General features: G+C 28.3%; 50 protein-coding genes (2 of these 50 running past the window's edge). 44 read left to right on the top strand and 6 right to left on the bottom strand.

Annotated features, from left to right (window positions below):
* The 13 genes from QOZ84_RS10225 to QOZ84_RS10165 form a co-directional block, all read left to right on the top strand.
* On the top strand, positions 1–24 hold the 3' end of the coding sequence (locus tag QOZ84_RS10225; protein WP_284132862.1) for a hypothetical protein. Its footprint begins 273 nt before the window's first position; 24 of the gene's 297 nt are visible here — the last part of the coding sequence; the start codon falls outside the window, past its left edge; the stop codon is at positions 22–24.
* Positions 25–45: 21 nt separating this feature from the next.
* Positions 46–693, top strand: a complete 648-nt coding sequence (locus QOZ84_RS10220) for a metallophosphoesterase (RefSeq protein ID WP_284132861.1) — start codon at positions 46–48, stop codon at positions 691–693.
* 207 nt (positions 694–900) lie between these two features.
* The gene (locus QOZ84_RS10215) at positions 901–2,766 is read left to right on the top strand and encodes an ATP-binding response regulator (protein WP_284132860.1); all 1,866 of its coding nucleotides are present in this window, start codon (positions 901–903) and stop codon (positions 2,764–2,766) included.
* Positions 2,767–2,809: 43 nt separating this feature from the next.
* Positions 2,810–3,673 carry a proline iminopeptidase gene (pepI, locus tag QOZ84_RS10210; protein ID WP_284132929.1) on the top strand — a complete coding sequence of 288 codons (864 nt, stop codon included), beginning with the start codon at positions 2,810–2,812 and terminating at the stop codon, positions 3,671–3,673.
* A 510-nt stretch (positions 3,674–4,183) separates the two neighbouring features.
* Positions 4,184–4,552, top strand: coding sequence for a hypothetical protein (locus QOZ84_RS10205; RefSeq protein ID WP_284132859.1), 369 nt, complete (start codon positions 4,184–4,186; stop codon positions 4,550–4,552).
* Between the two features lie 753 nt (positions 4,553–5,305).
* Positions 5,306–5,872 (top strand): VanZ family protein, encoded by a 567-nt coding sequence (locus tag QOZ84_RS10200; RefSeq protein WP_331496555.1) that lies wholly within the window; start codon positions 5,306–5,308, stop codon positions 5,870–5,872.
* 563 nt (positions 5,873–6,435) lie between these two features.
* Entirely contained in the window at positions 6,436–6,873 is a 438-nt protein-coding gene (locus tag QOZ84_RS10195) for a MarR family winged helix-turn-helix transcriptional regulator (protein WP_284132858.1), read from the top strand.
* An 11-nt stretch (positions 6,874–6,884) separates the two neighbouring features.
* Complete coding sequence (locus tag QOZ84_RS10190) at positions 6,885–8,267, top strand: MATE family efflux transporter (protein WP_284132857.1); 1,383 nt, start codon at positions 6,885–6,887, stop codon at positions 8,265–8,267.
* A gap of 239 nt (positions 8,268–8,506) precedes the next feature.
* On the top strand, positions 8,507–9,628 hold the full coding sequence (locus QOZ84_RS10185; RefSeq protein ID WP_284132856.1) for an ROK family transcriptional regulator: 1,122 nt from the start codon (positions 8,507–8,509) through the stop codon (positions 9,626–9,628).
* Positions 9,629–9,806: 178 nt separating this feature from the next.
* Entirely contained in the window at positions 9,807–10,850 is a 1,044-nt protein-coding gene (locus QOZ84_RS10180; protein WP_284132855.1) for an NAD(P)-dependent alcohol dehydrogenase, read from the top strand.
* A gap of 81 nt (positions 10,851–10,931) precedes the next feature.
* Positions 10,932–12,329: an MFS transporter gene (locus tag QOZ84_RS10175; RefSeq protein WP_284132854.1), complete on the top strand. Its 1,398-nt coding sequence runs from the start codon at positions 10,932–10,934 to the stop codon at positions 12,327–12,329.
* 20 nt (positions 12,330–12,349) lie between these two features.
* Entirely contained in the window at positions 12,350–13,306 is a 957-nt protein-coding gene (locus tag QOZ84_RS10170; RefSeq protein ID WP_284132853.1) for a carbohydrate kinase family protein, read from the top strand.
* Positions 13,307–13,373: 67 nt separating this feature from the next.
* The gene (locus QOZ84_RS10165) at positions 13,374–13,877 is read left to right on the top strand and encodes a superoxide dismutase family protein (RefSeq protein ID WP_284132852.1); all 504 of its coding nucleotides are present in this window, start codon (positions 13,374–13,376) and stop codon (positions 13,875–13,877) included.
* Between the two features lie 400 nt (positions 13,878–14,277).
* On the opposite strand, the gene QOZ84_RS10160 is transcribed toward QOZ84_RS10165, so the two are convergent.
* Complete coding sequence (locus tag QOZ84_RS10160; protein ID WP_284132851.1) at positions 14,278–15,036, bottom strand: SagB/ThcOx family dehydrogenase; 759 nt, start codon at positions 15,034–15,036, stop codon at positions 14,278–14,280.
* A 198-nt stretch (positions 15,037–15,234) separates the two neighbouring features.
* Here QOZ84_RS10160 and QOZ84_RS10155 point away from each other — a divergent pair, with 198 nt between their 5' ends.
* From QOZ84_RS10155 to QOZ84_RS10045, 23 genes are all read left to right on the top strand, one after another.
* A complete protein-coding gene (locus QOZ84_RS10155) occupies positions 15,235–16,032 on the top strand; it encodes a TraX family protein (protein WP_284132850.1) in 798 nt (265 codons plus the stop codon).
* Between the two features lie 152 nt (positions 16,033–16,184).
* Positions 16,185–16,847, top strand: a complete 663-nt coding sequence (locus QOZ84_RS10150) for a response regulator transcription factor (protein WP_284132849.1) — start codon at positions 16,185–16,187, stop codon at positions 16,845–16,847.
* Positions 16,844–17,974, top strand: coding sequence for a sensor histidine kinase (locus tag QOZ84_RS10145; RefSeq protein ID WP_284132848.1), 1,131 nt, complete (start codon positions 16,844–16,846; stop codon positions 17,972–17,974). The genes QOZ84_RS10150 and QOZ84_RS10145 overlap by 4 nt, the downstream gene beginning before the upstream one ends.
* Before the next feature lie 47 nt (positions 17,975–18,021).
* Positions 18,022–19,425 carry an ABC transporter permease gene (locus QOZ84_RS10140; RefSeq protein ID WP_284132847.1) on the top strand — a complete coding sequence of 468 codons (1,404 nt, stop codon included), beginning with the start codon at positions 18,022–18,024 and terminating at the stop codon, positions 19,423–19,425.
* A 6-nt stretch (positions 19,426–19,431) separates the two neighbouring features.
* Positions 19,432–20,115 (top strand): ABC transporter ATP-binding protein, encoded by a 684-nt coding sequence (locus tag QOZ84_RS10135; protein ID WP_284132846.1) that lies wholly within the window; start codon positions 19,432–19,434, stop codon positions 20,113–20,115.
* Between the two features lie 25 nt (positions 20,116–20,140).
* The gene (locus QOZ84_RS10130; protein ID WP_284132845.1) at positions 20,141–20,503 is read left to right on the top strand and encodes a hypothetical protein; all 363 of its coding nucleotides are present in this window, start codon (positions 20,141–20,143) and stop codon (positions 20,501–20,503) included.
* 202 nt (positions 20,504–20,705) lie between these two features.
* Positions 20,706–21,407 (top strand): lipoprotein BA_5634 family protein, encoded by a 702-nt coding sequence (locus tag QOZ84_RS10125; protein ID WP_284132844.1) that lies wholly within the window; start codon positions 20,706–20,708, stop codon positions 21,405–21,407.
* A gap of 12 nt (positions 21,408–21,419) precedes the next feature.
* Positions 21,420–22,103 (top strand): ABC transporter ATP-binding protein, encoded by a 684-nt coding sequence (locus tag QOZ84_RS10120; protein WP_284132843.1) that lies wholly within the window; start codon positions 21,420–21,422, stop codon positions 22,101–22,103.
* A gap of 21 nt (positions 22,104–22,124) precedes the next feature.
* On the top strand, positions 22,125–24,548 hold the full coding sequence (locus tag QOZ84_RS10115; protein WP_284132842.1) for an ABC transporter permease: 2,424 nt from the start codon (positions 22,125–22,127) through the stop codon (positions 24,546–24,548).
* 20 nt (positions 24,549–24,568) lie between these two features.
* Positions 24,569–25,261, top strand: a complete 693-nt coding sequence (locus QOZ84_RS10110) for a response regulator transcription factor (protein WP_284132841.1) — start codon at positions 24,569–24,571, stop codon at positions 25,259–25,261.
* Between the two features lie 2 nt (positions 25,262–25,263).
* Positions 25,264–26,490, top strand: a complete 1,227-nt coding sequence (locus QOZ84_RS10105; RefSeq protein ID WP_284132840.1) for a sensor histidine kinase — start codon at positions 25,264–25,266, stop codon at positions 26,488–26,490.
* Positions 26,491–26,750: 260 nt separating this feature from the next.
* Positions 26,751–29,444: a 4-hydroxyphenylacetate decarboxylase large subunit gene (gene hpdB / locus QOZ84_RS10100; RefSeq protein ID WP_284132839.1), complete on the top strand. Its 2,694-nt coding sequence runs from the start codon at positions 26,751–26,753 to the stop codon at positions 29,442–29,444.
* Between the two features lie 32 nt (positions 29,445–29,476).
* Positions 29,477–29,737 (top strand): 4-hydroxyphenylacetate decarboxylase small subunit, encoded by a 261-nt coding sequence (gene hpdC / locus QOZ84_RS10095; RefSeq protein ID WP_284132838.1) that lies wholly within the window; start codon positions 29,477–29,479, stop codon positions 29,735–29,737.
* 9 nt (positions 29,738–29,746) lie between these two features.
* Positions 29,747–30,685 carry a 4-hydroxyphenylacetate decarboxylase activase gene (gene hpdA, locus QOZ84_RS10090; protein WP_284132837.1) on the top strand — a complete coding sequence of 313 codons (939 nt, stop codon included), beginning with the start codon at positions 29,747–29,749 and terminating at the stop codon, positions 30,683–30,685.
* 56 nt (positions 30,686–30,741) lie between these two features.
* Positions 30,742–31,425: a Crp/Fnr family transcriptional regulator gene (locus QOZ84_RS10085; protein ID WP_284132836.1), complete on the top strand. Its 684-nt coding sequence runs from the start codon at positions 30,742–30,744 to the stop codon at positions 31,423–31,425.
* Between the two features lie 148 nt (positions 31,426–31,573).
* Entirely contained in the window at positions 31,574–34,336 is a 2,763-nt protein-coding gene (locus QOZ84_RS10080; RefSeq protein ID WP_284132835.1) for a calcium-translocating P-type ATPase, PMCA-type, read from the top strand.
* A gap of 299 nt (positions 34,337–34,635) precedes the next feature.
* Positions 34,636–34,911, top strand: coding sequence for a CD3324 family protein (locus QOZ84_RS10075; protein ID WP_284132834.1), 276 nt, complete (start codon positions 34,636–34,638; stop codon positions 34,909–34,911).
* 152 nt (positions 34,912–35,063) lie between these two features.
* Complete coding sequence (locus QOZ84_RS10070; RefSeq protein WP_284132833.1) at positions 35,064–36,611, top strand: ABC-F family ATP-binding cassette domain-containing protein; 1,548 nt, start codon at positions 35,064–35,066, stop codon at positions 36,609–36,611.
* Positions 36,612–36,853: 242 nt separating this feature from the next.
* Positions 36,854–39,418 (top strand): ABC transporter permease, encoded by a 2,565-nt coding sequence (locus tag QOZ84_RS10065; RefSeq protein ID WP_284132832.1) that lies wholly within the window; start codon positions 36,854–36,856, stop codon positions 39,416–39,418.
* A gap of 240 nt (positions 39,419–39,658) precedes the next feature.
* On the top strand, positions 39,659–40,369 hold the full coding sequence (locus tag QOZ84_RS10060; protein WP_284132831.1) for a LytR/AlgR family response regulator transcription factor: 711 nt from the start codon (positions 39,659–39,661) through the stop codon (positions 40,367–40,369).
* A complete protein-coding gene (locus QOZ84_RS10055; protein WP_284132830.1) occupies positions 40,363–41,697 on the top strand; it encodes an ATP-binding protein in 1,335 nt (444 codons plus the stop codon). The genes QOZ84_RS10060 and QOZ84_RS10055 overlap by 7 nt, the downstream gene beginning before the upstream one ends.
* Positions 41,698–41,878: 181 nt before the next feature.
* Complete coding sequence (locus QOZ84_RS10050) at positions 41,879–44,446, top strand: ABC transporter permease (protein WP_284132829.1); 2,568 nt, start codon at positions 41,879–41,881, stop codon at positions 44,444–44,446.
* Between the two features lie 45 nt (positions 44,447–44,491).
* Positions 44,492–45,163: an ABC transporter ATP-binding protein gene (locus QOZ84_RS10045; RefSeq protein WP_284132828.1), complete on the top strand. Its 672-nt coding sequence runs from the start codon at positions 44,492–44,494 to the stop codon at positions 45,161–45,163.
* Between the two features lie 75 nt (positions 45,164–45,238).
* On the opposite strand, the gene QOZ84_RS10040 is transcribed toward QOZ84_RS10045, so the two are convergent.
* The gene (locus QOZ84_RS10040) at positions 45,239–46,093 is read right to left on the bottom strand and encodes a patatin-like phospholipase family protein (RefSeq protein ID WP_284132827.1); all 855 of its coding nucleotides are present in this window, start codon (positions 46,091–46,093) and stop codon (positions 45,239–45,241) included.
* A gap of 354 nt (positions 46,094–46,447) precedes the next feature.
* On the opposite strand from QOZ84_RS10040, the gene QOZ84_RS10035 reads away from it, so the two are divergent.
* The 4 genes from QOZ84_RS10035 (at position 46,448) to QOZ84_RS10020 (ending at position 49,553) form a co-directional block, all read left to right on the top strand.
* Positions 46,448–46,945 (top strand): CarD family transcriptional regulator, encoded by a 498-nt coding sequence (locus QOZ84_RS10035; protein WP_284132826.1) that lies wholly within the window; start codon positions 46,448–46,450, stop codon positions 46,943–46,945.
* Positions 46,946–47,161: 216 nt separating this feature from the next.
* A complete protein-coding gene (locus QOZ84_RS10030; RefSeq protein ID WP_284132825.1) occupies positions 47,162–47,599 on the top strand; it encodes an MgtC/SapB family protein in 438 nt (145 codons plus the stop codon).
* 43 nt (positions 47,600–47,642) lie between these two features.
* Positions 47,643–48,641 carry a DUF4003 family protein gene (locus tag QOZ84_RS10025; protein ID WP_284132824.1) on the top strand — a complete coding sequence of 333 codons (999 nt, stop codon included), beginning with the start codon at positions 47,643–47,645 and terminating at the stop codon, positions 48,639–48,641.
* Between the two features lie 183 nt (positions 48,642–48,824).
* A complete protein-coding gene (locus tag QOZ84_RS10020; RefSeq protein WP_284132823.1) occupies positions 48,825–49,553 on the top strand; it encodes a lactate racemase domain-containing protein in 729 nt (242 codons plus the stop codon).
* A 116-nt stretch (positions 49,554–49,669) separates the two neighbouring features.
* On the opposite strand, the gene QOZ84_RS10015 is transcribed toward QOZ84_RS10020, so the two are convergent.
* Entirely contained in the window at positions 49,670–50,176 is a 507-nt protein-coding gene (locus QOZ84_RS10015; RefSeq protein WP_284132822.1) for a flavin reductase family protein, read from the bottom strand.
* Between the two features lie 43 nt (positions 50,177–50,219).
* The gene (locus tag QOZ84_RS10010) at positions 50,220–51,383 is read right to left on the bottom strand and encodes an MFS transporter (protein WP_284132821.1); all 1,164 of its coding nucleotides are present in this window, start codon (positions 51,381–51,383) and stop codon (positions 50,220–50,222) included.
* A 274-nt stretch (positions 51,384–51,657) separates the two neighbouring features.
* Here QOZ84_RS10010 and QOZ84_RS10005 point away from each other — a divergent pair, with 274 nt between their 5' ends.
* Positions 51,658–53,016, top strand: a complete 1,359-nt coding sequence (locus QOZ84_RS10005; RefSeq protein ID WP_284132820.1) for a methyl-accepting chemotaxis protein — start codon at positions 51,658–51,660, stop codon at positions 53,014–53,016.
* Positions 53,017–53,161: 145 nt separating this feature from the next.
* Here the strand turns inward: QOZ84_RS10005 and QOZ84_RS10000 are convergent, their stop codons facing one another.
* Positions 53,162–54,055 carry an AraC family transcriptional regulator gene (locus QOZ84_RS10000; protein WP_284132819.1) on the bottom strand — a complete coding sequence of 298 codons (894 nt, stop codon included), beginning with the start codon at positions 54,053–54,055 and terminating at the stop codon, positions 53,162–53,164.
* 185 nt (positions 54,056–54,240) lie between these two features.
* On the opposite strand from QOZ84_RS10000, the gene QOZ84_RS09995 reads away from it, so the two are divergent.
* From QOZ84_RS09995 to QOZ84_RS09985, 3 genes are read left to right on the top strand one after another with little or no spacing between them, the layout of a single operon-like run.
* Positions 54,241–55,332, top strand: a complete 1,092-nt coding sequence (locus QOZ84_RS09995) for a Gfo/Idh/MocA family protein (RefSeq protein WP_284132818.1) — start codon at positions 54,241–54,243, stop codon at positions 55,330–55,332.
* 38 nt (positions 55,333–55,370) lie between these two features.
* Positions 55,371–56,339, top strand: coding sequence for a sugar phosphate isomerase/epimerase family protein (locus QOZ84_RS09990; RefSeq protein ID WP_284132817.1), 969 nt, complete (start codon positions 55,371–55,373; stop codon positions 56,337–56,339).
* A gap of 13 nt (positions 56,340–56,352) precedes the next feature.
* On the top strand, positions 56,353–57,384 hold the full coding sequence (locus tag QOZ84_RS09985) for a Gfo/Idh/MocA family oxidoreductase (RefSeq protein ID WP_284132816.1): 1,032 nt from the start codon (positions 56,353–56,355) through the stop codon (positions 57,382–57,384).
* A 74-nt stretch (positions 57,385–57,458) separates the two neighbouring features.
* On the opposite strand, the gene QOZ84_RS09980 is transcribed toward QOZ84_RS09985, so the two are convergent.
* Positions 57,459–57,671 carry the final stretch of a DUF6143 family protein gene (locus tag QOZ84_RS09980; RefSeq protein ID WP_284132815.1) on the bottom strand. The gene runs 327 nt beyond the window's last position, so the window shows 213 of its 540 coding nt (coding positions 328–540); its start codon lies beyond the right edge, outside the window — the gene reads right to left on this strand; its stop codon occupies positions 57,459–57,461.

Raw genomic sequence — 57,671 nt, 5'->3', positions numbered from 1 at the left:
AGGTTAATACCTGAAAGAAAATGAGAGCCACCTATTGTAAAAAATATGCATCAACTTAAATATGATGCTGTAGCTCTTGGAAACCATGAATTTATAGCAAATAATAAAGTTAAATTGGATAAATTAATTTCGTATTATGAAAAATACAATATGCCGATACTATCAGCAAATACATATAAAACTAATGGAGAAAGTTACACTAAGCCATATGTTATAAAAGAACTTAAAACAGAAGAAGGAACTATAAGATTAGGTATTTTAGGGCTTACAATTAAAGAGGTTGGCGATGAAGGATCAAGGGAATTAAAAGACCTTTTTGGATATGAGAATAAATTATATATGAATGATTTGGTAGAAGATGCTAAAAAATGGACGAAGGTAATGAAAGAAAAAGAAAATGCCAATATAGTAGTAGCTGTAGCACATACTGGAGAAAAGCCTAAGAAGCCTAGACATCCAGGAAATAGAATACAAGATTTAGCTCAAGATGTAGAAGGAATTGATGCAATAATTGCAGGTCACACTCATGTAGAATTTGAACAACATGACTATAAAAATAAAAGTGGAGAAACTGTAATTGTAACTCAACCTGGAAAGGATGGAGAATGTATATCTAAAATTAATTTTAAGGCTGAAGGCAAAGATGGTCATTGGAAAGTAATAGACAAAAGTAGTAGCATAGTTGAATTTTAAAACTAATAAGACTCCAACAAATTTTACTAATTTTAAAATATAATATAACAAATCCTTAATTTTTCTATTATAATATAATATAACATATTTTTACATAAAAACTTATTTTGTATATAGAAAAAAGGTTTTCTGTTTTCGTGTCTAATTTATGTATCTATTAAAATATATAAATATTATGATTTATATGTTGAAGGAAGGAATAAATAAATGAAAAGCTTAAAGAAAAAAATAATGATACCTGTATCTTTATTATCTATAATAGGTACTTTGATATTGTCTTTTTTCGTATATAATAAATCTAAAGATATAATAATTAATTACGTTGAACAGTTAACTCAAAGTAAGGCTGAAAAATTAGCATCTCATGTTGAAGATAATCTAGAAAAATGGAAGTCAAAAGTAAATATGCTTGCTTCAATGGATGCAGCAAAAAATATGGATTATGAAGGATTTAAAGAATATCTTTGTAATTATGAAGAATTGTATGATAAACAATGTGAGTTGTTTTTTATCAATGATCTAAAAGGTGACTATGTATCTCTTAATGGGGCTAAAGGTAATGTTGAAGATAGAAAATATTTCCATGAAGCTATAAATAGTGGAAATACAATTGTTTCAGAACCTATAATATCAAGAATTACCGGAAATCGTATTATTGTTATTGCTTCACCTATTAAAGATGATAATGGAAATATTATAGGTTTGGTTGGAGTAGATGTAAATCTATCTGCTATTACAGATATGATTAATGATGAAAAACTAGGAACTAGTGGTTATGCATACATGATTAGCAAAGATGGTTTAATAATTTCTCATCCAAATAAGAATTTTATATATAAACATAATATATTAAATGATAAAAATAAAGATGTTGTTGATGTGGGTAAAAAAATGATAAATGGAGAAGTAGGAATAAAATATTATGAAGATAATGGTATAAAAAAAATAGATTCTTATATGCCTATAAAATCCACAGGATGGTCTATAGGAATGAGTGCTAATTATGATGATGAAACTAACAGTATATTGATATTAAGAAATTATATGTTATTAATAGGAATTGGTACTATGATTTTAATTTTAGTATTATTAAATTATCTTACGGATAACTTAGTTAAACCTATTAATAAGCTAAAAAGACATATGGAAATAGCTACTAAAGGAGATTTATCAGTTGAATGTGATATACATAACGAAGATGAAATAGGTATACTTTCACAAAGTTTTAATAAATTGATAAAAGAAAATAAAAAACTATTAGAAGAAACAATTGAATATGATAGGTTAAAGACTGAATTTTTCTCTAATATATCTCATGAGTTAAAAACACCACTAAATATAATTTTTTCTACAACACAACTATTACCTTTATATACTAAAAATGACAATGAAAACTTTGAAGTTACAAAAATTAATAAACACATAAATATAATGAAGCAAAATTGTTATAGACTATTAAGATTAGTTAATAATTTAATTGACATTACCAAAATAGATTCTGGATTTACAGAACTGAATTTAAAAAATAAAAATATTGTAGAAATTATTGAAAATATAACTTTATCTACTGTTGAATATGCAAAAAGTAAGTCAAGAACAATTATATTTGATACAGATGTAGAAGAAAAAATTATAGCTTTCGATCCAGAACAAATGGAAAGGGTTATTTTAAATCTTATTTCGAATGCTATTAAATTTACAAAACCTAATGATGAAATACAAGTTAAAATTTGTGATGGATTAGATAATATTATAATTTCTGTACAAGATACAGGTATAGGAATACCAAAGGAAAAACAGAAAATGATTTTTGAAAGATTTAGGCAAGTTGACTATTTATTACATAGAAGACATGAGGGAAGTGGAATAGGTTTGTCTCTTGTTAAATCTTTAATTGAAATGCATGATGGTAAAATTTCTGTTAAGAGTGAATATAAAAAAGGAACAGAGTTTATTATTGAATTACCTATTAGAACTATTGTTGAAGAAGATGATGTATATATAGTAAATGATTTTTCTGAAAAAAGTAATATAGAAAAAATTAACATTGAATTTTCAGATATATATGAATAACAATTAGATTAATTGAGATAAAGGTGTCGTTAAATACGGCGAAATACACATAAGCAAAGGTTTTAAAACCTATTACCGCATAGTAGGTGAAGCAACAGAAGGAAAGAAACCGTTAGTATTACTTCACGGAGGACCAGGCTCTACACATAATTATTTTGAGGTATTAGATAAGATAGCCGAAAGTGGTAGACAAGTAATAATGTATGATCAAATTGGCTGTGGCAATTCATTTGTGGAAGGTCACCCTGAGTTATTTAATGCTGATACGTGGATAAAAGAGCTTATTGAACTAAGAAGACATCTAGGACTTGAAGAAATTCATCTACTAGGTCAGTCTTGGGGAGGTATGCAGGCTATTTGGTACGCTATTGAGTATAAGCCAAAGGGGATTAAGTCATATATTCTTTCATCTACTCTTTCTTCTGCAAAGCTTTGGGAAAAAGAGCAAAAAAGAAGAATATCATATATGAGCGAAGAAAATCAAAAGGCTTTACTTGATGCAGTAAATACTGGAGATTATTCTAGTAAAGAGTATAATGATGCATTAGAAAAGTTTATGGAAATGCACTGTGCGGGTAAGGTGACTGAAGATTCTGCACAATGCTTAAGAAGACCTAAAAAAGCAGGTTCTGAAGCATATATTGTAGGATGGGGACAGAATGAATTTTCTCCTACAGGTACTCTTGCTGGATATGAGTTTACAGACAGGCTACATGAAATACAGGAACCTTGTTTAATAACTAGTGGAGCGAGAGATTTATGCTCACCATATATTGCAAAAACTATGTATGACAGAATTTCTAATAGTAAATGGGAACTATTTGAATATTCAAGACATATGCCATTTGTTGAAGAAAATGATAAATATATAGAAGTTCTAACTAAATGGTTAGATGAGAATGATTAAAATTATATAAATTCACCAAAAGATATTGATTAAAAAGTCAATGCCTTTTTAGTTTTTATGAAAACTAATATTTACAAATATAATGAATATATCAAATTAATATTAATACAATTTAATATTAATACAATTTAATGTACTAATAAGTTTTATTGGATATTAAATTGGAAATTGTACAGTTTGTAAACGGAATTATGCGTATATTTTTAAAAGCACCTATTACTGGACTTAATGATATGCTCCCTTCATAGTGATAGTTTTTATTATTTCAACTGTCTACTATAAAGGGAGCATATCATAATCAATTAATAATAGCTACTCATTCTCCTCATGTTGTTGCAAATATAAAATCAGAACAACTAAGAGTTATAAGAAAAAATGAAAATGGAGTGATGCAAGAAGGTCACTTTCAATAGAGTTTAATTATCTTTATGAAGAAAGTGATTTTGATTTGAATTATTTAAATAAAACAAGGATAAATTAGGAGATTTAATCTTTAAGAAGGAAGAAAGAGTGAAAAAATCGAGACACGTTATAAGTATATGCTTATTAATGGTTATCTTATTTATATGCAGTCAAAGTGATAATAAGTCAGAGAATATGACTACAGGAGACAATAACGATTATGTTTTAATAGTTTGGGAAGGTAGGAGTTACGTTCCTTTTTGTGTTATTGATAATAGTGAACGAGGAGCACAAATTGGTGTAGTTAATGGAGATAAGAATGACCAAGTATTTGAATATAAAAAACATTCAACATATAATTGGATAATTTCATTTTATAAATCTGGAGAAATGGATAATTCGATGCTAATAAAAGAGATAGATGTAACAAAAATACCTAATAATTTAAGGTCTGAATATGAATGGAATAATAAATAATTTACAAATATAGATAGTTAAGGGCATTAACATTAATGCTCCTTTTTAGTATTCAATAAAACATATATTTTCATGTACAGTCGTCAAGTTTTAGTAGTGAACTATTTTAGGTGATTTTTTATGATTAGATTCTACTTATTATATCCCAACTTTAATTATAGATTGTTTACTACATTCATACTATGTATAAAGGATATTTTAAAGGGAGGAAATAATGAAAATAATATCAGTTATAAACTACAAAGGTGGAGTAGGCAAAATTACGATAACATCAAAACTATATGTGAAAGTATAGAGAAAGTATAGAGAAAGTACGATTTAGAGATGAAGCTTATAAGACACTTAAAAAACCTAATATAAAAAAAGATACTCTTATTAATATAGCTAAGTGTTTAGATGTACATATATTAAAGAGTTATACTAAAACAAAGATTATAGAATATATTGTTGAGACTGTGGTTGGTACAAAGGTTGATAGAGAAGCTATAGGGGATATAGATATTAAATAGTTGGATTATTATATAGAAAAGCTAGTCAATTTGACTACATTTATTTTTATGCCACAAAATACCTTGCTAACTACATGTACTGGTTTAAATAGTTACAGTTTTTTAATACAGAAAAGGATATTGTAAAAACAAAACATTTATTAGTCCAGTACTATATTGTATAATTAAATACGGGCACAATAGTATAAAAATATGAACTACCGATTATTTATAAACTGAACGTCAGAGAATAAGCAGGGATGAAATGAAAAATGGAGGTATTATGAATAAACGAGGGAGAATTGAAACAGTCTTTTTATATGGAGTTTTCGTTTGTTACATACTTTTTTTAATTAAATTATTGTTCTTATCAAGAGTTTCGCTTTTGGATCTGTTTGATAGTCAAAGGACTTTAGATAGGTCAATCAATATCATTCCTTTTTATAGTATAAAGGAATATATATTTAGTAACTCTGCCACTATAAAAAAATTCGCTTTTAGTAATGTGGTTGGCAATATAGTTATCTTTATTCCTCTTGGTACATATTTGTCATTATTCAAAAATAATAAAAGAGTAATAACCAATCTGCTATTTATATTCATAGTGAGTTTATTTATCGAAATCATTCAGGGGCTTTTAGGCATTGGGGCATCAGATATTGATGACATAATTTTAAATTGTTTGGGTGGATTAGTTGGTATTATAGGGTATAAGTTTTTATTGTTTATATTACGAGATGAGAAAAAAGTACGTGTTGCAATCACAATACTATCTGCAATAGGATTACCTGTTTTATTATATTTATTATTCGTGGTGAGATTGAGATTATGAATATCTTTATTGTATATTTAAGAAGATAACCTACACAAAAGGAACGTAGAAATTAAGCATAATCTAAAGCAAACTTAATGTACAATATTCATAAAATGTGAATTAAGGGAAGCCATTTTTGGCTTCCCTTAAAAATTGTCATATTATCAACACTGTTATTAAACATAGCCTAAAGAAAAATCTAATTATACAACCTTAAAAAGTGAAAATGGTAAACCTATATGGTTTGTTGAAACTGATAAAATCAAATCAGCAATTGAATATATAGAAATTAAAGCTAAAAATGATTTATAATAATCATTTATCTATTAAATATGGTCTTGAAGACAATACAGATAAACTTACTGAAAAACTAATGCTTGATATGTTTAGTTTAATATTGAAAAATCTAGACTAGAAGATGTTGTTGTAAAAGATAGCAAAGGCGATATTATACATGAGGGAGCTAGTATTATTTCTACGATTCATATTCATCATATTTTATATAAAATTAGTTGTTTATGCAACGATTATTTGATATAATGAAATAGTTGCATAAACAACTAATTAAAGGTGGGATAAATATGAACAAAGAAAAGTGTAACGATAATGGACATATAGCTAAATATATTTCTCAATTGTATAGAAAAGCAAGTATATTTATAAATAGAGAAGTATCTAAATATGATATTAGATCAGGTCAACTTATATTTTTAATGGATTTATATCTTGAAGATGGAAAAAATCAAGAAGAAATATCTGAAAGATTAAAAATAGATAAAGGTACAACAGCGAGAGCTCTAAAAAAATTAGAAGAACAAGAGTTTATAACTAGGATTAAAGATATAGATGATAAAAGAGTTAATAGAATCTACTTAACAGAAAAATCCAAAGAGGTTAAGCCAGATGTATATAATATTTTTGATGATTGGAATAAAAAAATAAGTGAAAATTTAACTAAGGAAGAAGAAGAAACGCTAAGAAATCTACTTGAAAAAGTATGCAAAAATATAAATATATAGGGAGGCAGATTATGGATAATAATCAGAATATATTAGCTACAGAGCCAATCGGGAAGCTATTATTAAAATATTCAGTGCCAGCCATTATCGGAATGATGGTAAGTGCACTTTACAATGTGGTAGATAGAATATTTATAGGAAACATACCAGGTGTTGGTCCTATGGCAATAACAGGTCTTGGAGTAACAATGCCTATGATGTCAATAATAATTGCTTTTGGAACACTTATAGGTGTAGGGTCAACTACAAATGTATCTATAAAACTAGGAGAAGGACAAAGAGATAAAGCTGAACGTATTGTAGGAAATGCAATAAGTTTAGCAGTAATAGTAGGGATTGCAATAACTGTACTTGGAACAATATTTTTAAATGAAATCCTTACAATATTTGGAGCAAGTGAAGGTACAATAGGTTATGCAAAATCTTATATGAGTGTAATATTAATTGGTGCAACATTTAACATAATGTCAATGATGTTTAGTAACTTAATAAGAGGGGATGGAAATCCAAAACTTTCAGCTACTATAATGGCTGTAGGATGTTTTATGAATATAATATTAGATGCATTATTTATATTTGTATTTAATATGGGGATACAAGGAGCAGCACTTGCTACTATAATCTCTCAAGCAACTTCATCAATGTGTGGATTATCATATTATTTAAGAGGAAAATCAAACGTAGAGTTAAAAAAATTAAATTTAAAATTAAATAAAACAATCTTAAAAACAATATTTGCAATAGGTATGGCTCCATTTGCAATGCAACTAGCTAATAGTATGGTTCAACTTATGTTTAATACTTCATTAAAAAAATATGGTGGCGATATAGCAATCGGTGCAATGGCAACAATAAGTTCAATAAATATGTTATTTGTAATGCCAGCATACGGTTTTGTACAAGGCATGCAACCTATAATAGGATTTAACTATGGAGCTAAAAAATATGATAGAGTTAAGAAAACTTTAAAAATCAGTTTATCATTAGCAACAGTTGTATTTATATTAGGTGCTTTATTTGTTCAACTTGCACCACAAGTTTTAGTTGGTGCATTTAATAAAGACCAACAACTTATGAGTATAACTATAAATGGATTAAGAAAATATTCATTTGCAATGCCTATAATAGGAATATCAATGGTAGGAAGTAACTTTATACAATCAATAGGAAAAGCAAAAATGTCTATGATATTAGGTTTATTAAGACAAGTTATAGTACTGATACCTATGATATTAATATTACCTAATTTCTTAGGCTTAAATGGTATATGGTTTGCACAACCAACTGCTGATATAGTATCTGCAATTATAACGGGTATAGTTTTAATTAAAGAAATTAGAAAATATACTGTAGAGGAACAAGATAAATTAGCTAAGAAAAATAAAGCTGCATAGCAAAAAGTAAGTCAAATAAAATCTACGAGCACTCATATCCATTGAATATGAGTGTTTTTAATATAAACAAATAACATTACGGATCTGATATAAAAAGCATTTCTAGTGAATATAAGATAGATCCATATCTATTAGCTGAACTTGCATACTTTGAATCAAGATTTGCTTTATTGATTATATACATCATTTGTTCTATAATTACTTTTATAAAAGTTTTTAAAAAATAAAGGGAGAATTTTATGAGAAATAGAACAACTGTTGCGGAATCAAAAATATCGAATAAAGCTAAAATATCAAAATTTATATATAAACAAAATGAAACCTCAAAGCAAGAGATTTGCCAGTTACTAGGACTTAGCATGCCGACAGTATTACAAAACATAAAAGAATTAGTTGAAAGTGGTATTGTTAGTGAAGTTGGAAAATACCAATCAACTGGTGGCAGAAAGGCTAAAGTACTTTCTATTGCAGACAATATAAAATATTCTATAGGTATAGATATAACTAAAAATCACACAAGCTTTGTATTATTAGATGTAAAAGGGACTCTTATTGAAAAGAAGAGAATAAGATATAACTATGAAAGTTCGATAGATTATTACCAAACACTTGGTATACATTTAGATAAATTTATTGAAGAGTCTAATATAGATACAGATAAAATATTAGGAGTTGGTATATCTATTCCAGGAATAATAGATGAGGATAATTTAATGCTAACTAATTCTCATACTTTAAAAGTGCAAAATATAAGTTTAAAGAACTTTAGCCAGTTTATAAACTACGATACTTGCTTCAAAAATGATGCAAACAGTGCTGCTTATGCAGAAATTTCATTAAATAATAAACAATGTATATACTTATCAATTAGCAACACTGTAGGTGGGGCTATTTATATGAATGATAGTATTTACAAGGGGGATAATTTTAAAAGTGCAGAGTTTGGTCATATGATAATAAAGCCAAATGGTAATCCATGTTATTGTGGTAAAAATGGGTGTGTAGATGCATATTGTTCTGCAAAAGTATTGTCTAAGCATTCAGATGATGATTTAGATTTATTTTTTAAAGAATTAGAAAATGGAAACAAAGAGTATTTAAATATATGGGATGAGTATTTAGACTATCTTGCTATGACAATTACTAATTTAAGAATGGTATTTGACTGCGATATAATTTTAGGAGGATATGTAGGTGGATATTTAGATAACTATATGTTAGATATTAATAGAAATATATCAAAATACAATAATTTTGAAGTAGATACTTATTACATAAATGCTGCTAAATACAAAAAAGAAGCTTCTGCCATAGGTGTTGGAATACAATTTATAGATAAATTTTTTGAATCATTAATATAAAAATAAAGATTGCTGTATGTAAATTTAATTAAGTTTATGTATGGCAATTTTTTTATTCTCTTTTTTATTTTGGGAAATTTAGTAAAATATATTGATTTTTATTAACTCTTATGACATAATTTAATTACTTTTATAAAAGGTTTTATAAAAGTAATTATGAAATCGGGGGAGTATATATATGAAAAACAAAATGAAAGTTGCAGTAATGAATGGAATAGGTCAAATGGGGTTTATAGAAAGAGAAGTCCCAAAGCCAAAAGCTAATGAGGTTCTTGTTAAATTAGAATATATAGGAATTTGTGGATCGGATCTTCATTATTACGAAACTGGACGTATAGGTGATTATATTGTAGAGCCACCATTTGTATTAGGTCATGAGCCAGGTGGAGTAGTAGTTGAAGTAGGTGAAGATGTTACACATTTAAATGTTGGTGATAAGGTAGCACTTGAGCCTGGGAAAACATGTGGACATTGTGAATTTTGTAAGACAGGAAGATACAATCTTTGTTCAGATGTAATATTTTTTGCTACTCCACCTGTAGATGGTGTTTTCCAAGAGTATGTAGCTCATGAGGCAGATTTATGTTTTAAGCTTCCGGAAAACGTTAGCACTTTAGAAGGAGCATTAATTGAGCCATTAGCTGTAGGTTTTCATGCTGGGATACAAGGTGAAGCAAAAGCAGGTCAAACTGCAGTAGTAATGGGAGCTGGATGTATAGGATTAGTATCAATAATGGCATTAAAGGCGTTGGGTGTTTCTGATGTATATGTGGTAGATATTATGGAAAAAAGATTAGAAAAAGCATTGGAACTAGGAGCAACAGGAGTTATTAATGCTAAGGAAAAAAATCCAGTAGAGGCTATAATGAAATTAACTAATGGAAAAGGTTGTGACTTAGTAATAGAGACTGCAGGTACTGAAATGACTACTATACAATGTATACATATGGCAAAGAAGGGAACTAATGTAGTATTAGTTGGGTATAGCAAAACTGGGGAAATGACATTACCAATGAGTTTAGTATTAGATAAGGAACTTACATTTAAAACAGTATTTAGATATCGTGATATTTATCCTATGGCAATAGAGGCGGTTTCAAATGGTAAAGTGAATTTAAAGGGAATAGTAACGCACGAGTTTACTTTAGATGAAGTTCAAAATGCTATGGATTACAGTGTAAACAATAAAGCTGATATAGTTAAGGCTGTTATTAAGATATAAGTAAATATTCATATTATTATCCTAGCTATATTATGGTGTAGCTAGGAAGCTTTTAATATAAAATTATTATAGGGGGACTATATGGCTCAAAATACAATGTCAAATATGAGTGAAAATAAAGATACAAGTGGAAAGGTGCCTTTAATAAGTAAAATTGCTTATGGTATGGGAGATGTAGGTTGTAATTTCAGTTGGATGTTTGTAGGAAATTTTTTAATGATATTTTATACAGATGTATTTGGAATAAGTATGGGAGCAGTGTCTATGCTTATGTTAGCTTCAAGATTTTGGGATGCTATAAATGATCCAATCATTGGAAGTCTAAGTGATAGGACAAAGACAAAATGGGGTAGATATCGTCCGTGGTTATTAATTGCAGCACCTTTAACAGCAATTGTGCTAGTGTTAACATTTTGGGCGCATCCTACTTGGAGCAACACTTCAAAGGTAATATACATGGCAGTGACGTATTGTATACTTGTATTTGGATATACTTGTGTAAACATACCTTATGGAACATTGTGTGGAGCTATGACTCAAGATATAGATGAAAGAGCAAAGATAAATACATCACGTTCAGTTAGTGCTATGATAGCTGTAGGAATTATAAATATTATTACAGTTCCATTGATAGGGAATTTAGGAAATGGTGATGATAAAAAAGGGTATTTATTAGTTGCAATAACTTATGGAGTTATATTTGCTCTATGTCATATATTCTGTTTTGCAAATACTAAAGAGGTAGTAGAGATTCCTAAAAAGCAAAGATTACCGATTAAGACTGAACTTAAAGCAATTATAAAAAACAAACCATATATATTAGCATTTGTTGGACAATTGTTATTTGGATTTACTTTATATGGAAGAAATGCAAATGCATTATATTATTTCACTTATGTAGAAGGAAATGTTAAATTTTTTAGTACATATTCTTTAGCTATTATCGTTCCATCTATAATAGGGGCAGCGTGTTTTCCTATATTATTTAAATGGACACAAAATAAAGGAAGAGCAGCAGCAATTCTTGCGTTTTGTACTGGAATTTCTATGATAGTACTTTATAAGTTTAGCATAGTTACCACTCCAATATTATTTTATATAGTTTCTGGGCTTTGTCAATTTTTCTTCTCAGGATTTAACACTGCTATATATGCAATTATTCCAGACTGTGTTGAGTATGGGGAGTGGAAAACTGGTATAAGAAATGATGGTTTCCAATATGCAATTATTTCTCTTGGAAACAAGATAGGTATGGCTTTGGGAACATCTATATTAGCTTTATCTTTAGGCGTATTTGGGTATGTTTCAAATCAACAACAAAATGAAATGGTACTAGGTATTATGAAGCATTCATTTACAACTATACCGGGTATAATGTGGGTAGTAACTGGGATTGTACTATTATCATATAAGCTAAATAAATCTACTTATAATGAAATCGTTGAAGAACTTAATAATAGACGAGACGCTATTAATTAAACAGTAAAGGGGAAAAGAGAATGAAAAATGTACTTTGTATAGGTGAGGCACTTATAGATTTTTTATCTATAGATAAAGGGAAAAACTTATGTGATACTTCTGGCTTTATAAAAAAAGCAGGAGGAGCACCTGCTAATGTTGCAGCTGCAATATCAAAGCTAGGTGCAAAAGCGCACTTCTGTGGGACTGTTGGAGATGATGCTTTTGGTAAATTTTTAGAAAATACTTTCAATCAAAACAATATAAATACTGATTTAATGTATAAATTAAAAGATAGAAATACTACTTTTGCATTTGTATCATTGATGGAAGATGGAGAGCGAGATTTTGAATTTGTAAGAGATGCAGATAGATACTTATCTTTTGATATGATTGAAAAAGAAATAGATAAATTCGATTTATATCATTTTGGAAGTGCAACTGCATTTTTAGATGGAGAACTAAAAAATACTTATTATAAGTTAAAAGAGTACGCTTTAAACAATAACAAATTAATATCTTTTGATGCAAATTATAGAGATAGTTTGTTTAGTAATAACAAAGATGTATTTATAAATTGTTGCAAAGACTATATTAAAGATAGTGACATAGTTAAATTGAGTGAGGAAGAAGCCTACTTAATTAGCGGTAGAGAAAGTGTTAAAGAAGCCGCAGATTATCTGATAAGTTTAGGTTGTAAATATTTAATAATAACTCTAGGGAAACTAGGAGCTATGTTGGTAACTAAAGATAAGCAAGTTTTAATACCAACAAAAGAGATAGAAATGAAAGATGCTACAGGTGCAGGAGATGCATTTATGGGAGCAGTAATAGTACAGATTTTAAATGAAGAAAATAAAAATATTGAAGACATTGTTAAGCTTGCTAATTTAGTTGGAGGAATTACAACAACTAAGATAGGAGCTCTTGAATCTATACCAACTTGGGATGAAGTAAAAAAATATAATGAAGGAGAATCTGCCTTAACTTTTAATTAACATTCTTAAAACATAAATCATAATATATATAGCAATATGTACCTATTAAAATATAAGGAGGAACATTATGGCTAATTCTTGTCCACATTATGATATTAAAAAAATATTTTCTGGATACAACCAATCTATACCAGATGCCTATGCAAAAATAAGAGGAGGTCCACTAGCACCTTGTATAAGAGGAGCTATATATCTATATCAACTAGACGGTGGAGTATATGTAAGGGCAGTTATAACAGGAATTCCTAACATAAACAACCAAACTAGCTCATTTCATGGACTACATATTCATGAAGTGGGAGACTGTTCTGTAGGAGATGAAAAGGATCCATTTACTTCTGCAAAATCTCACTATAATCCTACTAATACTAAACATCCTATGCATGCAGGAGATTTACCACCTATGTTATCTGCTGATGGAGTAGGTATGCTCTCTACATTTACTAATAGATTTACTGTAGATGAAGTTATAGGAAAAGCTTTTATACTCCATGAAGGGTACGATGATTTTACTTCACAACCTTCAGGAAATGCAGGTAATAGATGGGCTTGTGGAGTTATTACAAAATAGAATATATAACCAATACAAAAAATTTAAAAAAAATAAAATAATATGCATATTCCTTTTTAGAATGGTTAATATATAATCAGATAGTTAATGCAAATTAATTATCAGCCAGCACTTACTACTCTAAAGTTAGAAGCTATTTTACCTTTTGGTAGTATCTTTGGAAGTGAAGGTGGCTAGATATTTGAGAAAATATCATATTAAATATAATGAATCTACTAGATTTCCTCGACCTACTAGAGTGCAAGTAGCCTTGGTCTAACACCCAAAGGTTAGAGTCGTAGCTACCTTGCAAACTATATTTAATAAATGTCAAGGAGGATAAGGATGTAATTAACGTTACTCCTTGAAAAAGCACTGAATTTGAAGGCTTAGGCTATCAAATCAGTGCTTTTTTTATTTATTATAGTTTTTTACCTAGACAAGCCATATAAATTATAAATTCATTTTCTCCATCTAAATCTAGCATATTATCAATGATATTTTGATCATAGATTCCAATAGCACAAGTCCCGCAGTCAAGAGATTCTGATGATATATAAAGATTTTGACACACATGTCCAATATCTATAAGTATTTTTTTATGGGCAGCTATACTAAATTTATGTTCACTTCTATATGGAATACAGCTCCAAGCAAATACAACAGCACTTTTAGATACAAAGCCTTGAACAAAAGGCTGATTTGGAGTTGCTTTATCTATTTTATCATCTATATTAGCTAAAGTTTTTATAAATAGAAGTTTATGTTCTAGAGGTAAATATCTGTAAACTCCACACTTTAAATTATCAACATTATTTATTATTAAATATGTCTCGAAAGGATGAGTGCAACCAGCAGAAGGTACTGTTCTTAATGCACTGAATTCATCTCTTACAGTTTGAATTCCTTGAGTAGACCAAAGCAAATAAGAAAGTTGAGATAAACTTATTTTTTCATTACTATATTTTCTTACACTTCTTCTATCATTTATACAATCTAGTACGTTATTTTTAACTAAAATATCTTTGCTTACAGTTGGAAGTTCTATTAAATCAGAATTTGAGTCATATCCTTTTTGTAAAGGCGGGGCAGGTAGTCCCTTTTGTTTATCAGTTTTTATTTGTTTTAGTATTTCGAAATCAGCTTTAAAAAAGTCTCTATTTTGTGAAATCTTATCCATGAATGTCTCCTTGTTAAAATGTATGATTTTTTATATTTATCATATCATATAAACACAAATTATAGAAATAACAATCTAAGGTATGATTTTTATTTAACATTAAAATCTAATTTCAAAAGATTTAAGGTTAATTTAAGTTTGTATACAACTCCAGTTAAGTTACGAATGTTAAATTAAGTATAACGAGGAGGGGTTTACATGAAATTATCATTAAAGAATGGAATAACAAGTTTTGAATTAAAGATTTTAGGTATTATACTTATGACATTTGATCACTTAGGTGCATTTTTAGTATTACAAACACCAGTATGGTTTGGGTGGCTTGGAAGACCTGTTGCCACTATATTTTTATTTACCAGTGCACAAGGGTATCATTATACTAAAAATAAAAAGAAGTATTTATTAAGGCTATTAATAGGTTTTTGGATAATGAATTTATTTAACTTTATGTTTTCTAAATTTTTACCTGTAGAAGGCGTTGAATTATATGCCAATATATTCGGGTCAATCTTTTTAGGTGTTTTAGCTATGCATCTATATGATATAGTTAAAAACAGTATAAAGAGCAAAACATATAAAAATATAATATTAGTAATATTATTTGTAGTAGGTTTATTTGCACTAAGTTTTATGATACCAACATTAATGAGTGTTAATTTAACTTTAGGGGCATTGATTTTCAATATAATACCAACACCATTATTTGTAGAAGGTGGGGTTGTATATATAGTAATGGCTTTATTATTTTATATACTTATAGACAATAAGAAGGCTCAAATGCTTGTAATATTATTGTTCTGTGCACTATTTTTAGTGTCAGGTTTATCAACAGGAAATATATTTACATCAAATTATCAATGGATGGCTGTATTTTCTATAATACCTATATATTTATACAATGGAGAAAAAGGCAAATCACTTAAATACTTCTTCTACGTATATTATATATCTCACATAATGGTTATATATTTAGCGAGTTATTTTATATCTAAATAAGAATGTATAAAAAACTAAAAAAGGAGATATTGGTAAAAATACTAATATCTCCTTTTTTATATTTAAATATAATGAAGTAGAATCTACATTAACTTTTAATTAACATTGGGTATGATATAATTTATAGAATGTTTTAGATAGAGAGGTGTATTATGAGAATTCTAATTATAGAAGATGATATAGAGCTTGGTGAAAGTTTAAAAAAGTTTTTAACTAACAATAAATTTTATGTTGATTTATCTACATTAGGTGAAGATGGACAGGAAAAAGCACAAATCAATAAATATGATTGTATTTTACTTGATCTTAATTTACCTGATAAGGATGGAATAGATGTATTAAAACATCTTAGAGAAGAAGATATTTTAGTACCAATAATAATTATAACAGCAAGGGATGAAATAAAGGAAAGAGCATTAGGTCTTGATTTAGGAGCTGATGATTATTTAGTCAAGCCCTTTGATTTGATTGAATTAAGAGCAAGAGTTAATGCTACAATACGTAGGTTTTATGGAAGAGTAAATCCAGAGATTAAAGTTAATAAATTAATTATAAATCCTAAAACAAGGATAGTTAGTTATGAGTCAAATGAGATATCACTATCAGCAAAGGAATTTGACATATTAGAGTATATAGCAAATAGACATCCTGAAGTTGTGTCTAGTGAAGATATTGCTGAACATGTTTATGATGAATTCTTTGACCCGTTTTCTTCAGTTCTTAGGGTACATATATCTAATTTAAAGAAAAAGCTTAAGCTATCATCAGGTGAGGAACTTTTAATAACCTTAAAAGGAAAGGGGTATAAGCTATGAAGATAAAGCTTAGCTATAAAAATAAGATAAATATTTTAATTCTTAGCTATTCAGCAGTAATAACATTAGTAGTGTTAATATTGGGTTTTTCACTATTAAATAGGGTTGAGAAAAATCAAGTAAATGAAGCTCAAAGTTATGTTATACCTTATTCAAATCAAGAGATAAATAAAGGTATAACTTCAGGCATTACCATAAAAGCTTCAGATATTACACAGAGGGTTATTTCAGTTAATGATTTTAGAGTTGCTCATAGCAATGATATTTTAAAACAAGCAATTACTGTAATGTCAGGAGTGTTTTTATTTGTTATGGTTATTTCTTTTATTATTTCTAAAATTATAAGTAAAAAGATTATAAGACCTATAGAAGAAATTGCAGCTAATTTACCGCAGATTATAAATAATGAAAATATAGAAATAGATGATAAGAATATACTAAGTGGAGAGTTAGAAGGATTTAAGGTTGCTTTAGATGAGTCTACAAAAAAGATAAAGAATTTATTAAAAGAAGCAAATAATATAAATTCATATATAACTCATGAACAAAAAAATTCATTAGCAGTATTAAGATCAAAAATTCAAATGGGAGAAAGAGACGATCTTTTTAAAATAATAGATAAGATGAGTTCTAGTTTAGACGATATATTAGCAATAAATGCTACTGAAGATGTTAAATATTTTGAAGCTGTGGATTTAACATTGATTTGTGCAGAGGCAGTAGATATTTATAAAAAAGAATATAAAAATATTTATTTAGATATAGATGAGGAAAATATAGTGCAAATAAAAGGACGAAGCCTTTGGATTTATAGAGCGGTTTGCAATTTAATAGAAAATGCTATTAAGTATAGTAATGGAAGTGATATTTTAGTTAAGGCATATAATAAAAATGGCAGTTCTATTATATCAGTACAAGATTATGGAACAGGTATCAAAAAAGAAATTTTAGATAATATATTTAATCATAAGTATAGAGGCGAAAACCTAAAAAAAGATGGATATGGAATAGGATTAAGTTTAGTTCATCATATAACTAGTCTTTGCGATGGAATAACATTCGTAGAAAGTGAAGAAGGAAAAGGAACAAAATTTTATATGGCATTTAATGAATTAACATTAGATTAACATAGCCTTTGATAATATAGTCACATAACACAAGAGGAGGTTTTGAAATGTATATTTTGAAAAATGCTATGAAAAATATATGGCGAAACAAAGGTAGGAATATCACTATAGGTATAATAACGCTAGGAATAATAGCTTCAACTGTGGTTGCTTTTAGTATTAACACAACAACAGATGAAATTATAAAAAATTACAAAAATAGGTTTGGAAGTGAAGTTACAATAGCACCAGATATGGAAAAGATGATGAGTCAAAGCAAAGAGCAAAGGGAAGGTGAAAAACCTATAACGCCTAATCAGTATTTTGATTTTGCAAAATCAAAATACTTAAAAAAAAGTATTTTCTCATCTCAAATGGGAGCTATATCAAAAACATTAAAGGCAATTGATGAAGATGCTAATGATAGCCAAAATGGTATGATGACAATTGGATCAATTGGAGAAGATGGTAAGCCAGTAGAGGTAGAAAATCCTAATTTCACAATAATAGGTAACTCAACTTTAGAATCTCTACAAGAATTTAAAGATGGTAAAAGAAAAATAATAGATGGAAAAATGTATAAAGAAAAAAATGAATGTATTGTAAGTGAAGAACTTGCTAAGTTAAATAATATTAAGGTTGGAGACTTTATAGAAGTTAATAGAGTTGGTAATAAAGATGGGAATCCATACAAGCTAAAAGTATCAGGTATATATTTTGACTCTATAGATGAATATGGTGGAATGCCTTTTAAGCAAGCATCTATGAATAAGAGAAATGAAATATTAACTGATTTAGAAACATCACAATCAATAGTAGGTAGTGAAGACTTATACATTCAAGCTAAGTACTACTTAAAAAACCCAGAGATGATTAAGTCTTTTGAAAAAGAAATAAGAGATAAAGGACTATCAGACAATTATATTGTATCTACTGACGAAGCTAGTTATAACAAAATAGTTGGACCGGTAGAAGGGTTAGGGTCTACAACATCAATGTTTATATTAGTAGTGTTAGTGTTAGGTTCTATAATACTAATATTATTAAACACTTTATCAATAAGAGAGAGAAAATATGAAATTGGTGTATTACGTGCAATAGGTATGAAAAAAGGTAAAGTAGCATTAGGATTAATAACAGAATCTTTAATGATAACAGTAATATGTTTGGGAATTGGTATAGGTGTTGGTAGTGTAGTATCACAACCCGTGTCAAATTCACTACTACAAAAACAAATTGAATCTCAAAAACAAGTACAAAGTAATCAAAATCAAGGATTTAGTGTAGTAGCAGGAAGCATAACAGGAGCAGAAGAAGAGGATGCAATATCTGAAATTGATGTAAGTTTAAATAAAAAGGCACTACTAGAGGTAACAGGGGTCGCACTATTAATAGTTTTAGTAAGTAGCGGTGTTGGTGTAAGATACATAACAAAGTATGAACCAAGAAAAATACTTACAGAGAGAGGATAAAAAATCATGTCAATATTAAGTGTAGCAAATGTTTCATATTCATATGAAGGTACAAAGAAATTAATTTTTGAAAATGTAAATGTAGATTTTGAAAAAGGCAAAATTTATTCGATAATAGGAAAATCTGGTGCAGGCAAAACGAGTTTATTATCGTTAATAGCAGGCTTAGATAATTGTAAGGATGGGAATATATTATATAATGATAAATCATTAAATAGTATAGATAAGGATAATTATAGAGCAAAAGATATTGGAGTTATATTTCAAGGATATAATCTTTTAAATAATACATCAGCACTTGAGAATATATTACTATCAATGAATATTAGTGGTGTAGTAGTTGATGATAAAAAGGCCTATGCACTTGAGTTATTAAACAAAGTTGGAATAGATAATGAAACTGCAAAGAGAAAGGTTTTAAAATTATCAGGGGGAGAACAACAACGTGTGGCAATTGCTAGAGCTCTATCACATAATCCTGACATAATTATAGCCGATGAACCAACAGGTAATTTAGATAATGAAACTGAAAGTGAAATACTTACTATATTAGAGCAATTAGCACACAAAGAAAACAAATGCATAATTATAGTAACTCATTCTACAAAAGTAGCTCAGTTTGCAGACGAGACTTGGGGACTTACAAAGGGACAACTTATATTTATAAAGGAACACAAAGAGACTAAATAGATTCTTGAAAAAATAGGAGTGTATTATGAAATTAAAAAAGATGGAAAAAGTTCAAAAGGTTACACTTGTATTAAATATAATAGCAATAGTTATGGGTATCTTTGCAATATTTAATATATATACATCACATATTTATATATTAAGCTTAGTTGAAAAGGGATTTAATCCAAGCACCCAAGTAACTGAAGTTATCAATTATTATTTAACTGCTGTAACTCCATATGTATTTTATGGAATATGCTTAGCTGCACTAAGTTACATTATTAAAAATAATGTTTGTTTAGTTGATGCTAACAATACAACAAAAATAGAGAGAGAATGTTTAGAAAAAGTATCAGTAGAATCAAATGAAGATGATGAAATAGCGATGTTTTTTAAAGGCGTATAAGTAAAATAAAAAATATTATATTAACATAAAAGTCTGGATAATATACAAATGTATTGTCCAGACTTTTTAATTAATATTTTTAAAATCTTTAATCTTACTAATTAGTAAGATTAATTTATATATTGTAAGCTTAGCGTTATGGTTTTAAAACTTCATTTAAAGTAAAGTATATACAAGAAATATAAAAAAGGAGATTTTATTTATGAAAAAAATAAGCAAATTAATTTTAGGAGTTGTAGCAGTCTCATTAGTAGTAGTAGGCGCACAAATAAGTATAAAAAATTACTTACAGGGACCTGCTAGACCATTTAATTCAATTTTAGTAAGTGGAAATAAAGAAAGTTCAAATAAAGCAAAAGAAATTTACAAAGATAATACAGAATATACAAAAGACTATAAATATAAAACAGTTATAAACATAGAAAAAACAGTAGATGAAAATAAAAAAGAGCAGACATATGAAAATAAATATTTAATAATAACTAAAAGTACAGCAAAAGAAATGCTAAAAGATAAAGTACTTCGTAAAAAGAAAGATAAAGACCCATCGAGTGGAAGTCTAGAGACAGTAGTGCTTGAAAGTATACCAAATATTGATACAGATAAAAGTATATACTTTGGGTATCCAAGTGAAGATAAAAAATTAGAGATAAATAGTAAAAATATACCTTTAGAATACGGAAGTTATTCATGGATAGGATATTATCCATCAAATGAAGGCTCATTAATAATAACTGATGATAACACTTATAAATCTATAGAAAATGAAGAAAAAGTTATTAGTTTAATTAAATTCAAAAAAGGAACTAAAGATTTAAGAGATTCTAAAGACAAAATAGAAGTTAATAAAAAATTAGCAAAAATACAAAATATAGAGATAAACTACGCAAATATAAAAAACTAAAGGAGATAAGTTATGGAGATTCTAAGAGTTGAAAATTTAACAAAAACTTATGGTGAAGGTGAAAATAAAGTTGACGCATTAAAAAACATAAATTTATCAATAAACAAAGGAGAATTTGTAGCGATAATAGGTGCGTCAGGTTCGGGTAAAAGTACATTATTACATTTACTTGGGGGATTAGATAGACCTAGTACAGGAAAAGTTATTATTGATGAAAAAAGCATATATGATTATAACGATAATGAACTATCTATATTTAGAAGAAGAAAGGTTGGATTTATATTTCAATTTTTCAATCTAATACCTGTACTAGATGTAGAAGAAAATATTGAACTACCAGTTATATTAGACAATGAAAAAGTAGACAAAAATTACTTAGATGAAATAATAAATATTCTTAATCTTAATGAAAGAAGAAATCATCTACCATCTGAGTTATCAGGAGGACAACAACAAAGAGTATCAATTGGACGAGCACTTGTAAATAAACCAAGTATTGTACTTGCTGATGAACCAACAGGTAACTTAGATTCAAAAAACACAAGAGATGTTATTGAATTACTTAAAATTACTGCAAAGAAGTTTAATCAAACACTTATACTAATAACACATGATACAAATATAGCTACTATGGCAGATAGAGTTATTACTATAGAAGATGGTCAAATAATAAAAGACACAAAGATAGACAACTAAGACATAGGGAGGTGAATCTAATTGATAAAAAGTTATAAAACGCTAAGTAATAGATATATTAAACAAAATAAAAAACGTACTATTATGACTCTTATAGGTATTGTTTTATCCTTAGCACTTATTTCAACTATTGGGCTATTTATGAAAGGGACTGAACAATCTCAGATTGAGCAAACTAAGCAAAGTGGAGGTATGTCATTTCATATAATGTATGAAACTTATACAGATGATATATTAAGCAAAGTATCAAATAATCCTAATATAGCACGTTATGGAATTATATCTAGAGGTGAGGAAATTAAATACAATGATATTATTTTCCAAAAACATTACGCTGATAATGGAGCAAATGAAATATTAAAATATAGCCTTAAAGATGGTAGGATGCCTACTAAAAATAATGAAATATGTATAGACGAATGGACAAAAGCACACATAAATTCTAATTTAAAAATTGGTGATGACATAACTTTTGATAAAAAAGAATATAAGGTTGTAGGTTTTCTAAAAACACAGGATTCTATGCAACGTCAAAAGACTAGTAGAGCCATTATATTTGATAAAGCTCCTAAAGATGGTCAATTGATGGTAGAAATAAATCCAAAAGGAGAATTTGACCAAACCCTTGAAACATTAAAATCTTTAAGTAGCAAAGATAATATAGTAGAGAACTATTCATTAATACGACTACATCAAATGGGTTCAGATAAATCAATGCTTACTATTGTAGCTATTGTAATTGCAATTGTTATAAGTTCAACAATTATTGTTATATATAATTCTTTCCAAATTAATGTAGCAGAGAGAATGAAGCAGTTTGGATTACTTAGAAGTATAGGAGCAACAAAGAAGCAGATAAAATACATTGTTTTTAGAGAAGCAACTATACTACTAATGATAGCTATTCCTATTGGTTTGTTAATAAGTGTAGGTACAATATATGCCCTACAAGGAGTCTTAAACTCATTACTAAATGAAAATACATTACTTTCAATTGTAAGTATTGATATAAATACACTATTAATAAGTTCGATAATAACAATATTAGCTGTTTATGCATCAAGTTTATTGCCTGCTAATTATGTAGGAAATATATCACCTTTAGTTGCAATTAGCAGCAGGGTAGCTATAAAAAAAGAATCTATTAAGAAAAGAAAAAATGTATTAATAAAAAAAATATTTAATTTTAAAGCTTTGATGGCTATTAAAAATATAGGACGTAATCCTAAAAGATGTCGTGTTATGATATTATCTATTGTCGTAAGTTCGACTTTATTTATTACATTTACTACATTAGTAAAAGAAGTCATAATGCTAAAAGGGACAAATGTAGAATATCAAAATATTGATTTAGAAGTTAATACAGCACCTCAAGATAATAATACAAATGATTCTAATCTATTAGATAAAATTAAAAGCTTAGACAATGTTGAAAAAGTATATCTTAAATATCCATTAATTGGGGGTAATTCTGAAATTGCACCAAACAAAAAAGTAGATGAAGCAGGAGATATATACGAAATAGAAGACATTAATGGACAAACTAAAGAATTCATATATACTCAAATTAATGTATACGATAAAACTGCATTAGATGAAGCTAAAAAATATGTGATTAGTGGAGACATTAATATTGATAAAATAAATTCTCAAAACGGTGTAATTTTAGTTTCTAATGCAAAAGCAAGAGATAACAATACTAAAAAGAGATATATGGGTAAACTAACCAATTACAAAGTAAATGATGAGATTAGTTTAATTGATGATTCTGGCAAAGATTACAAAGTAAAGATAATGGCGATTATAGAAAATAATATCTTTGAAAGAGAAACGCAAAATAACACTATGTCTTTAATAACAACAGATAAAGTAAAAGAAAATTTAACTAAGACAAACTCAGATATAGCAAGTATTGGAGTTGATTTAAAAGACTCATCACTACACTTAAAGACTTATGAAAAAATAAATAACATTCTACAAGATTACCCATCTTATAGTATAGTAGATTATGTTGATGCAAATGATATGGAAAAAAGTTATATTATATTAATTAAAGTATTAGTATATGGATTTATATTTGTAATCACATTAATAAGCAGTATAAATATTATAAACACAATTACAATGAATATAACTTTAAGAAGAAAAGAACTATCTGTATTAAAATCTATAGGTATGTCACAAAAAGACTTAAAGAAAATGATAATGTATGAAGGTTTATTTTATGGTTTAGTTGGAGGAGTGATAGGATCTATAGCTGGATGTGGTTTTACTTATGCTATATATGATGTTTTATCAGATATTGTAGGGATTACATGGAAATTACCTTGGATGTTATGTATTATTACTATTTTAGTATCAATAGTAATTAGTTTCTTATCAACATTAATACCGATGAGAAAAATTGAAAAGGATAATGTAATAGAGGCTATTAGAGAGGGGTAGAAGTATTAAGGAGGTTATTTATGAAAAAAATATTATTTGTTGAAGATGATGATGCTTTAGGTTATGCTTTAGAATTTTCTTTAATTGATGAAGGATACAACATAATAAGAACGTGTACTATTGAGGATGCTAAAAATTGCTTTAATAATGATGAATTTAAGTTAATATTATTAGATGTAAATTTACCAGATGGAAATGGATATGATTTTTGTAAATATATTAGAGAAAAATCAAGCGTACCAATAATATTTCTAACAGCATTAGATGATGAAGTCAATGTTGTTATGGGATTAGAAATAGGTGCAAATGATTATTTAACTAAACCATTTGGAGTTAGAGAATTATTAGCAAGAATTAAGGTACAGTTACGTTCAAATAAATCAAATGAAATAAAAGATAAATTAATAAGCAAAGACATAACTATTGATATATCTACAAGTCATGTATATAAAAAAAATGAACTTTTAAATTTAACAGCATTAGAATATAAACTATTAATATTATTTATGAATAATCCTAATAAGATAATAAAACGAGAGAGTATTCTTGAAAGTATTACAGGTGAAGATGATACTTTCTTTGATGAGAATACATTATCGGTATATATAAAGCGACTTAGAGAAAAAATTGAAGATGATTATAAAAATCCAAAATATATTATAACTAAGCGTGGGGTAGGTTATAAGTGGGATATTGAAGTAGGGAGTGAGTAAAGTTGAATAAGGTTTTTATTAACAACGAAGTAAAAAGAAGTACTCTTATATTAACATCACTTCTTACTATTTTTATAATGATTCAAGGATTACTGTATGTAGCATATACTAACAATCAAAAGCAAGATTATATAGATATAGTTGGAAGTATGGTATCAAAAGCAATAACGCTTAATCCAGAATTAGAAAAAGAACTAATACCATTAATAACTAAAGATATTAGCCCAAAAGACAAAGAAGCTGGGCGCATCATTGCAAAAGAATACGGAATAACAAGTAAGCTTAATAATAGCTTATTTCCAAATTTTAAAAATAACAATAAAATATTTACTGTGAGCATAGTTTTTTCATTGTTATTATTAATACTAAACTATATACAGTATAAATACTTTTTCTTAAAAGTAAGAAATATGACTTTAGCAGCTAATAAGATATTAGATGATGATTATAGTACTTTAGTTAATGAAGATAAAGAAGGGGATTTTTCTAAATTAGCTTTAGCATTTTCTAATATTAGAAGTATTATTAAAAATAATGTAAGCACCACACAAAAGGAAAAACAGTATTTAGTAGAGCTTCTACAAAATATGTCGCACCAAATAAAAACAAAGATAGCTACTATGATATTATACAATGATATATTACTAAATAGAAAACTGACAGAAGAACAAAGATTAAAATTTCTTGAGAGCAATAGTATTCAGCTTAATAAGATGAATTTGATGGTACAAAACATATTGAAGTTAGCAAGGTTAGATGCAAATGCAATTGAGTTTTATAAAAAAGAAGATAATTTAAACAAAACTATAGAAGAAACAATACATAGTCTCGAAGAATTTGCACATGATGCTAATGTTAATTTGAGTATTTGCTATGGAGAGCAGATTAACTTATTGCATGATAAATTTTGGATACAAGAGGCGTTTAGTAATATTATAAAAAACTGTATTGAACATACCCCTAAAAATAAAAATGTGAAAGTTTATTTGTATGATAATCCTGCATATTCAAGGGTAACTATTGAAGATAGTGGAGAAGGTATAGCACAAGAAGATATAGCAAATATTTTCAAGCGATTTTATAAGTCTAAAAATTTAACCAAAAAAGATTCGGTTGGTATAGGATTAGCTATTTCAAAATCAATTATCGAATCTCATAATGGATATATTGATGTAAAAAGTATCTCTGGGCAAGGAAGTAGTTTTTTTATAACTTTTATGAAATATTAATAGAAAGTGTCTCATTTAATGAATTTTAAAAAATCATTTTGAGACGCTTTTTTTATGAAATTTAACACTTTTTTTATATAATATTGAGCTTTTATATGTTTAATTAAAAAAACTTTTATTATCCTAGAATTTAATGCATTTTTAGTTATCAAGTAGTGTAAGTTACACTACTTGATAGCTAAAAATACATATTATAATATATTTAGATGAAAGAAATATTAATGTACCAACACATTATATAAGGGGAGAGGGTATTTTAAATGAATTCAAATGGAACTAAACTTGAAGATGTCTTAAAAATGCATGGTATTGAAATGTCAGATGTAGTTGATGCTAATGAGTATGAAATTCCAGAGGCAAAAGATAGCACTAAAAGGCTTATGGAAATCTACTATAACTTAAAAGTTACTGCTGATATGGAAGCTCCATATTGGTATAACAGAACTTGGTGGGAAAATGATGGGGATGTAACTATAGTAAGAAGAGCAAAAGCTATGGCTTCGTGCTTATCTCACATTACACCTACTATCCTACCTTATGAAAAACTTGTTATGAACAAGACAAAAAATGTTAGAGGGGCATTCCCATTTCCTTGGGTTTGTGCAAGTTTCTTTAATGCTCAAGCAGAAGCTTTAATGAATGAAGTTGATGCTCCTTGTGAGAGTGAAGCTGATTCAGTTAGTGTAGTTGGTGCTGGGGGCGGTAATGTTACACAAAGTTACGGGGATGTTATAAGTCTTGCTAAGAAATTTGGTATGAGAAAAGAAGAAATTCCGGTTTTAGTTAAAACATCTAAGCCTTGGGATGGAATTTCAATTGAAGATTTAAGTGATAAGTATGCAAAATATACTCCAGGATATGACCAAGAACAACGTATTATGGATTCTGTAATTTCTATGTTTGACTCTTGGGCAATTCCTCAAGGGCGTGAAGTAATAAACTATTACATGCCTTTAGAGTATGGTTTTGATAGAATTATAGAATTATGCGATGAAAAAATTGCTGAGTTTATGGGTGAAGCAGGCGATGATGGAATACTTGGTATGAGTAGGGGTTATTATTATATAGCAATGAAAGAAATCACTAAAGGGTTAAGTACTTGGTGTGAGAACTATTCAAAACAAGCAAAATATTTAGCTTCAATTGAGACAGATAAAGAATTAAAAGCTAATTATGAAAAAATTGAAGAAGTTATGGGAAATATTGCTCACAAGAAGCCTGCAAACTTCTGGGAAGCAATTCAAATGACAATTTGTTGTCACTTAGGTGTTGTTAATGAAGATCCACAGTCTGGTATGTCAATTGGTAGACTTGGTCAAGTATTACAACCATTTTATGAAAAAGATATCGAAGATGGTTTAATGACAGAGGAAGATGTAATTGAACTTCTTGAATTACATAGAATTAAAATTACTTGTATAGAATGTTTTGCATCAGCTGGAGTATCTGGGGGAGTTCTTTCTGGTAATACATTTAACAACCTTTCTTTAGGTGGACAAAATTATGATGGTCTATCAGCTGTTACTGATTTAGAATACTTAATTATTGAAGCAGGTATGAGAAATCAAACTCCTCAACCTACACTAAGTATATTATATGATGAAAAAACACCTGAAGACTTCCTTATGAAAGCTGCTTCTTGTACAAAACTTGGACTTGGATATCCTGCATGGATGAACAATCAAACAGGTATGAACTTTATGCTAAGACATTACGGTCCAGAGGGTATGGATATTATTGATGCAAGGGCATGGTGCCTTGGAGGATGTCTTGAATCTTCACCAGGATGTTTTATGCCGCTTAATTACAATGGGAAGGTAACAATGATTCCAGGTGGTGCATCACCTACATGTGGTACAGGTGTTCACTTTGTTGCACTACCTAAAATACTTGAACTTGTTTTATCAAATGGACTAGATAAGAGAACTGGAAAACAAATATATCCACCTCATAATAGGAAACTTGATTCTTACGAAACAATGATAAATCAGTGGGAAAAATATATAGAACTTACTACAGATGTTCTTAACAAGGTTAATAATATTCAAATGGACCTTTGGAGAAAGAAGAATATGCCAGTTGTAAATTCACTTCTTAAACCAGATTGCTTCACAAAAGGTAGAGACCTTGGTGTTATGGGAGCAAGATATAACGCAACTATTAACTTTGAATCTTGTGGTACAATTACATTTGTAAATTCACTAGCTTCAATTAAGAAAAATGTATTTGATGATAAGAAGTTTACAATTGAAGAGATGGCAGATGCAATGATTAATAATTTTGGATTTGAGACTGCATACCAAACTGGAGTATTCTCACCGGATTCAAGAGTTAGCACTGAAAATAGTGAAAAATACGAAGAAATATTCGCAGCATGCATAAATGCACCAAAGTATGGAAATGCAGATATGTATGTAGATAGTATTTTAAGAGATTATCAATATTATATGCATGATATGACTAGCAAGTTTAAATCATATTATGGTAAGCCTGAATATTTATGTCAAATATCAGTTTCAACACATGGTCCTCAAGGATTTATAACATTAGCTTCAGCTGATGGAAGACTTGCAGGTACAACTTACTCAGATGGATCTTTATCTGCAGAATCTGGAACTGACAAGAATGGTATTTATGCTATATTTGAATCTGCAACTGTTTATGATCATTCAATGCATCAAAATTCACAAATGAACTTAAAACTTCATCCAACAGCAGTAAAAGGTTTAAATGGAACAAGAAAACTTCTTGATATTGTGCGTGCTTATATGAGAAAAGGTGGATTCCACGTTCAGTTTAACGTTGTAAATTCAGAAGTTCTAAGAGATGCTCAGGCAAAACCAGATAACTATAGAGACCTTATGGTTCGTGTTGCTGGGTTTACACAATATTGGTGTGAAATTGGTAAACCTATCCAAGATGAAGTTATATATAGAACGGAATATGAAGTATAGAGCATAATTAAAAAATGAATGGGGGTAACTATATGAGACATTACGATTGTAAAAATTATATAAATTTAGATTGTGAAAAAGGACTATGTGCGCTATGTAAGGCAGTTGTACCTATTAGTGGACAAAACAGTGAAGCGTGTGCTAATTTTAAGGCTGCTGATAAATGTGGTAACTGTAAAAACTTTTCTAATCCAGATAATCATGGAATTGGAACATGCACAGGTTTGGAAAAAGAGAACTGGTCATATTCTACTATGAATGCCTGCACATGTTCAGGTTATGAAGCAAGATAGGATAATATTATGAATGAAAAAGGCTTAATATTTGATATACAGAGTTTTTCTGTACATGATGGACCAGGATGCAGAACAAACATATTTTTTACAGGCTGTCCACTAAAGTGCAAATGGTGTGCTAATCCAGAAAGTTGGATTAAGAAAAAACATCTTATGCTCTCAGAAAATTTATGTAAATATGATAAGGGTTGTAGAGCGTGTAAAAATATATGTCCTTATGGCTCAATTAAATTTGATGAAAATAAAAAGCCAAGTATAACAAGAGATATATGTAAGAGGTGTGAGACTTTTGAGTGTGTTAGCATATGTCCAAATAATTCACTAAAACAGTGTGTTAAGGAATATAGTGTTGATGAAATTATAAAAATTCTAAGACGTGATTTTAATAACTGGGGTCCTGAGGGTGGAGTAACATTCTCAGGAGGAGAGCCTTTGATGCATCATGAGTTTTTAATTGAAGTTTTAAAAAAATGTCACAAGTGGCAGATTCATAATGCAATTGAAACTAGTGCATATGCAAAATCAGAAATTTTCCTTGAAGTATTTAAATACATTCAATTTGCATTTATTGATGTTAAGAATATGGATAATGAAAAACATAAAGATGGAACTGGAGTTTATAATGATTTGATACTTTCAAATATTGAATTACTTAAAAAATCTGGTTGGCAGGGAAGACTTGTTCTAAGACAGCCAACTATAGGTGGATATAATGATAGTGATGAAAATGCATACAAATTAATTGAATTTATGAAAAAAAACTCACTATATGAAATCAACCTTTTGAAGTTCCATAGGCTAGGTGAGACAAAATGGAATCAGTTAGGAAAAGTATATGAGTACCATGATTGTGGTGATGTGACACATGAAAAAATGCAACATCTTCAAAAGCTTTATTTAGACAATAATATAGCTTGCTATATAGGTGATAATACTCCTTTCTAATTACTAGCTTTCAGTTTATAATAGAAATATATATTATAAAAAAGGATGATTTGCATATGGACATAAATGAAATAAAGGACATTCTTATATATGACTATATAAAGGATTACTTAAATGAAATATCTATCTTAAATGTAAAAAAGGGGCAATACATAACTCGTTCTAGTGAAAAACTTGAAGAGATCTTTTATGTAGTGGATGGAAATGCTAAAGTAGAATGCATAACTAAATCTGGGAAGAGTTTTTTAGTAGATGAACTTTGTGAAAATGAGTTTGTAGGTAAAATTAGTTATATGTATGAGCAAAATCTATTTTGTGATATTGTTGCTACAAGTGATTCTACAATACTAAGGATAAGTAAAAGTACTTTTAAGAAATTGGAAAAGAATCCAGAGTTTTTGAAACTGTTTTTATTCAAAACTAGTAAGAGAATATATTATATGTACAAGAAATTAATGATGAAGGATTTGTTTAGACTTGAAGAAACATTTGCTTTTCATATCTTAGAAAACTCTGAAAACGATGTTTTCAAATTTGTAAGTATGTATAATCTTTGCAAAGTAATGTCTGTTAGCAGAAAGCAGCTATATAATGTGATAAATAGCTTTATAGAAAAGGATTATATAAAAAAAGACAAAACATCACTTATTATTTTAAATAGAGATTGTTTATATGAAATCTCTATGGGTGTAAGAGAAATTAATGAAGTAAATGATTGTGATTTTAAATTTGATATATAAATTACTATTTATAAAAGCACTGAATTTGAAGGCCTAGGCTATCAAATCAGTGCTTTTTTATAATTATAATAAATTTGTAATATATACAAGCATAAAAACATATAGATATATATAAGTTTTAAAGCAAATTTACGAAGGGGATGAGTGTGTGGGGTATTACAGTAAATCTACTAATGAAACCTTAAAATATCTAAAAGTAAATCCTGAAGTTGGATTAAGTACTAGTGATGTAGAAAAAAGAAGACAAGAACATGGTTACAATGAATTTGAAATCAAGAAAGGAAAACCGTTAATAGAATCAATAAGTGACAGTGTTATGGAACCTATGATATTAATTTTATTAGGTGCAGCAGTAATAAGTGCATTTGTAGGTGAAGTTCATGACGCTTTTGGAATTTTAGGAGCGGTAATTTTAGGACTATCTATAGGTGCTGCAACAGAAAGCAAATCTAAAAAAGCAGCCCAGGCTTTATCAAAATTAACCGACAATATAGAAGTAAAAGTATTGAGAAATGGAAAAATACATCAAATATCCAAAAGAGATTTAGTACCTGGCGATATTGTTTATATAGAAAGTGGTAATATGATACCTTCAGATGGTAGACTTATTCAGTCTATTAACTTGAAGCTAAGAGAGGACATGCTTACAGGTGAATCTGCGGATGTTTTAAAAAATGCAGACAAGGTAATAAAACAAGAACATATACCAGCAGAACAAATTAATATGGTATTTGGAGGAACTCTTGTAGCTTACGGAAGAGGAATTATGGTTGTAACAAGCACTGGAGATAAAACAGAAATGGGGCAAATAGCACAACATATAGGAGACAATGATATTCAAACTCCTCTTCAATTAAAGCTTGGTAAATTAGGAGCAAAGATAGCTATTATTTCAGGAATTATAGCATTTTTACTTTGTGTGCATATGATTTTAAAAATGAATTTAAATGGAACTATAAAGTTAAATACTTCAGGGATAATACCATTTTTAAAATCACTAGAACCAGCAAAAGATGCGTATATGGTTTGTATAGCGTTAATTGTAGCAACTGTACCAGAAGGTTTGCCAACTATGGTAAACATAACATTAGCTATAACTATGCAAAAGATGGCTAAGATAAACGCTTTAGTAACTAAAAAAGAAGCTTGCGAAACTATAGGGTGCGTATCAGTAATTTGTTCTGATAAAACTGGAACATTAACTCAAAATAAAATGATGGTAGAAGTTGCTTATATAGATGGAGAATATGTTGATAGTAGTAAGTATAATAGCAGTAGTTACTTTGAAGAAAACTGTATAGTCAACTCAACAGCTGATATTGAAAAAGAGGACAAAGACTATAAATACATAGGTAGTGCAACTGAATGTGCATTGCTTTTATATCATAGAAATAGAGATTATAACAAATTTAGAAAAGAAATTAACTTAGTATCACAAGTTCCTTTTAGCTCAGACAAAAAGAGAATGTCATCTTTGATAGATACACAGGAAAATGGAGTATTTTTAAGTAAAGGAGCTCCAGAAGTTTTACTAGAAAAATGTGTATATATGCAAAAGGGTAAAACTGTAGTACCTATGACACCTCAGATTAAAAGAGAAATACTTAGTGAAATTAGAAAGCTTCAAGTTAAGTCTATGAGAACTTTAGGATTTGCTTATAAAAAAATAGATAAATCATCAATGCAAGTTGCGGCAACTTATGAAGGAGAGCTTTCTAGTAGTTTTAATTTAGACACTTATGAAAGATGTAAAGATTTAGTATTTTCGGGGTTTGTTGGTATAGTAGACCCTCTAAGAGAAGGTGTAAAAGAATCTATCCAAGTAGCTTACGATGCAGGTGTAAAAGTTAAGATGCTTACAGGAGACAATATAAACACAGCAAAGGCTATAGGAGAAGAAATAGGTCTTTTAGATGATGGTAAAAAAGCAGTAGAAGCAACTTATATAGATTTATTATCAGATGAAGAATTAAGAAAAGAAATAAATGATATCTCTATTGTAGCAAGATCTAAACCAGATACGAAAATGAGGATAGTACAAGCACTTCAAGCTAACTCAGAGGTGGTAGCAGTTACTGGAGATGGTATAAATGATGCCCCAGCTTTAAGTAAAGCAGATGTTGGAATTTCAATGGGAATATCAGGAACTGAGGTTTCAAAAAATGCATCAGATATAATACTTACAGATGATAGTTTTAGTACTATAGTTGATGGTATAAAGTGGGGAAGGGGTATATATGAGAACTTTCAACGATTTATACAATTTCAACTTACTGTTAATATAGTAGCTTTTATGATAGCTGTAATGTCTCAAGTTATGGGTAGGGAGATGCCATTTACTACAATACAACTATTATGGGTAAATATAATAATGGATGGACCACCTGCATTAGCTTTAGGCTTAGAACCTGTTAGAGATTATGTTCTTAAAAGAAAGCCGATTAAAAGAAAAGCAGGTATTATAGCAAGAAGTATGTTAGTAAATATAATTATAAATGCAGTGCTTATAATATCAATAGTAAATCTTCAGTCATTTTTTAATGTGTTAGACGCTACTTCAAAAGAACAAGGAACTGTAGTATTTTCAGTTTTCGCTTTTAGTGCATTGTTCAATGCTTTGAGTTGTAGGGAGTTTGGACTTAATAGTATAATACCAAATTTCTTTAAGAATAAACTAGCTTTATATATAATTTTTATAACTGGTATAGTACAAGTTTTATTCACACAAGTTTTTAAAAGCTTCTTTAACTCAGTAGCTTTAAGTGGATTTATGTGGATGAAGATAATACTACTTTCATCAATGGTACTTATTTTAAATGAAACGCTTAAATTTATTATTAGAATAATGAAAATAAATAAGATTGAAATAGTAAGTGAAATAATTAGTTATAAAGGATACAAGGAGATATAAAAACTACGTATTCAAAGGTCAAGTTTAATACAGAATTATTTATGACCTTTGAATACTACAACTATAGATGATATAATTTATGTGATATATTCTATATAATAATATAAATTATTAAAATAAGGGGTGTTATTTATGCAAAACAAACCAGTACTAGTTATTGCTCCAGGCTCTAAGCAAAGACTGTAATACACATACAGAACTAAACTTTGTTTGGAGCCAAAACTAAACTTTGGTTAAGTAGTTTTGTGCAGTCTTTGCTTCATTATTTACGAACAAAAAAGTAGATAGGAGCGAGAGTCATGAAATATGAAAAAGCACAAAATATATTACCACAAGATGTTGTTGAATTAATTCAAGAATATATAGATGGTGGATATTTATATATACCTAGAAAGTCTAGTAATAAAAAATCTTGGGGCGAGGATAGTGGAACTAAGCACGATTTAAAGAAAAGAAATGTAGAGATTTTTAACAAATATAAAAACGGGATATCTGTTAAAGAACTTACTAATTACTACTACCTTACTGAAAACAGTATTAGAAGAATTATTAGACAAGAAAAACAAATAGTATAAACAAAGGGCCTTAGATAATTATAATTATTTAAGGCACTTTGTTTATATTAGTTAAAATCCACATTACTACAGAAACATTTGTAAACTTGGTTATTGTATTTTAAAATGCTATGATTTTAATATGAAATTAAAGCAAGAAAAGAGGAATTAAAATGAGCATTTTAACAGTTGAAAATATGAGCCACGGGTTTGGAGATAGAGATATATTTAAAAATATATCATTTAGATTATTAAAAGGAGAACATGTAGGACTTGTGGGAGCAAATGGTGAAGGTAAATCAACTTTTATGAATTTAATCACCGATAAAATAATACCTGACAGTGGAAATATAAATTGGAACAGTAAAATAAGTGTTGGATATTTAGACCAACACACCAATCTTAAAGAAGGAAAGTCTATAAGAGATACTTTAAAAGAAGCATTTAAGAGTCTATTTGATATGGAAAGTGAACTTAATAACATATATAATCAAATGTCTTCAATGGATATAGAAGAAATTACAAAAGCCGTTGAAAAAACTACTGACTTACAAGAAATTTTAATTAATAATGAATTTTATAGTATAGATTCAAAAGTAGAATCAGTAGCACTTGGTTTAGGTCTTAGAGATATTGGCTTAGACAAAGATGTTTCAAAATTAAGTGGAGGTCAAAGAACCAAAGTATTATTAGCAAAACTACTTTTAGAGACGCCAGATGTATTACTGTTAGATGAGCCTACTAACTATTTAGATGAAGAACATATACAATGGTTAAAAAAATATTTACAAACTTATGAAGAAGCATTTATATTAATATCTCATGATTTAGATTTTCTAAATAGTGTTGTAGATATAGTATGCCATCTTGAAAATAAATCACTAACTAGATATGTCGGTAATTATGAAAATTTCACAAAGATATATGAAGCCAACAAGCTTCAATTAAGAGCGGATTACAATAGTCAGCAAGCAGAAATTTCTAAGTTAGAACATTATATTGCAAAAAATAAATCGAGAGCATCAACAAGTGGTATGGCAAAATCTAGACAGAAAAAACTAGATAAAATTGATAGAATAGAAATAGCAAAACATAAGCCAAAACCAAAATTTAAATTTATGGAATCTAAACAATCAGGCAGGGTTATATTTGAGACAAAAGATTTAATTATAGGATATGATAAGCCGTTAACTAAACCTATTAATATAAAAATGGAAAAGGGAGCAAAGATAGCTATAATTGGTTCAAATGGAATAGGAAAGACGACACTTTTAAAAAGCTTAATAGGAATTAATAAACCTATAAGTGGAACTATAAAACTTGGAGAACATCAAGATATTCAATATTTTGAACAAGAAATAAAAATAGAAAATGATAATACTGCTTTAGAAGAAATATGGAACGAATTTTATAAATGCAATAGATACGAAATCAGAAGCATGCTAGCTAGATGTGGGCTAACTAACGAGCATATAGATAGCAAAATAAGTATGTTAAGTGGTGGAGAACAATCAAAGATTAGGTTATGCAAGGTTATAAATAGACCTAGTAACATATTAATTTTAGATGAGCCAACAAACCACTTAGATATAGATGCGAAAAGTGAACTAAAAAAAGCATTAAAAGAATATAGGGGAAGTTTGATTTTAGTATGTCATGAGCGTGATTTTTACAAAGATATTGTAAGTGATATATTAAACTGTGAAAACTTTAAAATATAAAAATTAAGTATTGTTGATGGGATTTCAGAAAATTCCTAAGAACTGTTTTAGATATAGATAAAAATTTAATACGATTATTAATTCAATAAACTCTTGAGTTTGATTTAGTATGCTAGTTGTCGGTAAAAACATACTAGTTGTCTGACTTATATTGAACAAAAACTTTTAAAATGCTACCTTTTATTTAAACAAGGTAGTATTTTTTTATACAATGACTTAATACAAGAGAGGGCGGTAAAGTTTTGATTACATTTAAACTAGCAATATCATATATGAAAAAACAAAAAGGAAAAACAATAGCACTATTATCATGTATAGTTCTTGCTGTTATGCTTACTTTTTCCATGATTGTGATTAGGGATTCTGGATACGATTCTCAAATAAAAGAGGCTAAGGATTTACATGGTGACTATCACGTACGGTTTGATGGGCTTGAGAAGGACAAAGTACAAGACCTTACAAATGAAAAAGATATATCAAAGTCAAATACTTCAAAAGAACTATGTGAAATAGTGGATAAAAAAAGTGGTGTTAAGCTTGATTTAAATTCATTTGACAAAGGCTTCATAAGTTCTTTGGGATATAAGCTAGATGGAAGAGAACCTATAAAAGACGGAGAAATAATAATAGAAAAAGAAGCTGCAAGTCATATGGGAATATCTAAGCCATTAAATAAAAGCATAGACTTAATGCTTTTAAATAATTATCTTGATGACAATGGAATTAACCAGATAGACAGTGCTAATAAAACATTAAAAATCGTTGGTATGATAGAAAAGCCAGATAAATATTATGATACATCTAGTTATAGTTGTACACTTCGAGCTTTTGTGCATAAGGACTCTAAGCTACCAATAAAAGTAAAAGATACATATACTGGAACAATATATCTTAAGTCAGAGAAAAATGTATCTCAATTTATAACCAAAATGACAAAAAAGCTAGATACTAATATCTTTGAGCTGCATGAAAATGCTGAGGTTGATTTAGCGAAGAGTCACAAAGAAATTTCAAAATACAGCAAAGAAAATATTATAAATTCAGTACTTTTAGTCGTTATATCAACTATTGTAATATACAACATATTCAATATTATTTTTCAGGATATGACTAGTCAAATAGGTCTTATTAAGTCTATTGGGATGTCAAACAAAAAAGTAAAGAAAATGTTTATTAATATGAGCTTTATTTATATAATTTTAGGAACGCTAATAGGGATAGTATTTGGAATGATTTTTTCATATTTTGGTTTAAGGGTAGTGTATGGATACAGTTCTATGCTAACAATACAAATATCTAGTATAATATGTTCTTTTGCAGTTTCAATCATCTCAGTATCTCTTTCTAGTTTTGTAGTAATTAAAAAATCTATGAAAATGTCTATAGTTGAGGCTATAAGGGCAAGTGATAAGTATGAGAAAAAATCAAAGAACAATAAAAAGAGAGATGAAAAGAGTAAAAATTTACTTATAAGTATAGCAACTAGAAATCTATGGAGAAATAAACCTAGAACAATATTGACAATATTAGCAATTACTTTTGTTGGAACAATGTTTATATTAAATCTAGGTGCTAAAAGTTTGTTAAAAAAGAATATGGCAGAAGGAATAATGGGTGGTTCATGGTCGATGTCATATGGAAGTGTAGATAAAACTGTTGAGGGCGATGCCGAAAGCTCAGAATGTTTATTTTATAAATTAGATAATAATTTAATAAAAAAAGTGAATGATATGAAAGGCGTAAGGTATGTAGAACCACATTTTAATAATTTTTGGGGCCATATTTTACTTTCTAAAGATAAGTTGTCAAAAGCTTATCAAGACGAATTAGATAGAAAAAATGATTCTTATCAAGTGGAACATAACAATGAATATCCACTTTTAATAAGAGGATATAGCGACGATATGTTAAAGCAAAGGCAAGGATTTATTGAAAAAGGAGAAAATATACTAAGCCCTACATCTGGTGAGTACAAGAAAGTAATCTTAGTTAACAATACAAATTCGCAAGTTACACATTCTTTTGACGCAAAGGTAATTGATGATGTAAAAATAGGAGATATTATAGAAATAAAACTCCCTGTATATAGAGATAGCGTTGAAAAATATGAAAACTTCAAGGTAGAGGTTGGAGCTATAATGAAAGAATCATATGCAGCAGGTCAGGATGGGAATACACAAGCTCAAGGATCTCAAATAATATTTAGAGAAAATGATTATAAAGAATTAACAGGTCAAAAAGAGTACAATAAGCTTTTCGTCATGGCTGAAAAAGGACAGTTATATTCTGTAGAAAAAAGATTAAAAGAATTAACTAAAAATTATGGATCTACAGTAATCAATGGAAAAGGAGAAGAACTAAAATTTATGGGAGCGCAACAAAGTTCAGAAGAAAAGCTTTCTGTAATATATCAAACTCTGACTATATTAATACTTTCGGTGAATATAATTTTCATTATGAGAAGTAATATTATTGCAAGAAGAAAAGAGTTGTCAACTTTAAGAGCAATTGGAATGAATAAGAAAAATATAAAAAAAATACTTATTATTGAAAGTCAACTATATGGAATTATAGCTTCTATAATCGGATCTGTAATCGCAACAATTAATCACAATTATCATATAGCTAAAATGAACGAAAAATTTCTAGCAGGCGGATATACTAGGATAGCAAAATATGATATTCCTTGGACTCAAATACTTATACTATTTGCAATTTTTATTGTTATGGGATTTATATCTGTATATGTATCTAAAGATAAAATTGAAGGTACATCGATAATAGGGGTGATTTCAGAAAATTACTAATACATTTTGGACAACAACTAAAAATTAATCTAATATCAGTATATGATAAAGAGATAGCAGTTAAGCTATCTCTTATTTATGTGTAAAATATAATATGGCAGTAATAAGTATTTATTTTGAAGTATATTCTTTTTTTTATGAAACTCACTTAAATTCAAATATGGTATAATAATATTTGAATTTATCAATAAAATAAATTTTAATAGGGCATAAGGAAAGACACTACATAAGGGGGGGATTATGATTAAAATAGCAATTTGTGAGGATGAAAAAGAGCAACAAGAGTTGTTAAAAGATTACATTGAGCAGATATTTAAAGGGATATCTGTTGAATATAGTTTATATATATTTAACTCAGGGGAAGAATTATTTGAAAATTATCCTAAAGATATTGATATATTTTTATTAGATATACAATTAAATGAAATTAACGGAATGGATACCGCTAGAAAGATTAGGCTTTTAGATAATAAAGTAGAAATTATTTTTATTACATCATTAATAGAGTATGCACTAGAAGGTTATGAAGTAAGAGCTTACAGATTTTTAATAAAACCAGTAAAATATGATGATTTAAAAGAAAACATTATCAACTGCATAAAAGAAGTAGATATAAAAAATAAATATATTATTGTAAAAGCACAAGGCAATCAAATTAAGTTAGATATAAATGAAATAACTTACATAGAAGTACAAAAAGAAAACATAACGATACATACTTTAAATCAGATTTATGAAATAAAAGGGACTATGAATAATATTGAAAAAGATATAAACTGTAGTAGATTTTGTAGATGCCATAAGAGTTTTTTAGTTAACCTAGAACATGTAAAGAGTATAAAACAGTATGTTGTAATACTTGAAAACAGTGAGGAAGTACCTGTTAGTAGGTATAGATTTAAGGAAACAAAAGAGAAGTTTTTTGATTTGATAGAGGAAAAATTATGTTAATTGATATCTATTATTTAGTTGTTTTAAATATGGCAATATTTATAGGTTTATTTTTTATGTTAATGAATAGAACCGATTATGTTTATGAATATAAATTTGAGGTCAAGTATGTACTGACGAGTATAGCCTTAATTTTTATAATTACAAGAGGTATACTTTTTGGAACAATGTCGTTAGAAGGAATACTACGAATGTTTTTGGCAATATATTTAATTTGTAAAACTTTTTATAAAATTAATACAAGAAAATCTATTATTATTTCATGCATATATAGTTTGATTTATATTTTTGTAGAGAGTAGTATTTTTTGGTTTTTACAAGTTTCACTTAACAAATTAGATTATTTGATTGAAATAAATCTTATAATTAATTTTATTATTTTTTTTGCAAGTATATCTTTTTTTTATATGCTTCAAAACATTTATAAAAGCAAGAAATATTATTTATATATAATATCAACTACTATAATTAATTTATTAACAATAGCACTTATAAATAAATCACATACAGACTTAGGTAATTTATATGATAAGTCACTTAAAAATAATGTTCATTTTTATGATGTTTCAGACATGCTTATATTTTCAGCTACTATTAAAGAGACATTTCCTTATCTTTTATTTATAGTAAATGTAATATTAATATCTGTATTTACTAATTCTATAAAACTAGAAAAAGATAAAGCTAAAGCAGAATTTGTAAATGAAAAGTTAGACATGCAATATAAATACTATTTAATGGTAAAAGAATCACAAGAAAAAATGAAACAAGTATATCATGATATGAATAATCATATGAGTAATATAAAATCTTTAAAAAATAGTAGTGAAGATGTAGATAAATACATCGACAATATAGAAGATGAAATAAAAAGTACTAAAAATATTTATAATACAGGAAATGTATTATTAGATATTATCTTTCATGAAAAAAGTAAAGCCTGTATGGAAAATAATATAGATTTTAAAATAGGAATAGATTTTAGTAAATGTGAATTCGTAGAGATGATTGACATAAGTAGTATATTTTCAAATTTAATTGATAATGCAATAGAAGCTTGCAATAAAATAGATGATAGTAATATAGAAAAATATATAGCTTTAAAAAGTACTTTTATAAAAGGACACTATGTTATTATATGTGAAAATAGTAAAAATAATAAAATAGTATTAAAAAATAATAAAATTTTTACTTCTAAAAAAGATAAATTCTTTCATGGTATAGGTATTGAAAGTATAAAATCTTCAATAAAAAAATACGATGGAGAATTAAAAATTAAGGATAGTAAGCATAAATTTATATCTACTATTTATATACCAGTTGAATAAAAAATTAATATAAATATTTATTTACTAAACATACAAGCGTGCTTTAGTATGCTAGTTGTCGGTGAAAAATTACCACTTGTCGGACTTATATTGAACAAAAAATTTACAAATGTTACCTTTTATATAAAGAAGGTGGCATTTTTTTATACAATTATTTAATAAAAGAGAGGGCGGTAAAGTTTTGACTACATTTAAACTAGCAAGATCGTATATGAAAAAACAAAAGGGAAAAACAATAGCACTATTGTCATGTATTGTACTTTCGGTGATGCTTATTTTTTCTATGATTGTGATTAGGGATTCGGGATATGATTGCCAAATAAAAGAGGCGAAGGATTTACATGGTGACTATCACGTAGAATTTTTTGGGCTTGATAAGAGCCAAGTAGAAAAATTTACAAATGAAAAAGATATATCAAAATCAAACACTTCAAAAGAACTATGCAACATAGTCGATAAAAAAAGTGGAGTTAAGCTTGATTTAAGTTCATTTGACAAAGGTTTTATAAGTTCTGTTGGATATAAGATAGAGGGAAGTGAACCAATAAAAGACGGAGAAATAGTAATAGAAAAAGAAGCTGCAAGCAAGATGGGAATATCTTACCCATTAAATAAAAACATAGATTCAATGCTTTTAAATAAGTATATTGATGGCAATGGAATTAACCATATAGACAGTGCAAATAAAAAATTCAAAATAGTTGGACTTATAGAAAAACCAGATAAATATTATGAAACATCTAGTTATGGTGCTACATTTCGAGCTTTTGTGCATAAAGACTCTAAGTTACCAATAAAAGTAAATGATACATATACTGGGACAATATATCTTAAGTCAGAGAAAAATGTATCTCAATTTATAACGAAGATGATAAAAAAATTAGATACTAACTTATCTAAGGTACATGAAAATGCTGAAGTTGATTTAGCGAAATATCACAAACAAATTTCAAAATATAGCAGAGAAAATATTGAAAATTCAGTGCTTCTAGTAGTTGTATCAACTATCGTAATATACAATATTTTCAATATTATTTTTCAGGATATGACTAGACAAATAGGTCTTATGAGATGTATTGGTATGTCAAACAAAAAAGTAAAAAGAATGCTTATTACTATGAGTTTTATTTATATAATTTTAGGAACGCTAATAGGGATAGTATTTGGAATAATTTTTTCATATGTTGGGTTAAGAGTTGTGTATGGATACAGTTCTATGCTAACAATACAAATACCTAGTATAATATGCTCTTTTGCAGTTTCAATTATATCAGTATCTCTTTCTAGTTTTATAGTAATTATAAAATCTATGAAAATATCTATAATAGAGGCTACAAGGGCAAGTGAGAAGTATGAAAAAAAATCAAAGAAAAATAATAAAAAGAAAGACGAGAAAAGTAAAAATTTACTTAGAAGTATAGCGACTAGAAACCTATGGAGAAATAAGCCTAGAACAATATTGACAATATTAGCAATCACTTTTGTTGGAACAATGTTTATATTAAATCTAGGTGTTAAAAGCTTTGTAAAAAAGAATATGGCAGAAGGAATAACAGGTGGTTCATGGTCGATGTCATATGGAAGTGTAGATAAAACTGTTGAGGGTAGCTCTGGAAGCTCAGAATCTTTATTTTATAAAATAGATAATAATTTGATACAAAAAGTGAAGGATACAAAAGGGGTAAGGTATGTAGAACCACATTTTCATAATTATCAAGGTCAAATTTTACTTTCTAAAGATAAGTTGTCAAAAGCTTATCAAGATGAATTAGGCAGAGTAAATGATTCTTATCAAGAGAAACATAACAATGAATATCCACTTTTAATAAGAGGATATAGTGACGATATGTTAAAGAAAAGACAAGGATTTATTGAAAAAGGGGAAAATATCCTAAAGCCTACATCTGGTGAACACAAGAAAGTAATTTTAGTTAACAATACAAATTCACAAGTTACACATTCTTTTGATGCAAAGGTAATTGATGATGTGAAAATAGGAGATATTATAGATATAAAAATTCCTGTATATATAGATGGTATTGAAAAATACGAAAACTTTAAGGTTGAGGTTGGAGCTATAATGAAAGCATCATATGCAGCAGGTCAGGATGGTAATACACAAGCTCAAGGAGCTCAAGCAATATTTAGGGAAGATGACTATAAAGCACTAACAGGGCAGAAAGAATACAATAAGCTTTTTGTGACGGCTGAAAAAGGACAGGTATATCCTGTAGAAAAAAGATTAAAAAAATTAACTAAAAATTATAGTTCTACAGTGATCAATGGAAAAGGAGAAGAACTAAAGTTTATAGGAGCACAACAAAGTTCAGAAGAAAAGCTTTCTGTAATATATCAGACTTTGACCCTATTAATACTTGCAGTTAATATAATTTTCATTATGAGAAGTAATATTATTACAAGAAGAAAAGAGTTATCAACTTTAAGAGCAATTGGAATGAATACGAAGAGCATTAAAAAAATCCTACTTATTGAAAGTGAACTATATGTAATGGTAGCTTCTGTAATAGGAGCTGTGGTTGCAACAGTTAATCACAATTATCATATAGCTAAAATGAACGAAGAACTGCTAGTAGGCGGATATACTAGGACAGCACAATACGAGATTCCTTGGACTCAAATACTTATATTATTTACTGTTTTTGGTATTATGGGATTTGTTGCAGTATATTTATCTAAAGACAAGATAGAAGGAGCGGCAATAACAGAGGGAATTTCAGAAAATTACTAAGAACTTTAAAACAACAACTAAAAATCAATTTTGGGGGAGACTAATATGAAAAAATTAAAAGTATCAAATTTAAAAAAAGTATATGGAAAACAAGAAAATAAAGTACACGCAATAGATGGAATAAATTTAGAAATAGAACCAAATAAATTTACTGCTATAATAGGTCCAAGTGGTTCGGGAAAAAGTACATTACTTCACTGTATGGCAGGGCTAGATAAGCCAACCTCTGGAAATGTTTATCTTAATGATATAGATATATACACTATGAACGATGACAAATTATCAAAGATAAGAAGAGAAGAGTTTGGATTTATATTTCAAAGTTACAATCTAATACCAGTTATAAATGTATATGACAATATAGTACTTCCAGTATCTGTAGACGGAAAAAAAGAAGACAAAGATTACATAAATACTTTAATTGAGAAACTTGGCATTTCAAGCCAAATCAATAAATTTCCTAATGAACTTTCAGGAGGGCAACAACAAAGGGTGGCAATAGCTCGTGCACTTGCAAATAAGCCATCAGTGATATTTGCAGATGAACCTACTGGAAACTTAGATTCAAAGACTACAGATGAAGTAATGAAAATATTAGAATTTTGTGTTAAGGAATTTAAACAAACTTTAGTTATGATAACTCATAATTATGAGATTGCAAAAAAAGCTGATAGAATTATAACTATAGCTGACGGAAAAATAGTTGAATCTAAATAGATAACTTAAGTAAAAGCTAATAAGTCGCATATTTATGCGGCTTATTTTATTATAAATTAAATTTGAGTAATAATATTAAATTGGTTTATCTATAAAATCTAAAATTTTACTAAATGAATTCTTTGCATCATTGTAGCCTTGTTCATATAATGCAGTAAGCTTATCTACATTTTTTTCAACTTGACTAACCTTAACAGGACTATTAGGTCTAATAACAAGTGCATCACCACTTTGAGACAAATTGTTTATGATTTCAAGACTTTTGTTATAGTTAACATGTCTATTTTCAATAGCTGTAATAAGTTTAGGGTATTTTTTATATTTCCTTTTTATAACAGATGTGAATTTATTTTTACTTTTTAAATATGTACTATCTCTAGTTAACACAACTATATTTTTCTTATATCCTTGATTTAGGGCATATTGTATAGGAATTGAATCAGAAACTCCGCCATCAACTAGTTTGTAATTATCTACTTCTACTATATTTGCAAACATAGGTATAGAACAAGATGCTTGTATATAAATAATTTCTTTCTTTAAATCTGTTAACTCAAAATATTCTGGTTTACCTGTTTCACAGTTTGTAGAAACTGCTATAAATTTTGTATTAGATTTATTAAAAGTATCATAGTCATAAATATTTAGTTCATTAGGTATTGTGTTAAACATAAAATCCATACCAAATATTGAGCCTGTTTTAATTAAGTTATTAAAGCTTAAATAATTTTTATCATATAAATAATCTACAGTAGCATTAAATGCTCTTTTGTATTGTTTTGATAAGTAAGAACAAGCATGGCAACTTCCAGCGGAAACTCCAATTACTATATCTACTTCTACATTTTTTTCTATTAAAAAATCTAATACTCCAGCAGTATATATTCCTCTCATACCGCCACCTTCTAATATTAATCCTATCTTATTCATAACTATCCTTTCTATGCTTTAGGTTGATATATAAATTAAACTAATTATATAGTTTTAAAAATATTATAGTTCAAGGTATTTATATTGTCTAGTTATGAAAAGTTATATTTAACAAAAATAAAGTATATAAGAGTTAAGTAGAAAAGCTAATTTAACTCTTATATAGGTTATGAAATATAAATTTTTTATCACACTTATAACTACTATAATAGCTGTGTTAAACTAAAAATAAAAGTTTTCCTTAGACTAAAACTCTTAAATGTGTTAAAATAGATATATAACGAGTAGTTTTGATAACGTAAGCCCAGTTGTCAAAAGCTACTTTTTTATTTTATTAAGGATGGTGAGGCTTTAGTGTTTAAAGTTGATGATTATATAATGTATGGTATGACAGGGGTATGCAAAGTTTTAGATATAACGAGCGAAAAATTTGCAAAAGGTGAGCAAAGAAAATATTACGTATTAAGTCCTATTTATTATAATAATGTAATGATAAAAATTCCTGTAGATAATAAGAAAATTCCAATGAGAAGAATAATATCTGAAGATAATGTGAGCTCATTAATAAATGATATGCCTAAGATGGAAAAATTATGGATAGATGATGAAAAGAAAAGAAACGAGCAATTTAAAAAAATGCTTAAAGGCGGTCAATGTGAAGATCTAGTTAAATTAGTAAGAAGTCTATATTCTAATAAAGAATATATAAAATCAATAAATAAAAAATCACGTCAGGCAGATGATGATATTATGAAAGAAGCAGAAAGATTATTAAATGAAGAACTTTCAATTATTCTAAATATTTCTCCTGATGAAGTAAGTTCATATATATCAAATCAAATAGCTCAATAACGTATAAGTTCAATTCTAGAACATATTTTAAATATCTAATATATTTAAAACCAAAGTAGATAAGTTTATTAAGTGTATATACAATTAGTTAGAAAATAACAAAATCGGATTAAAGAGCTCTCAATATATGAGGGCTTTTTGTGATACAATAAAATGAAGAGTAGTTATATTTTGTAAAATTTATATTGAAAAATAGAAAGAAGGGATGATTTAATAGTGATATTACTTGAGCATTTAATTAAATTAGTTCTTGCATCTTTTATAGGTTTTTTAGTTGGATTAGAAAGAAGTTCAAGAAAGGGCAGTCCAATCGGAGTTGGGACAACATCTAATCTTACAACAGGGGTTTGTTTATTGACCATCATATCTGCAAATTGCTTACCAGGATCAGATCCATCACGTCTTATAGCAAACATAATCACAGCTATAGGATTTTTATGTGGGGGTGTAATTTTCACAAAACCAACGGATGATGATACAAATGATCAAGACGTTGTGGGATTAACAACTGGGGCTACACTGTTTAGCCTTGCTGGGATAGGAATTGCAATCGGATTAGGTTACTATTGGTTAGCTATAATTACCACTGTAATAATAGAGCTAAATATATTAGCATCACGACTTATTAAAAGAGTTCGTAAAAGGGAAGAATAGTTTATACTTATTAGCACAAATTTAAGAAAGTGGGGAGTTTTTTATGCAAGAATACATATTAAGAAATAAACTAAATTTATTTATGAAAAATTATCAAAAAACAAAAGAGATAAAAGGTTCATGGCAAATGGGAATGATGCAATATAGTTGTGTTTTATCATCTACCATAAAAAATCAAAATATAACGCCGATAAAAGTAGAAGAAAGTATAGATATAATAAAAAAGAATACTGGTATGTTTTCAAATTTTAGAGGGCATAGCTTATTTTATTTATCAAACCTATTATCAACTAAACCAGACATAGAAAATTCATTTAAATCAATATTAAGTATATATGAAAAACTAAAAACAACTGGTTTTTTTAATGATGCATACTTACCATTTGTAGCAATCATAATATATGAAAATCAAGATAAAATGGATGCAGATACATCTATTGAGAAAACTAAATACGTTTATGACTTTATGAAAAAGCACCATCCATGGTTAACATCTAGCGACGATTATTGTAGAGCATCTCTTATAGCTATACACTCAAAAGAACTAGACAATGATTTAGAATACATAGAAGAAAGCTATAATGTACTTAGTTTAAAAGGGTTTTATAAATCTAACAATCTTCAATCCCTATCTCATATAATGGCACTAGATAATCATAAAAGTGAAAATAGTTTAAATAAGGTAGTAAGAATTAGACAATTGCTAGAGCAAAAAAATTGTAAAATAGATGGATATGGATACCCATTAATAGGTGCACTTTCATTACTTGAGTGTGATGAGGAGCAATTAGTACAGCAGATAAAAAGTGTGTCTGATGAGTTAAGGGAAGTAAAAGGATTTGGAAATTGGGCAGTAGGTAAGAGTAATAGAAATATGATAAGCGCAGCTATTGTAGCATCATCATATGCTGATTGCTTAAATCAAGGAAGTAATGTAGATGAAATAAGTAGCAATATATTTGTAGAAATAATAATAGCTATTGAAATTGCAACTATGGTAGCTATTATTGCTGCTACTAGTGCAAGTGCCGCTGCTAACTAATAAAATCTATGTGTAGGAGCATTTCTTTTTTTATAAATTAGGGCCATAATTTATAAAAAAAGAAATACAATATCAGTATGAAATAAATAGAGAGTATGGATTTTAATAGAATTTAAAAAATATATAGACTGTTGATAAAAATTCTGCTACTATTTAGATTAAACAGCTAAGAAGGGGACAAAAATGGGTAAGGATAATTATATAATACACACGTTAGTACCAAAGGATACTGCATATATAGTCGATGTAGAAAAAGAAGTAAAAACAATTTTAGGAAAACCATTAAGTACTAATACTCTTAAGAGTATGATAAATAAAGATGAAAAAATCGAAATAATAGTTAGCGACACAACTAGATCATGGATAAAAAGTGATAAATTTAGAATCCATTTTGTAGGTGGAGAATTTGAAAAAGATTGGTTAAAAGGATATAACTATATAAGGAGTATTTATAGTGAGTCTATACAAAGTGAGGAGGATATTATAATAGCCCCAGCAGGAGGATATCCAAAGGATATAAATTTATATCAAACTATAAAAACTATGGATGATGCTCTATATGGGGGAAAAGAAAATGAAGTATTAATATTACTTAGTGAATGCTTAGATGGGTTAAGTGGTGGTGAATTTTTAGATTGGTTTAAATATAGAACCTTGGAAGGCATGGAAAATGCACTTAAGGATAACTTTACAGTTTCAGGGTATGCAGCGTATAAAACAGTTTATACTGCTAAATATAGGAAGGTAGTGCTAATATCTTCTTTGGATGATGAATTGGTTGGAAATTTTAATATGATACCATGTCATGATTTAGATGGGGCTATTAGAATAGCTTATAATCTATGTAATTATGAAGAATCTAAGATTACATTAATGCCTTACGGAGAAAATACTTTGCCAATTTCATTATAAAATAGATAATACTATAAAATTGATTATTGATACTTTAAGATACTTTCAATAAATTTTATAGTATTATCAATGCTATTTAAAAAAAATATTACACTTAATTTACTCACATTGAACACTTAAGATTTTATATATGCTTTTACTATCTCTGCGTAGTACAATGTATGATAGTCCCCATTGCTATATGACTTATCTTTGATTTCTTGGCATACTGCATTTTCATCCATTGGTTGTTTGTAAAGTATTTTACACTCTATATGGAGATCACACTCATTAATAATAGGAGATTTAACAACTTCTCCTTCTTTTAATGTTATATTGCATTGTGCAAACTTATCTACGTCTTTGCCTGATTTAGTTCCACATATATCTAATTCTTTTTTTAGCTGGCCATTTAAAGGCAAGCTCACAGTAAAATCTTCAGCCTTTTCGATAAGCTCATAAGTATATCTTGAATATCTAACCATTGCAGTAAATGTTGGTTTATACCATATAAAACCTAGTGAACCCCAAGTAATTGTCATTGTGTTAACCGTATCTCCTGCTTTAACTGTTAAAAATGCTCCATTTTGAAGTTGATCTAAAAGTTCTTTTGAAATTTCTGTAAAATTTACTTCTTTATACATACTAATTTCTCCTTTTTAAATCTAAATTATGTTTATATTATGCCTACATTATATTAATGGTATTCATTTTAACAACATCTAAGTTACTTATCCATTTCAAAACTACAAAACTAAATAATGAAACTGCAATAGAGAAAATAAATATAGAATTTATTCCAAATAAATCTATCATTGCTCCATATAATAATTTCATAAGTGAATAAGAAACACCAATTGAGAATGTATAAACAGTCATAGACGTAGTATAAAGCTTCTTATCTACAACCTTGCCCATAAAGTCAAAGGCGCATATCGTCATAATAGAAATAGCAACACCATGCATAGATGTAACTAACATAAATATCCATGGATTAGACGTCAATCCATAAACTATCCATCTAAGTAAAAGAGCACAACTTGCAACTCCTATCATTTTAATCATTCCGTATTTTTCAACTAAAGCCTTACTCTTTACCATAAAGTAAAGTTCTGGAATTACCATAAACACAGTAAGTAGCCCAACTAATTCAGCTCCAGCTCCAAGGTTCATTAGATGTATTCCTTGATATGCCATCATAGCTTCTGTTAATGAGGCAATACATATTCCACAAAGTAGAAGTAGTATATAGGCTTTATTTTTAAATAATTTTGGCAAATCTTCTTTTAAGTTTATCTTTTCTTTATGTTCAATTTTACTTGTAGTGTCTAGCGTAGGAGTTATTATTAAACATCCTATCATACTAACCATAAAAACATAGAAGAACATAAGATCATTATTAGTCATTTTTATAAGTTGACCGCATAAGAATGAAGACGCAGCAAATGATATAGAGCCAATTACTCTAATCCCGCCGTAGTTTTTATTGTTTTCCCTACAATATGAAGTAGTTATAGAATCTGTTAAAGGTAATATAGAATTCCTACATATTTCAAGGAATGTAGCTACTACAAGTATTGCTATAAATGACTCAGTAACAGCGTAAAGCCCTGTAAATAAAAGAGATATTAATATATTTATCCAAAGAACGGATTTTTGTTTTTTTAATAAATCACTTATAAGTCCCCACACAGGAACAAAAATAATACCGATTATAGATGGTATTGATACCACCATACCCACTTGTGATGAACTAAACCCTAGGGTATTTTCTAAATATACTGGTAAAAAGGTGTTGTATGCCCCTAAACCAATAAATAGAGCTAAATATTTTGCATAAAATTTTGACATGATGACTTCCTCCTCGTATGAATATACCACAATATTGAAATTATGAAAATAGTAATAATTCATACTATACTTATCATTTTAAATAAGCTATATTTATACGTTTATATAGCTAGGTTTTTAGATATATAGTTTTAAATATAACAAACATGGGTATTAAGTTAATATAAGATATTGTCGATAAATATAAAATGGATGTATAAATTATAATATGTTAGTGAAAATGCTAATTTTAAGATGATTTTATATATTTAATATAAATTTTAGGGGGATAAAAATGTTTAAGAAAAAAACTAAAAAGATTGAGCAAACGTTTGATAAAATAGCCATACCTATAAAAGCTATGGTAAAAGGTGTTATTGATGTAGCTATTAGTATTAGTGAATTTTACGTTAAAATGAAATATCAGTCAAGTGCACTATTGTCTGAATCTGAGAATCTAAAAAAACATACAGACAACATTACTGATGTAATACATAGTGTAAATGAAAATATGAATGAAATATCAAATAACATAATAGAACATGTTTCTTCTATAGAAGAAATATCTATTCAAGCTAACTCATTATTAACTTTAAATAAAGAAAACAATAAATCTTTAGATAAAGTTAATTCTTTAAAAGGTGATATGCTAAATCAGTCTTTATCAATGGAAGATGATATAAATAACTTGTTAGAGCTTATAGCAAATATGAAAAGCACTATAGATGGGATTAATGAAATAGCTAAACAAACAAATATTTTAGCATTAAATGCAAGTATAGAGGCTGCAAGAGCTGGGGAGCATGGAAAGTCATTTGCTGTTGTAGCTGGGGAAGTTAGAAAGCTTGCTGATGTTACTCAACAACAACTTACTTTTATAGATAATTTGATGAATGATATTGAAGAGGCTTCAGCTAAGAGTAAGGATAGTATATCTCAGACTAAAACTGCTGTATTTAATATGAATGATTCTATTAGTGATATCTCTACATCTATTAAAGAAAGTGAAGAAAGCATAGAAGTAGTTTCAAGTAGCGTTATACATATAGCAGCTACATCACAGGGGGTAAGTGCCCTTATTGAATATATTAGTGAGGAAACTAATATATTGACTAATGACGCTAATACTATCAAAGCTATATCAAAAGAAGTACATAATCAAGCAATAGAAATTGGTAATATGGGAGAGTCTATATCTAGTATTGAAGACAATGTTTCAAATTTAGCAAAATTAAGTAACCTGATTTTCTATGATGAGAATTTCAAAATGGATAACAATACTTTTGTAAGTGTAATGGATAATGCAATTTCAGCTCATACAAAGTGGGTTAATACTCTTGAAACTATGGCAGAGCAAATGAATATACAACCTCTACAAACTGACGGTCACAAATGTGGATTTGGACATTTTTATGAATCAGTACAACCAAACCATAAAGCTATTAAAGATATATGGGATAATATAGATTCTATACATTTAGAATTACATAAAGTGGGGCATGTAGTAATTGATAAAATTAAATCTGGAAATAAAACTGAAGCTTTAAATAATACAAATAAAGCAAAAAATATATCAATACACATTATTAAGATGTTAAACGACATAAAAAAACAAACAAATATACTTACTAATAATGGAGAGCATGTATTTTAATAAAAGTACAAAGTAAATTTATCAAGTTTAAATACTAAAAATAGTATAGCTAAATTTGTTTTTATACAAATATATCTATACTCCCTATTAATGATATATATTAATATAAAGAGGAACTTATAAAAATATAAGTTCCTCATTTTTATTAATAATTAGAATTTAAAAATATCTTTTTATATTCAAGAGGTGTCATGTTATTGTATTTTTTAAAAAGCTTAATAAAGTAACTTTGATTTTCAAAACCAACTCTAAAGCACACATCTATTATAGATATATCCTCATGCTGTAAAAATTCACTAGCAGCATTAATCCTATAACGATTGATATATTCAATTGGAGTCTTACCAATTATACTTTTAAAAAAACGACAAAAATATTGAGTATTAATACCTAAAGCACTAGCGATATCATCTATGTATATCTTTTCATTGAAATTATTGTGAATATACTCAAGAGCCTTTTTTATTTGGTCTTCTTTATAACTTACATGGCTTATATCACTACTAAGTTCTATAAAAACATTCTCTCTTGTAAATATTGAAAACAATTTATACATACAAGATTTAACATCTAGATACCACCCAGGTTGTTGGAATTTATATTCTTCTAATATCTCCTTAAATAAATCTAAAACTTTAATACTATAATCTTTATCACTATCAATACTTTGTGGGAGTTTTAGAGTTTTATTTATTAAAGGTCTAATACAAGCAATTTCACAGTGATCACTTGATTTAAAACTTAATAAGTCAGGAGAAAAAACTAATGCATAATATCTAGAGTAATTATCACCTATACTATTAATTTGATGCAAATCCTCGCTATTTATAAAAATCATTTCACCTTCATTTACTATTTTAGACTCTGAGTTGATAGTAACCCCTATTTTACCTTTTTCAACATATATTATTTCTATCTCATTATGCCAATGATAAGGAACTAACAATCCATCCACTTCAAACCAACAATCATAAATCTCTAATGGAAACAAAGAGTTTCCGTGTTTAGCAAATTCTTTTAGTTCTTTTAAATCTAACATTACAAAACTCCTTAAATGTCAAAATTGTGTTATTACTTCTCAAAATAGTGCAAGAAATAATTAAACTTAAATAATATAATTTAAGTATAGATGAAAACGTATAGCTTAGCAAATTTAAGATGTACGTAGAGTTGAGTTAAATACTAAAATTTATAATATAAAGTGTAAAATATAAGGAGGTAAATATGAAACTGAAAATAGGGATAATAGGTTGTGGTGGTATAGCAAATGGGAAGCATATGCCTGCGCTTAAAAAGGTAGAGGAAATCAAAATAGTTGCATTTTGTGACTTAATAGAGGAAAGAGCAGTTAAAGCTAAAAGTGAATTTGGGGATGAAAATTCAAAAGTTTATACTGATTATAGAGAACTTTTAAAAGATAAGGATATAGATGTAGTACATGTTTGTACTCCAAATAGTTCACATGCAGAAATATCAATAGCATCTATGAAAGCTGATAAGCATGTTATGTGTGAAAAGCCAATGGCGATAAACTCTAAAGAAGGTCGTGCTATGCTTGAAGCATCAAAGGCAACTGGAAAGAAACTTACAATAGGATATCAAAACAGATTTAGAAATGATTCTAAGTTTTTATATGAAGCTTGCCAAGATGGAGATTTAGGAGAAATATATCTTGGTAAAGCCAAAGCAATAAGAAGAAGAGCAGTTCCTACTTGGGGAGTATTTTTAGATGAAAAAGCTCAAGGTGGAGGACCATTAATCGATATAGGAACTCATGCACTAGATTTAACTTTATGGATGATGGATAACTACAAACCAAAATATGTTGTAGGAAACACATATCACAAATTATCAAAAACAAAAAACGCTGCTAATGCTTGGGGACCTTGGGATACTGATAAGTTTAGAGTTGAGGATTCAGCATTTGGATTTATTACAATGGAAAACGGAGCAAGTATAATACTTGAGTCTAGTTGGGCCTTAAATACACTTAATACAGGAGAAGCAAAAACAAGTCTTTGTGGAAGCAAAGGTGGAGCTGATATGGAAGATGGGCTTCGTATAAATGGAGAAGAAAGAGGAGTTTTATACGATAAGAAAATTCAGTTAGATGGTGGTGGAGTTGATTTTTATGATGGTGAAAGTGATGACCCAGCATATAATGAAGCTCAAAGCTGGATTAATTGTATATTAAATGATACAGAACCTGTGGTTAAGCCAGAACAAGCTTTAGTAGTTACTGAAATATTAGAAGCTATATATGAATCATCTAAAAATGGAGAACCAGTATTTTTAAAAGAAAAAATTAATGCTTAATAATATAAAAAATTAAAAAAGTTATAGGGGGAATAAAAATGAAGCTAGGAGTATTTACACCATTATTTGCGAACTTATCATTTGATGAAATGATAGAAAAAGTATCAAAGGCAGGCTTAGATGCAGTAGAAATAGGAACAGGTGGTTACCCAGGAAATAATCACTGTAATATAGATGAATTGTTAGAAAGTGAAGAAGCAAGAAAAGTATATTTAAAAAAATTAGAAGATAAAAATCTTGTAATAAGTGCATTTAGTTGTCACTGCAATCCAATATCTCCAAATACAGAGGAAGCAAAATTAGGAGATGAATTAATTAGAAAAACTATAAAACTTGCATCTTTAATGAATGTAGGAGTAATAAATACATTCTCTGGAACTGCTGGAGAAGGAGAAAATGCTACTAAACCAAACTGGCCTGTAACTCCTTGGCCAAATGAATACAGCGATATAAAAACTTGGCAATGGGAAAATAGATTAATTCCATATTGGAAAGAAATAGGTAATATTGCAAAAGAGCACGGAATAAAGATAGCTTTAGAATTACACGGAGGATTCTTATGTCATACTCCATATACAGCACTTAAGCTTAGAGAAGAAACTTGTGATGCAATAGGAGTAAACTTAGACCCAAGTCATCTATGGTGGCAAGGAATAGATCCAGTAGGTGCTATAAAGATACTAGGAAAAGCAGGGGCAATATATCATTTCCATGCTAAGGATACTTATATGGACCAAGATAATATCAACATGTATGGAGTAACAGATATGCAACCATATGGTGAAGTTCAAAGCCGTGCATGGACATTTAGATCAGTAGGTTGTGGTCATAGTATTAAAGAGTGGAGTGATATAATAAGCGCACTTCAAACTTATGGATACGACCATGCAATTAGTATTGAACATGAGGATCCTATTATGTCTATAGATGAAGGATTTAATAGAGCTGTTACAAATCTTAAATCAATACTTATAAAAGACCAGCCTTCAGATGCATGGTGGGTATAAGGAGGATAAAAACATGAAAGAGATAAAGATAGGTATAGTAGGTTATGGTGGAATGGGTGGATATCATGAAAGTGACCTTATAAAAAACAATCCAAATGTATCTGTAAAAGGTGTATTTGATATAGATAATAGTAAAGTAGAATTAGCTAAAACTAAAAACCTAGTAGGATATAATAGTTATGAAGAATTATTAAATGATAACGAAATTGAGGCAGTATTAGTAGCGACACCTAATGATAGTCACAAAGAAATTTCAATAAAAGCATTAAATAATAAAAAACATGTAATATGTGAAAAACCAGTAACCATAAATAGTGATGATTTATTAGAAATAGTTGAAGTAGCTAAGAAAAATGATAGAGTGTTTATGGTACATCAAAATAGAAGATGGGACTCTGATTATTTAATAATAAGAGATTTATATAAAAATAAACAAATAGGTGATTTATTCCAGATAGAATCAAGGGTACATGGAGCAAATGGTATACCAGGAGACTGGAGACATATTAAAAAGCACGGTGGAGGAATGTTACTTGATTGGGGCGTTCATATTTTAGATCAAATACTATTTATGGTAGATTCACCAATTAAAAATATATACTCAGATTTAAGTTATGTACTTGGAGATGAAGTAGATGATGGATTTGTTACTTATATTACATTTGAAAATGGAGTAAGGGCAGTACTTGAAGTTGGAACATCTAATTTTATAAAACTACCAAGATGGTATGTTAAAGGTTTAAATGGGAGTGGTGCAATTTATGATTGGGATTTGAGTGGTGAGCTTATAGTTCAAAATAAGTTAGACGAAAAAATTGAATTAAAACCAATCAAAGCTGGCGAAGGATTTACCAAAACTATGGCACCTCCATCAGAAGAAAGCACGACAAAGCTAAAATTACCTAATCCATCATGTGAGTATGAACCTTTTTATACAAACTTTGCAAGAGTAGTTAGAGAAGGGGTAGACCCTATAGTAAAAAATGAAGAAGTCTATAAGTTGATGAAAGTAATTGAAGATATATTTAAGTCTGCAAAAAATTAGAAATTAATATTAAATAAATCAAAGAAAACACATTGATAAAACTATCAATGTGTTTTTGTTTACAATAAATTATCTTAGCAGTGGCAGTTATGAATTCTTTCTTCCCACCAACCAAAGGCAACTATTGCACTATTAGGTTCAACTGGCAAAAATCCTCCAAGAAAAACTGCAAGAGATTGTCCAGGACCAAGGATGATTTGACCACCGTCAATTACTAAAGTTGAATCTGGGGAAACTATTCTACTAAATATAGCAACTCCACCATTTGGAGGCTGAGTAGTTGTAGA

Origin of the sequence: Romboutsia sedimentorum (genome assembly GCF_030131845.1) — a bacterium.
In the GTDB taxonomy this organism is placed as follows: domain Bacteria; phylum Bacillota; class Clostridia; order Peptostreptococcales; family Peptostreptococcaceae; genus Romboutsia_D; species Romboutsia_D sedimentorum.
Note: the sequence above shows the minus strand (reverse complement) of the source record. Positions and strands in the feature narration are given on the sequence as shown.

Bases quoted from the DNA above. Each gene is read 5' to 3' on its own strand.
- QOZ84_RS10165 (WP_284132852.1), top strand. From the start codon at position 13,374: ATGGCTAATTCTTGTCCACATTATGATATTAAAAAAATATTTTCTGGA.
- hpdA (WP_284132837.1), top strand. From the start codon at position 29,747: ATGAATGAAAAAGGCTTAATATTTGATATACAGAGTTTTTCTGTACAT.
- QOZ84_RS10135 (WP_284132846.1), top strand. From the start codon at position 19,432: ATGTCAATATTAAGTGTAGCAAATGTTTCATATTCATATGAAGGTACA.
- QOZ84_RS10215 (WP_284132860.1), top strand. From the start codon at position 901: ATGAAAAGCTTAAAGAAAAAAATAATGATACCTGTATCTTTATTATCT.
- QOZ84_RS10140 (WP_284132847.1), top strand. From the start codon at position 18,022: ATGTATATTTTGAAAAATGCTATGAAAAATATATGGCGAAACAAAGGT.
- QOZ84_RS10145 (WP_284132848.1), top strand. From the start codon at position 16,844: ATGAAGATAAAGCTTAGCTATAAAAATAAGATAAATATTTTAATTCTT.
- QOZ84_RS10160 (WP_284132851.1), bottom strand. From the start codon at position 15,036: ATGGATAAGATTTCACAAAATAGAGACTTTTTTAAAGCTGATTTCGAA.
- QOZ84_RS10155 (WP_284132850.1), top strand. From the start codon at position 15,235: ATGAAATTATCATTAAAGAATGGAATAACAAGTTTTGAATTAAAGATT.
- hpdC (WP_284132838.1), top strand. From the start codon at position 29,477: ATGAGACATTACGATTGTAAAAATTATATAAATTTAGATTGTGAAAAA.
- QOZ84_RS10185 (WP_284132856.1), top strand. From the start codon at position 8,507: ATGAGAAATAGAACAACTGTTGCGGAATCAAAAATATCGAATAAAGCT.
- QOZ84_RS10040 (WP_284132827.1), bottom strand. From the start codon at position 46,093: ATGAATAAGATAGGATTAATATTAGAAGGTGGCGGTATGAGAGGAATA.
- QOZ84_RS10170 (WP_284132853.1), top strand. From the start codon at position 12,350: ATGAAAAATGTACTTTGTATAGGTGAGGCACTTATAGATTTTTTATCT.
- QOZ84_RS10190 (WP_284132857.1), top strand. From the start codon at position 6,885: ATGGATAATAATCAGAATATATTAGCTACAGAGCCAATCGGGAAGCTA.
- QOZ84_RS10070 (WP_284132833.1), top strand. From the start codon at position 35,064: ATGAGCATTTTAACAGTTGAAAATATGAGCCACGGGTTTGGAGATAGA.
- QOZ84_RS10180 (WP_284132855.1), top strand. From the start codon at position 9,807: ATGAAAAACAAAATGAAAGTTGCAGTAATGAATGGAATAGGTCAAATG.
- QOZ84_RS09990 (WP_284132817.1), top strand. From the start codon at position 55,371: ATGAAGCTAGGAGTATTTACACCATTATTTGCGAACTTATCATTTGAT.
- QOZ84_RS10200 (WP_331496555.1), top strand. From the start codon at position 5,306: ATGAAAAATGGAGGTATTATGAATAAACGAGGGAGAATTGAAACAGTC.
- QOZ84_RS10055 (WP_284132830.1), top strand. From the start codon at position 40,363: ATGTTAATTGATATCTATTATTTAGTTGTTTTAAATATGGCAATATTT.
- QOZ84_RS10110 (WP_284132841.1), top strand. From the start codon at position 24,569: ATGAAAAAAATATTATTTGTTGAAGATGATGATGCTTTAGGTTATGCT.
- QOZ84_RS10150 (WP_284132849.1), top strand. From the start codon at position 16,185: ATGAGAATTCTAATTATAGAAGATGATATAGAGCTTGGTGAAAGTTTA.
- QOZ84_RS10015 (WP_284132822.1), bottom strand. From the start codon at position 50,176: ATGTATAAAGAAGTAAATTTTACAGAAATTTCAAAAGAACTTTTAGAT.
- QOZ84_RS10010 (WP_284132821.1), bottom strand. From the start codon at position 51,383: ATGTCAAAATTTTATGCAAAATATTTAGCTCTATTTATTGGTTTAGGG.
- QOZ84_RS10085 (WP_284132836.1), top strand. From the start codon at position 30,742: ATGGACATAAATGAAATAAAGGACATTCTTATATATGACTATATAAAG.
- QOZ84_RS10060 (WP_284132831.1), top strand. From the start codon at position 39,659: ATGATTAAAATAGCAATTTGTGAGGATGAAAAAGAGCAACAAGAGTTG.
- QOZ84_RS10130 (WP_284132845.1), top strand. From the start codon at position 20,141: ATGAAATTAAAAAAGATGGAAAAAGTTCAAAAGGTTACACTTGTATTA.
- QOZ84_RS09995 (WP_284132818.1), top strand. From the start codon at position 54,241: ATGAAACTGAAAATAGGGATAATAGGTTGTGGTGGTATAGCAAATGGG.
- QOZ84_RS10025 (WP_284132824.1), top strand. From the start codon at position 47,643: ATGCAAGAATACATATTAAGAAATAAACTAAATTTATTTATGAAAAAT.
- QOZ84_RS10220 (WP_284132861.1), top strand. From the start codon at position 46: ATGCATCAACTTAAATATGATGCTGTAGCTCTTGGAAACCATGAATTT.
- QOZ84_RS10000 (WP_284132819.1), bottom strand. From the start codon at position 54,055: ATGTTAGATTTAAAAGAACTAAAAGAATTTGCTAAACACGGAAACTCT.
- QOZ84_RS10045 (WP_284132828.1), top strand. From the start codon at position 44,492: ATGAAAAAATTAAAAGTATCAAATTTAAAAAAAGTATATGGAAAACAA.
- QOZ84_RS10125 (WP_284132844.1), top strand. From the start codon at position 20,706: ATGAAAAAAATAAGCAAATTAATTTTAGGAGTTGTAGCAGTCTCATTA.
- QOZ84_RS09985 (WP_284132816.1), top strand. From the start codon at position 56,353: ATGAAAGAGATAAAGATAGGTATAGTAGGTTATGGTGGAATGGGTGGA.
- QOZ84_RS10020 (WP_284132823.1), top strand. From the start codon at position 48,825: ATGGGTAAGGATAATTATATAATACACACGTTAGTACCAAAGGATACT.
- QOZ84_RS10195 (WP_284132858.1), top strand. From the start codon at position 6,436: ATGAACAAAGAAAAGTGTAACGATAATGGACATATAGCTAAATATATT.
- QOZ84_RS10175 (WP_284132854.1), top strand. From the start codon at position 10,932: ATGGCTCAAAATACAATGTCAAATATGAGTGAAAATAAAGATACAAGT.
- QOZ84_RS10005 (WP_284132820.1), top strand. From the start codon at position 51,658: ATGTTTAAGAAAAAAACTAAAAAGATTGAGCAAACGTTTGATAAAATA.
- QOZ84_RS10120 (WP_284132843.1), top strand. From the start codon at position 21,420: ATGGAGATTCTAAGAGTTGAAAATTTAACAAAAACTTATGGTGAAGGT.
- hpdB (WP_284132839.1), top strand. From the start codon at position 26,751: ATGAATTCAAATGGAACTAAACTTGAAGATGTCTTAAAAATGCATGGT.
- QOZ84_RS10075 (WP_284132834.1), top strand. From the start codon at position 34,636: ATGAAATATGAAAAAGCACAAAATATATTACCACAAGATGTTGTTGAA.